Genomic DNA, 54,611 nt, shown 5'->3' with positions numbered 1-54,611 from the left:
CCGGTGGGGTCGTGGAGCTGGTCGACGGGGCGCAGCCGGGGGCGCCCGTCGGCGCCGGAGGTGGTGGTGACGAGCGGCGGCCCTTCCCCGGGGTCGTACAGCCGGTGCACCTGGACGTCGCGGAAGGCGCCGGACTGCTGGCAGGCCTGGCGGAGTTCCTCGACCATCCGGGTCCAGACGACCATGGCGGGGCCGGTGTCCATGAGGAGCTGGATGTCGGGGCGCCGTCCGGCGGCGGGGCGCAGGACGGGGGTGAGGATGCCGGCGGCGGCGCTGCGTTCGGCGGTGGCCTCCTCGTCGAGGGTGCCTTCGCCGGGGCGGTGGGGGGCGCGGGCGTAGCCCCGGAGGGGGCGGAGGGCTTTCTGGAGGCCGGAGAGGCCGGGCAGGGCGTTGGCGCCGGGGGCGCGGACGGGGAGGGTCGCGGGGCGCTCCGTACGGCCCGGGCCTGTGTCGCCCCGGTCTCCCGCGGCCCCCGTCTCGCCGGTGGCCCCGTCGCCTCCCGTGCCCGCTGTGTCTCCTGCGGCTGCCGTGGCGCGCGTGGCCATGTGGAGGGAGACGGATTCGCGGGCGCCGGCCGGCCCGCCCGCCGCTCCCCCGTCCGGCCCGGCGGCCCCCTCCCCCCGTAGCGCGCCGGTCCCGTCCGCCGCCCCGTCCCCGTCCGGGTCGCCCCCGGTCCCCCCGGAGCCCTCCGGCCCGTCAGGTCCCTCCGGTTCCCGGTCCGGGCCGGGGAGCCACTGGGCCAGCCACAGGGCGTCCGCGACGTCCTCGGCGGTGAGGTCCTGGCCGGCGGCCCGCAGTCTGCGGGTCAGCTCCTCCAGATGCGTCCGGGGCATCCGACCGTCACCTCGGCTGATCGAGCGGTTGCATGAGCATGTCGGCGATGCGTTCCCTGGTGACCCGCTCGGCCCGGGAGGCGTGCTGGGTCAGATAGAGGGCGTTGAGGAGCTGGTCGGTCGCGATGACCTCGCCCGGCTCGCGGTTGAGGAAGCGCTGGACCAGCCCCTGCTCCCCGTCGCCCGCGGCGGCCTCGGTCCCCAGGTGCGCCTCGATCATGGCGCGCAGCTGCTCCTCGCCGGGCGGTTCGAGCTCCAGACGGATGCAGCGGCGCAACAGGGCGGCGGGGAAGTCCCGTTCGCCGTTGGAGGTGAGCACGATGAACGGAAACGTCGTGCAGCGGATCCGGCCGCCCAGCACCGCCACCTTGCGGCCGTCGTCGCTGAGCACCTCCACGACCGGCTCCCGGTCGGCGAGCCGCTCCAGCTCCGGGATGGCGAACTCGCCCTCCTCCAGGGCGTTCAGGAGGTCGTTCGGCAGGTCGAGGTCGCTCTTGTCGAGCTCGTCGATGAGCAGCACCCGGGGCTGCTCGGAGGGGAGCAGGGCGGTGCCGAGCGGCCCGAGCCTGATGTACGAGCCGATGCCGGCCGGGGTCGCGGCGGCCGAGCCCGGCGCCCCCGTCTGGGCGCGCTCCAGCTGGACGTCCTGGAGGCGCCCGATGGCGTCGTACCGGTAGAGGCCGTCCTGGAGGGTGGTGCGGCTGACGATGGGCCACCGGAGCACGCGCCCGAGGCGCAGTTCGTGGGCGACGGCGTGCGCGAGGGTGGACTTGCCGGTACCGGGGTTGCCGGTGACGAGCAGCGGGCGCCGCAGGTACAGGGCGGCGTTCACGGCGTCGGTCTCGGCGGGCCGGGGGTGGTGGTTCTGGACGAGCCTGCGCTTGACGCCGAGCCGCCGGTCGGAGCCGGCCAGCGTGTCGTCGGGGCTGCCCGTGGAGAAGTCGCGCCAGGGCGGCGGGGCGGGCAGCCGCTGTATCTCGTCGTGCGGAAGACCGGCACCACGGTAGATCCGCCAATCGTTCACGATGGACTCCTCCTGGCTGTGGTGTCGATGCCGGGCCCGTCGAAGGTACCGCCCGGCGGCGGGGGCTGCCGATGCCGTGGCGGCAAGGGGCGCGAACTCGTCGTCCCAAGGGGCGCACCGGTCACTGGTCCCCCTCGCCGAGCAGGGGCGGGGCCTCCAGGCGACCGCCGTGCGGCGGCCGGTCGGGCGGGTCGAGCAGGACGGCGATGCTCTCCGCCCAGGCGTGCGCGGCCCGGGACTCGGGCCCGGCGGCCCGGTCCTGCGCCCGGGTGCGCAGCGAGCGGACGGGGCCGCGGACGTCCCAGGCGGTCAGGGCGGCGGCGAGCAGCCGGTCGGCCCGCTCGTGGAACTCCGCGCAGTCGGTGTGGTCGTGGGCCCCGGTCCGCCAGAGGGCCAGCGGATGGCCGGCGGCGAGGGCCGCGTTCATCGCCATGAGTCCGTCGCCGGCGCCCACGTGCCCGCAGTAGACCGGCACGGTGCCGCCCTCGGCCTCCCGGAGCCGGTCGTAGGTCTCCGCCCAGGTCTCCCGGCGTACGCGCGCGGTGTGGGCGTCCTGGCCCGCGCCGGGCACCTCGGCGCGCAGCGGGGCGGCCCGCAGCGGCCCGCGCTCGGCGGCCTCCCACCGCTCGCGCCACTCGGGGGCCGGTTCCCGGTCGTGACGGCGGGCGTCGCGGATCACGACGATCCTGCGCTGGCCGAGGGTGGTCGCCCAGGCGCCGTCCGGATCCTGGGGCGGTTCGAGCCGCCAGGTGTCGAGGGGCTCGTCGAACAGTTCGCGCGGCAGCACCGCTTCCACGGCGGCCAGATGGGGTCCGCTGTCACCGCGCCGCAGGGCGTCCGCGAGCGGCTCGCGCAGGGTCTCCCTGAGGCGGGCCCGCTCGACGCCCCGGTCGTCGCAGTGGAGCGGGCTGACGGTGTGCCCGTCGAGGAGGAGCTTGACCCGCCAGGGGTAACTCCGGCCCCAGCGGGGGGTGTCGATCTCCAGCAGCACGTCGGCACGCGCGCGGTGTTCCCGTACGGACAGATGCGCGGGCCTGCCCCGGCCGACGAGCCGGTCGATCTCGCGCCGGAGGTACCGGTCGGCGTCGCCCGACGCGGCGGCGATCCAGCGGGTGAGGTCCCCGGTGTCGGCCCGCTCGCCGTACCGCCCGCGGACGTGCCGGGCGACGTGCGCCGCGTACAGGAGCACCGCGTCCAGGTCGAGGTCGCGGACGCCGTCCCTGCGGGGCGCCCGCAGTCCGCGCAGCAGCCCGGCGCCCTCGCTCCAGGTGCGCGGGTCGTGCTCCAGGGCGTCCGGCAGGTCGTCGTCCCTGATCCAGGCCTTGACCTGGTCGATCAGGTCCATGATCTCGCCGGGCGCGGTGGGCGCGGGCAGCTCCGCGAAGTGGCCGTACAGCTCGGTGCGAAGCCCCGGCTTGACGCCCGCGGGTCCGGCGAGGCCGCCTTGGACGCGGGTCCAGTCGGGCCGGTCCTCCAGGGAGTGGTAGCTCGCCAGGTGGTACCGGTCGTGGGCGCGCAGCGCCTCGCCCATCGCCTCGCCGCCGGGCAGGTCGTGCAGCCCGCGCAGCGCGGTGACGGGGACGACGGCACCGCCGTCGCGGCCGCGGCCCTTGTTGAGGCCGACGACGGCGCCCTGCTGGTGGTCGACGACGGGGCCGCCGGAGCAGCCCTCGACGGGCATGACCCAGTCGGTGATCAGCGCCTTGCCGTCGCTGCCGATCAGGGTGCCGTGGACGTGCCGGATGCCGAGCTCCCCCGTCTCCCGGGACCAGCCGTGCAGTCCGACGGGGGTGGGCGGGACCGGCGGGCGCTCGCTGAGCCGCACGCAGGACGCCTTCTGGGCGCCGGGCACCCGGACGAGCGCGAGGTCGGGGAAGGCCCACCGGTCCGGCGGGTCGTCCGGGCGGTCGGGACGCGGCAGGGCGAGCACGACGGTGCCGGTGGTCTCCCGGGTGGTCTTGCCGTCCTCCCAGGTGATGCCGACGGCCGGCTCGCTCCTCCACACCGCGCTTCCCCCCTCGGCCACGACATGGGCGCAGGTCAGCACCCAGCCGGGGGCGATGAAGAAGCCGGTGCCCCAGTACCGGTCGCCGAGCGGGTCATACCCGCCACCGGGAGCCGCGATGCGTACCAGTGCGGGGCGCACGAGAGCGTCGAAGGCGCTCATGCGTGCTCGTCGGCCGCCGGGTCCGGTGCGGGGGGCTCGGGTGCGGGCGGCGCGGGGGCCGCGGGGCCCGGTTCGGTCCAGGTCAGGGAGACGCTGACGGAGGCCTTGCCCGAGCCGTCCGCGAGGACCCCGATCACCTTGCCGGACTGCGCCGCCAGCTCGACGCCGAAGCTGACGGCGACCTCCACCGGGCCCTGCGGGTCGAGCCCGGCGCGCAGCGAACCGACCACCCCGCGCACCACGTCCGTGAGCCCGCCGGCCATGGAGACCACCCGGTCCCTGACACCGGTGTCCTGGAAACCACCGCCTCTGCCGAGTTCCTGCACGTCACTGACCCGGGCCCACACGGGCGTGCCGTCGTCGAGCCGAATCCGAGCGATCCCGTGAGTCACAGCGCCCCCGCTCCCCGAAACGATGATGGGGAAGGCTAGTCGGTGGGACTGACGGGCGACAGGGGACGTGAGGGGTACGGCCTATCCTGATCGCATGTACTTCACCGACCGTGGCATCGAGGAACTGGAGAAGCGGCGAGGCGAGGAGGAGGTCACCTTCGAGTGGCTCGCCGAGCAGCTGCGGACGTTCGTCGACCTCAATCCCGACTTCGAGGTGCCGGTCGAGCGCCTCGCGACCTGGCTGGCCCGTCTCGACGACGACGAGGATGAGGACGAGTAGGGCTAGCAGGGCGGGTACGGCGAGCAGGGCGGGTACGGCGAGCAGGGCGGGTACGGCGAGCAGGGCGGGTCAGCCCTCGCGCAGCCGGTCGTAGACGAGGCCGAGGGCGCCGTGCGCGACGAGCAGGGCTCCGGCCGTCGCCCAGCCGCCGCTGCGGCGGCCGAGCCCCCAGAGCAGCAGCGGCACCCCCGCCACGAGCTGCGCACCGCCCAGCAGGCGCGCCCTGGGGCCGCGCAGGTACGGGCCGAGCGGGCTGCCCTCCACGACGTCCAGTTCGGCGCGTACGGCGTCCATTCCCCACGCTTTCAGCTGCGTTCCGGCGGCGGAGACACCGCTGCCGGACCCTTCGAGCTGCTCGGCGCCCTCGGCCAGGGCCACGGAGCGCAGCCGCTCGGCGCTCTCGCCGGGCGCCAGCCCGGTCGGCAGGGCGAGCCCGGCGCGGCCGAGGACGGCGACCACGCCCAGGAGCCGGCTGTGGGCGTCGGCGTCCGGGTCGGGCCGGGTGAGCGGCTCCAGGGCCTGGACGTCCAGGACGGGGTCGAGGGCGAGCCGGGCGGCGAAGGTGCGCATGGCCTCGTCCTCGCCGACGGGGGTGCCGTCCGCGAGCCAGGTGTAGCCGACCGTGCGGCGGAAGCCGGCGGCGAGCGTGAGTCCGGCGCGGTCCCGGTCCCACCAGAGCGCGACGACGGGCCGGCCGGCGGCCGGGACGGCGAGGGCGGTGGCCCAGCCGGTGACGACCTGTTCGACGGGCTCCCCGCCGTGGAGCCAGGGCGTGCCCTCCGGCACGAGCACGCTCCAGTCGTCGCCCGCGGGGGCGAGGAGCAGCCGCTCGCGGAGGAGTTGGGCGGGCGGCCGGACCGCCGGGGGCTCGGCACGGCACAGCAGCAGTGCCCCGGCAGGATGCGGTCCGGATGTCGCGTTCATGGGGCCTACGCTAGGCCAATTTGTCCGTGTACGACGGTGATTGCCCCCACCCTGTCAGGGGTGAGTCAGGGTTGACTTCACTTGGCCGCGATATATCGTGTTCAGCGAGAGACGCGATATGTTGCGTTGCCGATACGGGAGGTCAGCACCATGACAGAGTGGTCCGTCACCGAGCCGACGAAACTGTCACCGGCCGGCCCCGTGGCCCGCGTGCAGGTCCGCATCGTCAACGGGGCGGTGAACGTGGTGGGGACGGACGAGAGTTCCGCCCGCGTGGAGGTCTCCGAGATCGACGGCCCGCCGCTGATCGTGTCGCAGGACGGCTCCACCCTGACCGTGAGCTACGAGGACCTCCAGTGGAAGAGCGTCCTCAAGTGGCTCGACCGCAAGGAGTACCGCCGCCGGGCCGTCGTCTCCGTCGCCGTCCCCGCGGGCGTCGACGTCGAGGTGGGCGTGGTCGGCGCCGAGGCCGTCGTCACCGGCATCTCGGGGCGTACGGAGGTGCGCGGCGTCTCCGGCGACACCACCCTGCTCCGGCTCTCCGGCCCGGTCCGCGCCGAGAGCGTCTCGGGCACCCTGGAGGCCCAGTCGGTCACGGGCGCCCTCCGGATCAACTCCGTCACCGGTGACGTCACGGTGATCGAGGGCGCGGGCGCCTCCGTGCGGGCCGAGACGGTCAGCGGCGACATGGTCATCGACCTCGACCCCGGCGACCTCGACGGGCCGCCCGCCGACATCCGGCTCGCCAGCGTCTCCGGCGAGGTCGCCATCCGCCTGCCGCACCCGGCGGACGCCCGCGTGGAGGCCAACACCACGACGGGCTCCGTGTCGAACGCCTTCGAGGACCTCCGGGTCTCCGGCCAGTGGGGCACCAAGTCCGTCACCGGCACCCTCGGTTCCGGCCGGGGCACGCTCAAGGCCACCACCGTCTCCGGCTCCATCGCCCTGCTCCGCCGTCCCGAGCCCGAAGAGGACGACGACACCACCCCCTCCGCCCCCTCCGCGACCGGAAAGGTGCTCTGACATGCCGCCCGTCTTCGCGCACGGCCGCCTGCGTCTCTATCTGCTCAAGCTGCTCGACGAGGCCCCGCGCCACGGCTACGAGGTGATCCGCCTCCTGGAGGAGCGATTCCAGGGGCTGTACGCGCCCTCGGCGGGCACGGTCTACCCGCGCCTGGCCAAGCTGGAGGCCGAGGGCCTCGTCACCCACGCCAGCGAGGGCGGCCGCAAGGTCTACTCGATCACCGACGCGGGCCGCGCCGAACTGGCCGGGCGCGGCGCCGAACTGGACGACCTGGAGCGGGAGATCCGCGAGTCGGTCTCGGAGTTGGCGGCGGAGATCCGCGAGGACGTGCGCGGCGCGGCCGGCCGGGTGCGCAGCGAGATGCGCGCGGCGGCGGGCCGGACCCGCTCGGCGGGGGCCTCCTCGTTCACCGAGGCCAAGTTCGCGGAGGCCAAGGAGGAGTTCCGCCGGGTCGGCCAGGAGTGGAAGGAGCAGGCCCGCCAGGCCCGCGCCGAGGCGACGTCCGCCCGCCACCAGGCGAAGGAGTTCCAGCGGATCGCCCAGCAGGTCCAGGAGGAGGTCCAGGACCGCTTCGCCCGGGGCGACTGGCCCAAGGCGGTCTGGGAGGGGATCTCGGACATCACGGCCCAGCTCGGCGGCCTCGTCGCGGGCACGACCCACCCGAAGGCCGCCGGCCCGGACCAGGGGTTCACGACGGCGCCGGACGAGGTGCCGGAGTGGGCGCGGGAGACGGAGGGCTCGGGCGACCCGGCCCGCGACCTCGACCGGCTCCTCGACCGCTTCCGCGACGAGGTCCGGGACGCGGCCCGCGACCACGGGGTGAGCCAGGACCAGCTGGCCGAGACGCGCGACCAGCTGGCGACGGCGGCGATCCGCATCACGGGCCTCCTCCGCTCCCACCCGAAGCACTAGCCGCACGCGGCAGCCGCGCGGCGAAGCCCCTCGGCCGCGCGACGAAGGGTCCTCAACCCCTCGGCCGCGCGGCGGCAGGTCTTCACCCTCCGTCGCGCGGCGGAGGGTCCTCAGCCCCGGGTGACCGTGACCGTCACCCGGGCGCCGGGGGCCGCCAGGACCCAGGCCCTGCCCGCCTCCTTGCGGAGCACCAGTGCCCCGCCCCGGGCCGTCACCCGCCAGGTGCCGGGCGGCAGGGAGAGCTCGGTGACCCGGGAGCCGCGGCGCCCGGCGGAGTCGTACGACAGGCGGTAGACCCTGGCCCCCGAGTCGTACGAGGCCGAGCGGACCGTGCCGGCCACCGCCTCCGCGTACGGCTCGGCGGTGAGTTCCTTGTTCGTACGGAAGGTGCCGGCGCCGTCCACCGCGCAGTAGCCGCCGCCGTAGCACCAGACGTAGCCCGCCCAGCCGGAGCCGTAGCGGCCGAGGGAGGCCATGGCCTCGCGGTAGAAGCGGTTCATGTTCGGCAGGGAGTTGTTCAGCGGGCCCCACTCGCCCACCACCACGGGCACCTTGTACTCCTTGGGGTACTGGGTGACGGCCTGCTCGTAGGTCTCGATCCAGCGGGCGGCGGGGTCGTAGTCGGCGCCGGCCTCCATGCCCGTGTTGTAGAAGTGCGGGGCGTAGACGACCTTCGGGTCGTCGATCCGGCCGAGTCCGGTGGGCACCCCCTCGCCCACGATGGGGGTCGGCTCGACGAAGATCCAGCCGTCCCGGTCGACCGAACGGACCGCGTCCGCGAGCCGGTTGTACATCGGGGTGAGCTGGTCCCGTTCGATGCGCCGGGCGGCGGTCGGCAGGTCCTCCCCCTCCCTCAGCTCGCCCATCGGCTCGTTGATCAGGTCGTAGCCGAGGACGGCCGGGTGGTCCTCGAAGCGGTCGGCGAGCACCCGCCACATCCGGGCCTGGGCGCGCCGCAGGTCCTCGTCCTCGTAGAGGTGGGTGAAGGCGCGCTGCACGGCGGGCTCGAAGTACTCGGAGAACCAGTCGTCGGGGTGCGGGGTGAAGGGCAGTCCGTCGGTCCTGGTCGCCCAGGCGGGCACGCCGCGATGGCCGAAGGCGGGCCCGAACACGTCCTGGTGGGCGTCGATGAGGACCTTGACGTCGTGCTTCTCGGCCCAGTCCAGGATCCGTTCGATCTTCCGCAGATAGTCCTTGCTGTACTCACCGGGCCGGGGCTCCAGGTCGTCCCAGAAGACGAGGAGCCGGGCGAAGTTGAACCCCTTGGCCCGCATGTCGCGGAAGTGCCGCTCGGTGATCGCGGAGAGGGCGGCGGCACCACGGTTCGCCTTGTCCTCGACGTTCCAGCCGCGCAGGGTGAGGGCGCGGCCCCGCTCGTCGGTGAGGACGGGTATCGCGTCGCCGCCGGCCTCCACACCGGCGGGAGCAGCGGCGGCGGCAGGGACAGTGGGGGCGATCAGCGCGGCGGCGAGGGCGCCCGCGACAAGGGTGGTTCGCCATGCGTGGGTGGTTCGCGACAAGGTGGACCTCCGGCACGAGGAAGTGAGCGTTGTTCACGTTTCACGTGCCGGAGATCCCATCAGTCCTCCCGACGAGTCATCAAGAGGTCGTCACGAGGTCGTCAGAACGATCTTTCCGAAGAGCTCGCCTGTGGCCATCCGCTCGAAGCCCTCCCGCGCCCGGTCCAGCGGCAGGACCTCGTCGACCACCGGCCGGACGCCCGTCGCCGCGCAGAAGGACAGCAGGTCCTCCAGCTCGTCCTTGGAACCCATGGTCGAGCCGACGACCTTGAGCTCGAGGAAGAAGATCCGGGTCAGCTCGGCGTGCGCGGGCCGGTCGCCGCTCGTGGCGCCCGAGATCACCAGCGTGCCGCCGGGCCGCAGCGACTTGACCGAGTGGGACCAGGTGGCGGCGCCGACGGTCTCGATGACCGCGTCCACCCGCTGCGGCAGCCGCGCACCCGGCTCGAACGCGTCGACCGCGCCCAGCTCGACGGCCCGCTTGCGCTTGGCCTCGTCCCGGCTGGTCGCGAAGACCCGCAGCCCGGCCGCCTTGCCGAGGGCGATCGCGGCGGTGGCGACACCACCGCCGGCGCCCTGCACGAGCACCGAGTCCCCGGGCCGTACACCGGCGTTGGTGAAGAGCATGCGGTACGCGGTCAGCCAGGCGGTCGGCAGACAGGCCGCCTCCTCGAAGGAGAGCTCCTTCGGCTTGGGCAGCACGTTCCAACGGGGCACGGTCACCCGCTCGGCGAAGGTGCCCTGGTAGCGCTCGGTGAGGATGGACCGGGGCTCGTCCGGTCCGACGCCGTGACCCGTCTGGCCGATCACGGAGTGCAGGACGACCTCGTTGCCGTCCTCGTCGATCCCGGCGGCGTCGCAGCCGAGGATCATGGGCAGCTTCTCCTCGGGCAGCCCGACCCCGCGCAGCGACCACAGGTCGTGGTGGTTCAGGGAGGCGGCCTTGACGGTGACGGTCGTCCACCCGTCCCGCACCTCGGGCTCGGGCCGTTCACCCAATACGAGGCCGTTCAGGGGCTGGTCACGATCGATCCGGGCGGCGTAGGCAGCGAACATGCCCATGAGCGTAGGGTCACCGGCCCCGCGGCGGAACCGCCCACCGCTGTGACGCACGTCCCTGCCGGGCCGCCGGCGAGACCCCGGCCCCGGCCCGCGAAAGCCCCCACACGAAAAGGGCCCCGTCCTGCACCAGGACGGGGCCCCTCACGGGGTGGCGGCGCGTCAGCGGCGGGCGATGCCCTCCGCGCGGGCGGCGGCGGCGACCGCGGCCGCGACGGCCGGGGCGACCCGCTCGTCGAACGGCGACGGGATCACGCAGTCGGCGGCGAGCTGCTCGCCGACCACGTCCGCGATGGCGTTGGCCGCGGCGATCTTCATGCCCTCGGTGATCCGGGAGGCCCGGACCTGGAGCGCGCCGGCGAAGATGCCGGGGAACGCGAGGACGTTGTTGATCTGGTTCGGGTAGTCCGAACGGCCGGTCGCCACGACGGCCGCGTACTTGTGCGCGACGTCGGGGTGGACCTCGGGGTTCGGGTTGGCCATGGCGAACACGAAGGCGTTCGGGGCCATGGAGGCGACGGCCGCCTCGGGGACCGTACCGCCGGAGACGCCGATGAAGACGTCGGCGCCGGCGAGGGCGGTCTCCAGGGAGCCGGTGAGGCCCGCCTTGTTGGTGAGCTCGGCGAGCTCGCGCTTGACCGGGTTGAGGTCCTCCCGGTCGCGGCTGACGATGCCCTTGCGGTCCGCGACGGCCACGTCGCCGAGTCCGGCCTCCAGGAGGAACTTCGCGATGGCCACCCCGGCCGCGCCGGCGCCGGAGATGACCGCGCGCAGGTCGCCGAGGGTCCGGCCGGTCAGCTTCGCCGCGTTGCGGAGGGCGGCGAGGGTGACGATGGCGGTGCCGTGCTGGTCGTCGTGGAAGACGGGGATGTCGAGGCGCTCCTGGAGCTTGCGCTCGATCTCGAAGCACCGCGGGGCCGAGATGTCCTCCAGGTTCACGCCGCCGAAGGAGGGGGCGAGCCGGACGACGGTCTCGACGATCTCGTCGGTGTCGGTGGTGGCGAGGGCGATCGGGACCGCGTCCACGCCGCCGAACTGCTTGAAGAGGATGGCCTTCCCCTCCATGACCGGGAGGGAGGCCTCCGGGCCGATGTCGCCGAGGCCGAGCACGGCCGTACCGTCGGTCACGACGGCCACGACCTGGGACTTCCAGGTGTAGTCGTTGACCAGCTCGGGCTGCTCGGCGATCGCGGTGCACACCTTGGCGACGCCGGGCGTGTACGCGAGGGACAGGTCGTCCTTGTTCCGCACGGGAACGGTGGCCTGGACGGCCATCTTGCCGCCCCGGTGGAGGGCGAAGACAGGATCGAAGGGCTCCTCCGGAGCTCCTTCCGTACCACTGTCATTGCGAGGATTGACGATCTCCGCTGCCATTGGGTTGACCCCTTAAGTCTGTTTCATTTGAGGGTGGCCACTCCTGGTTGAGGAGGGGTGGGGAGGCACCGCGGCCGCCGTGTCTGGCAGCCGCGCGGGCGCGCCGCACAACGCGCCCTGAGCCCCGGATGAGGGGTGTAAGGATCCTTCTTACCGGACGGACGGCACCGCGGACGAGTCCATATCCGTTCGGTGACGCGACTCATACCGAGCGCATCCGGACACGGACGGAGGACGACACGTCACCCCATGTCCATATAGGTGCTTCAAGCACCCGATTGGCGCCCTTCGTGTCGTCCGAATGGCGAGATCCACAGGAAATTCTTCGGTGCCGTGGAAGGGATGCAGCAGATGATCCGGCCCTGATGTACCGGCCTGTTGGCATTCGGGGGTCACCCGTTATCCGATTTTGACATCCGTGGCCGTCGGTTTGAGGCGGTCCGAATGGCAAGATGCCGTAATCACACGAGGTCACGACACTCGAAGAGCCGTACGTGGCCACTGGCAACTCCCTCACACGCCGGAGGAACCCGATCATGACCGCACGCTCCACGCGCTGTACGACCGCCAAGACCCGCACCTCCCGTCTTGCCGCGGTCGCCGCCATCGCGGTCGCCGGCTCCGTGCTGCTGACCGCCTGTGGCGACCAGACCGAGGGCGGCTCCACCACCCCGACGAAGAGCGGCGGCTCCGCCAACGCCGCCCCGCTGTTCTCGAAGCTGCCCGCCGACATCCAGAAGGCCGGCGTCATCAAGGTCGGCACCGACGCCTCGTACGCCCCGATGGAGTTCACCGAGGGCGGCAAGATCGTCGGCGTCGACCCCGACATCGCCGCGGCCCTGGGCAAGCAGCTCGGCGTCAAGTTCGAGTTCACCTCGGGCACCTTCGACGGCCTGATCACCTCGATCTACACCGGTCGCCAGGACGTGATCATGTCCTCGATGACGGACAACAAGAAGCGCCAGGAGGGCCTGGACGACAACGGGAAGAAGATCGGCAAGGGCATCGACTTCGTCGACTACTTCAGCTCCGGCGTCTCCCTCCTGGTCAAGAAGGGCAACCCGCAGGGCGTCAACTCGCTCGACGACCTCTGCGGCAAGACCGTCGCCGTCCAGCGCGGCACGATCTACGAGGACACCTTCAAGGCGCAGGCCACCAAGTGCGGCGCGAACAAGCTGACGATCCAGGCCTTCGACACCGACGCCGAGGCCCAGACCCGCGTCAAGGCCGGCGGCGCCGTGGCCGACCTGAACGACTACCCGGTGGCCGCCTACATCGCGAAGACCTCCGGCGGCGGCAACGACTTCGAGGTCGTCGGCAACCAGAGCGACGTCGGCCTCTTCGGCATCGGCGTCTCCAAGGACAACACCCAGCTGCGCGACGCAATCAAGGAAGCGCTCGACGCCATCATCAAGGACGGCACCTACGCCGATGCCCTGAAGAAGTGGGACGTGTCGGACAGCGCCGTCAAGACGGCCACCGTCAACGCCGGCAAGTGACCTTCCCGGTCGACACCGGCAAGTGACCTCCCGCTCCACTGAAGGGCAGTCGTCGTGACTGACAAGATCTCCAAGGAACCGGCCGCCGCTCCGGCCGGTTCCGGCCCCTCGGGCACGCCGTACGAGGCCATCAAGGCCATCCCCGTACGCCACTACGGCCGCTGGGTCAGCGGCGTCGTGGTCGTCGCGCTGCTCGGGTGGCTCGTCTACGCCTTCTCCCAGGGCAACATCATCTGGGACACGGTGTGGGACAAGCTGTTCGACCCGTCGATCCTCGACGGCCTGGCGAACACCGTGATCATCAGCGTCTCCTCGATGGCGCTTGGCCTCGTCCTCGGCATCGTCTTCGCCGTGATGCGCCTGTCGAAGAACCCGGTGACCGGCGCCGTCGCCTGGCTGTACATCTGGTTCTTCCGCGGCACCCCGGTGTACGTGCAGCTGCTGGTCTGGTTCAACCTGTCGCTGATCTTCGAGTACATCAACCTCGGGCCGATCTACAAGAACGAGACCGTCGACGTCATGACGCCGTTCATGGTCGCGCTGCTCGGCCTCGGCCTCAACGAGGGCGCCTACATGGCGGAGATCGTCCGCGCGGGCATCCAGTCCGTCGACGAGGGCCAGACCGAGGCGGCGCACGCGCTCGGCATGTCCCAGACCAAGACCATGGGGCGGGTCGTCCTGCCGCAGGCCATGCGGGTCATCGTGCCGCCGACGGGCAACGAGTTCATCAACATGCTGAAGACCTCGTCCCTGGTCTCGGCCGTGCAGTACACCGAACTCCTGCGGGCCTCCTCGAACATCGGCAGCACGGCCGGCGCCGTGATGGAGATGCTCTTCGTCGCCTCCATCTGGTACCTGGCGCTGACCAGCGTCTTCAGCGTCGGCCAGTACTACCTGGAGCGCCGTTTCGCCCGTGGTTCGACCCGTAACCTGCCGCCCACCCCCTGGCAGCGGGTCAAGACGAACCTCACCACGTTCAAGCGTTCCCCGGAGGCAGCGGCATGACCGGTCAGCCCATGGTCAAGGCGGAGGGCGTCCACAAGTCCTACGGCGCCGCCCACATCCTCCGCGGCATCGACCTGGAGGTCCAGAACGGAGAGGTCTTCTGCCTGGTCGGCCCCTCCGGCTCCGGCAAGTCGACCTTCCTGCGCTGCATCAACCACCTGGAGCGCGTCGACGGCGGCCGGCTCTCCGTGGACGGCCAGCTCGTCGGCTACCGCGAGAAGAACGGCAAGCTCTACGAGCTGAAGGACAGCGAGGTCGCCGTCCAGCGCCGCGACATCGGCATGGTCTTCCAGCGCTTCAACCTCTTCCCGCACATGACGGCCCTGGCCAACGTCATGGAGGCGCCCATCCAGGTGAAGGGCGAGTCCAAGGCGGTCGCCCGCGAGCGGGCCGTGCGCCTGCTCGACCGGGTCGGCCTGAGCGACAAGACGAGCAACTACCCCTCCCAGCTCTCCGGCGGCCAGCAGCAGCGCGTGGCCATCGCCCGCGCGCTGGCGATGGAGCCGAAGCTGATGCTCTTCGACGAGCCGACCTCGGCGCTCGACCCGGAGCTGGTGGGTGACGTCCTCGACGTCATGCGGGACCTCGCCGATTCGGGCATGACGATGATCGTCGTCACCCACGAGATGGGCTTCGCCCGCGAGGTCGGCGACTCCCTCGTCTTCATGGACGGCGGCGTGGTCGTCGAGTCGGGCAACCCGCGCGACGTCCTCGGCAACCCGCAGCACGACCGGACGAAGGCGTTCCTGTCGAAGGTGCTGTAGGGCGCGATACGGCGAAAGGGGCGGTACGGGGTTCCCGTACCGCCCCTTTTCCCCGTCCGGGTGACTACTTCACCGCGAGGACCAGGGTGTCGGAGGGCGAGGCCCAGACGGTCCGGGCCTCGGCGAACCCGGCGGCGCGCAGGGTGTCCGCGTGCCAGCGCGGGGAGGGCATGTCGCCGTCGGCGTGCTCGCCGTAGATCTCGTAGCGGCGGGCGGTGGGCTCGGCGAGGACGGGGGCCTTGGCGGCGAGGGCCCACCACTCGGCCCAGTCCAGGGCGCCGCCGGTCTTCTCGCGGTCCATGACGGCGTGGCGCTGCGCGCGCTCGGCGGCGTTGATCGCGGGGGTGGTCTCGTCGATCATGTGGTCGGCGTTCATGAAGACGCCGCCGTGCCTGACGAGACCGGCGAGCTGCCCGTAGAGGGCCGTCAGGGGCTCGCTGTGGAGCCAGTGGAGCGCGGTGGCGGTCAGGACGGCGTCGTACGAGTCGTGGGGCAGCCGGGCGGCCCAGGCGGGGTCCTTGAGGTCGGCGGTCACGAAGGTGACGCGCTCGTCCCCGTCGAAGTACCCCTCGGCGATGGCGAGGAGGGCCGGGTCGAGGTCGACGCCGGTGCTGGTCGCCTCCGGGAACCTCTTGAGGAGCCGATCCGTGATACTTCCCGTACCGCACGCGAGGTCGAGGACGCGGGGCTTGGGCCCCACCACGGCCTCCACCATGTCGAGCATCACCCGGAACCGCTCCTCACGGTCCGGCATGTACCACTCCTGCTGACGGTCCCAGCTCTGCTGCCAGGCCGCCCAGTCGGTTCCGGTCATCGCCGTTCCTCCCCGTCTTCGTAATACCCTCGTAGGGGAAACAACCGTTACCCCTTCCGACCGAGACACTAGCCCGCCGGAGTAAGGACTACAAGTGGAACTGGCCTATTACTCGGATTACGCCGTGCGTCTGGTCAACACCGAGGAGCCGGCCCGCAGCAAGGACGCCCTGACGTCCGTCGAGGTCATCCGCGAGCTCTTCGGTCCCGCCACCCAGATGGCCCGCCGGGCCACCGACTCGGACGTCACCCGCTTCCGCGCGGTACGGGCCCGGCTGCGGGCGGTCTTCACCGCGGCCGACGAGGGCGACCACACGGGCGCCGTGGACCTGCTGAACTCACTGCTCCTGGAGTTCCCCGTCAGCCCGCAGATCTCCGGCCACGACACCCTCGACGAGGACGGCCGGCCCCGGTGGCACATGCACCTCGCGGACCACCCCTCCAACGCGACCTCGGGATACGCGGCGATCGCCGCGATGGGGCTCGCCTTCCACCTCACCGAGTTCGGCGCCGACCGGCTCGGCCTGTGCCAGGCCGCCCCCTGCCGCAACGCCTACCTCGACACCTCCACCAACCGCTCCCGCCGCTACTGCTCGGACCGCTGCGCCACCCGCGCCAACGTGGCCGCCTACCGGGCCCGCAAGCGCCAGGAGGCCGACCGGCCGGCCCCCACCGGCCTCAGCGCCGAGAACAGCCAGGAGAGCGTCACCCCCGGCGAGCGCTGACGCCCCGGCGTCAGCGGCCGGTAGCGCGCCCGCACCCGCCCGAGAACCAACTCGGGCGGTACGGCCCCGAAGACCCGGCTGTCGCCCTCCGCGTCCGGATTGTCGCCCAGCACCCACCAGCCGCCGTCACGTCGCTCGATCAGCCGCTTCACGATGAGCAGATCCTGCTGGAGCGGATGCCGGACCACGGCCACGCACCCCGGGCGCAGCCGCGCCCCGTAGTGCACGAGCAACTGGTCCCCGTGGAGCAGCGTGGGCACCATGGACACCCCCGTCACCTCGGCGATCCCGAACGGAGCCCCGGCCTCCGCCACCCGCTCCCGCCCCGATTCCCTCACCCGGCACCTCCCGTTCCACCCGCGCGACCGCCCACGCGCCGGCTCGTCCACTCGTACACGAGTCCCATGGTGACCCTGGACTTTTGACCTAAGCACCAGGGGGCGACCGCGAAATCGCCCTTCTCACCGAGTAATGTCCCACCTGAGAAGACGATCACGAGGAAGGACGGCTCAATGCTCTCCCGCCTGTTTGCCCCCAAGGTGAAGGTCAGCGCCCACTGCGACCTCCCGTGCGGCGTGTACGACCCGGCCCAGGCCCGCATCGAGGCCGAGTCCGTCAAGGCTGTCCAGGAGAAGTACCTGGCCAACGAGGACGCGCACTTCCGCGCCCGCGCCACGGTCATCAAGGAGCAGCGCGCGGAGCTCGCCAAGCACCACGTCTCGGTGCTCTGGAGCGACTACTTCAAGGCCCCGCACTTCGAGAAGTACCCCGAGCTCAACCAGCTGGTCAACGACACCCTGAAGGCCCTCTCGGCCGCCAAGGCGTCGACGGACCCGAAGACGGGCGAGAAGGCGCTGGAGCTCATCGCCGAGATCGACCGCATCTTCTGGGAGACCAAGAAGGCCTGATCTCCCTCTAGGCGACCTGACCTGCACTTTCGTGGGTCGCGCCGCTTAGCTGTCCGCACCCGGTCCGCAGGCCGCCGAACACGGCGCCCATGACGGCCCGGGTGCGGTCTTTTTCGCCCGGCCACAGGTGCGCGTAGATCCGCAGCGTGATGACGGCGGACGCGTGCCCGAGGACCAACTGCACCTGCTTGACGCTCGCGCCGCCGGCGGTGAGCGCGGAGGCGTAGAACTGCCGCAGGTCGTGGGTGACCATGTGCGGCAGCTCGACAGCCTTACGGGCCTCGCGCTCGGCGGCTCCGTTCTCAGCCGCCTGGAGCGCCTTGCGGGCCCCGTTCCACTCGGTCTTCCACCGCCGGTAGTTGAGTGGCTCGCCCTCCTCCATGGTGAACAGCCACTCCTTGGACGGACGTGCAGCGAGATGCGCGAGGAGCGCGTCGGTGACGACCTCGCCGACTGGGACCGTGCGCCGCGACTTGGCGGTCTTCGGCGGCCCGATCTTCCCGGACTGGAGCCGCTGCCGCTCGACGCGGATGGTGCCGGCCTTGAAGTCGACGTCCGACACCTTGAGGCCGAGCAACTCGCCTATTCGCAAGCCTGACCCGGCGAGCGTGACGATCGCCGCCTGGATATACGGCGGCATCACGCGTGCCATCGCCTCGACCTGCTCGACCGTGGGCGGGGTGACCTCCTCGTCCGGCATGACGGGGAGGGTGATCCTGCGGCACGGGCTGGAGGCGATGACCTTGTCGTCCACGGCCGCCGTCATGACGCGTACGAGGACGTCGTAGACGTTCCGCACGCTGCCGGGGCCGAGCTGGTCGGAGAGGTGCTTGAAGAGCACCTGGATGTCGTTGCGGCGTATCGCCGCCATGGAGCGGGCTCCGAGCGCCGGTACGAGGTGGAGCCGCAGCGCATTGTCAGTGATGCGCTCGCCGGCCTCACTGACGATGAGCGAGCTCTCCCACTTCTCGGCGTACTTCTCGAAGGTGACGCGGCCGGCACGCGGATCGACGTACTGGCCGGTGACCATGCTGGCCGTGACCTCGTCGAGCCAGCGCTGGGCGTCGAGCTTCCGCTCGAAGTGGCGGGCGTGCTCTTTACCGTCGAGGTCGCGGTACCGGGCCCGCCACTTGCCGTTGGGGCGCTTCTGAATGTTGGCCAAGTGAGCTCTCCTTCATGTCGGTTGTCAGTAGTGGCCGCCGTCCTCGATGTCGCCGCTGAGGGTGCGAGCGTCGCGCTCGTCGCCCATGAGACGGAGGCACTGCTCGTGGATGGCCCGCGAGCTGTCGGGGTGGGCCTTGATGTGGTCAGCGATGGCGACCACGGCGCGGTGGAGGCGGTCGCGCGCGTCGCGGGCCTCGTAGAACGCCTCGACGGCCTCTTGAACGAGCCGCCGGCTGCCGATGTCGAGCCCCTCCAGAGGTGGGGACATCAGCTCTTCGAGAGGGAGCTCGAAGACGCGGCTGAAGGCGAGGGCCTCATCGAGGTTGATACGTCGGCGAGGGGTGCCGTTCTCGATGCGCCAGACCGCTGTCTGGTTCATCTTGATGCCCGCTCTGGTCACCCGCTCCGCCAGCTCGGTCGTGCTCCACCCTCTGACCTCGCGCTCCAGGGCCACACGCGCGGCCACGTTCCCTTCGCTGTAGAGCAGCGGCACCTCGCCGCCCTCGGGCCTGTCGCCTGCCATCGAACCTCCATCATCACCATCGCTATCCAAATTGAAACACGGGCTTCCCGATTTGGGTAACCGGGGATCGCCGGGTACAACACTATGCAGATCGAATCGCCACCTAGCCGAATGGGAATGCATTGCGATACCTGACCACCGCCGAGGTCGCCGAGCGCTACCGCACAGCCGAAAGCACCGTCCGCTACTGGCGTCAGATCAAGAAGGGGCCGCGCGGCATCAAGGTCGGCAAGCGGGTGCTCTACCCCGAGGCCGAGCTGCTGCGCTACGAGCGCACGCTGATCGACGGCCAGGAGGAATGGGGCCTGGCCTCGTGAGCCGCCGACAGGCCCAGACACAGCAACGGCCCCCGGCGCGCCAACGCCGAGGGCCGGAGATTCCCCTGCACGTCGCCCATCCCTGAACGAACGAACCGGTGAGGGGCGGGACCTTGCCCGTCCCGTCCCTCACCTGAGAGGAACGTCGATGGAGGACTCTACGTCCCCCGCCGCCCCGAACACATCCCACAAGGTCGTCTGGCCTGCCGCTGCGGTCCCCGGCCAGGGCATCCCATGGCGAAGTCCGGACCGAGCGGACGGCCGGTCCACCTCTCCGGGGACCGGTGACCGACCGGACCGTGGCGCTGGTCCGGTCGGTCCGGAACCGGACCGAACCGCGACCGAAACCCCGACCGGAGTTCCGGTCAACCCGGACCGGGAACCCGGACCGACGGAGAACGCGCAGCTCAGCGGCCTACCGGACCGGACCCCGAACCCGGATCATCGACCCGGTCCGGAAGCCGAGGACCGGACGAAGAATTCCGGTCAGTCGGACGGCGAACCCGGACCGTCGATCCCGGTTGCCCGCGATCACCACGATGCTCCGGGGGCGGTCCCCGAACCCGGACCGGGGACCGAGGACCGCGAGCGCGCCGGTCTCACGGCGGATCGGGACCAGGACGGGACCGCCGTACTGGACGAGCTGCGCGCCGCGATTGGCCGGTACGTCGTGCTGCCGAGCGAGGAGGCACTGACCGCTGTCACCCTCTGGGTGGCGGCCTCCCACATCCAGCCCGCCCTCCAGCACGCGCCGCGCCTGGCGGTGGTGGGACCGACCAAGGGCTGCGGAAAGTCCCGTGTCCTTGACGTACTCCACGAGACCGTGTCCAGGCCGATGATGACCGTGAACACCTCGCCGGCGGTGGTCTTCCGGATCATCGGCGAGGACCCGCCGACACTGCTGGTGGACGAGGCCGACACCATCTTCGGCCCCAAGGCCGGCGACAAGGAGGACCTCCGGGGCCTGCTGAACGCTGGACACCAGCGCAACCGCCCCGCCTGGCGGATCTCCGGCCCGGAACACAAGCCGACCGCGTTCCCCACCTTCGCCATGGCCGCGCTGGCAGGCATCGGCGATCTGCCGGACACGATCATGGACCGCGCCGTCGTGCTCCGCATGCAGAAGCGCAAGCCCGGCGAGAAGGTCGCCCCCTTCCGTTCCCGGCACTCCGTCCCGGAACTGAACGCGCTGCGCGACCGACTGGCCGCATGGCTGACCCCACTGCGCGGGGCAGCGCACCGGCTGGTGCCACCGATGCCGGTCGAGGTCCGGGCCGCGGACACCTGGGAGCCCCTGGTGATCGTCGCAGACCTGGCCGGCGGCCACTGGCCCGCCCAGGCCCGCGCCACCTGCCTGTCGATGACCCGCACCGAGCTGGTCCAGGACGAACAGACGACGCTGAAGACCCGGCTGCTCCGGGACATCCGCCGCGTCTTCGAGCAACAGGGCGACCAGGAGGCGCTGCGCAGCCACGACCTGCTCGCCGCCCTCCTCCAGGATGCCGAGGCGCCGTGGGCCGAGTACGGGACGAAGGGCCTGAACGCCTACCACCTGGCCAACCTGCTGCGCGACTTCGGCATCAGCCCGGCCAACCACCGCTTCGAGAACGGCAGGCAGGCCAAGGCATACGCCCGTAACCAGTTCCTCGACGCCTGGGCCCGCTACTGCCCCGACCCCGCCCAGCCGGCCCCGCAGCCGGCGAGGCCGTGGTCGCACGTCGGGCCCAGGGCAAGCCGCCGGCCCCTCCGTCCGGGACGCTGCCCATCGGCCCGCCCGGCGGGCCTGCCGGCCCCAGGCCCACTCGCTGACCCCAGCTCCGTATCAATCCGTCGCATCCGTCCCCGCGCAGGTCAGCGCGGGGACGGAGTTCCTCGCCGATACGGATCACTCCGTACCTGCAACCGCCTCCGTACCTGTCCTGACCAGCTACGGGACGGATGCAACGGACGTGACGAAGCCCCACCCCACACGATCACCGGAGCACCACCATGCCCGAAACGAGCACCGACAACTCCCCCACCCGCCGCCGCAAGAAGCTCTTCGGCCTGACCCGCCGATCAGCAGCAAGCTGGAGCGAACGAGCCTCTAACGAGGCTTCGTCCGCGCTTGCCCCCGCCCCAGGGGTGGCGGAGGAGAAGGCCGAGCGCCAGGGGGCGCCCGAGCTGGAAGGGGTCATAGCCGACTCCGCCGCCCTCCGCCCCCAGGCACCGACCGACGTCCAACCGCCCGTCGAGCAGCCCTCCTGGCGGGACCTCGACGCCCCCGCCCTGCCCGCACTGATGAACCGCAAGCGCACGGTCGAGAAGCGCGACCAGGAGAAGACCATCCGCTTCACACGGACAGCTGTAAGCGTGATCAGCGCCGCCGCCCACCAGCGCGGTCAGAAGTTCGCCGGATTCGTCGGCGACGCCGCCCTGGCCGTCGCCCTCGGCAAGGCGGAGCTGGTCGGCAGCCCGGAGGACGACCCGGCCCGCCCGCTGATCGAGGCCGTCGAGGCACAGACGGTCGCGCTAAACCGCATCGGCGGCAACCTCAACCAGATCACCGCGGCCATCCACCAAGGAACGGTGCCCGAGCGTGCCGAGGCGGTGCTGGACCGCGTCGAGCAAGCAGCCGAGAGCAGCTACCGGCTGATCGACCAGCTCCTGGCGGAAGGCACCGCGCATGGTTCCTGACGTCTCCACCGGTTCCGACTCCCGCGGACTGATCGTCTACCTCTTCGGCCCCGGCCGCCGCGACGAACACACCGACCCGCACATCGTCGCCGCCTGGGACATGGCCGGCGCCCCCGACCCCGGCCGCGACCCTACAGCCACCTACTCCCAGCTCGCCAAGCGCCTCGACACCCACGTCGACCTGCGCACCCGCGAACTGGGCGGCAAGAAACCACCCCAGCACGTCTGGCACTGCCCGGTCCGTACCGCGCCCGGCGACCGCTACCTCACCGACGCCGAGTGGGCCGAAGTCGCCCGCCGCATCGTGCACGCCACCGGCATCGCCCCTGACGGAGACGAGAAGGCATGCCGGTGGATCGCCGTGCGCCACGCCGACGACCACATCCACCTCATGGCCACCACCGTCCGCGCCGACGGACGCCGCCCGCGCACCCACCGCGACGGACAGCGCGCCCAGGCGGAGTGCCGCAAGATCGAGGCGGAGTTCGGTCTGCGCCGCCTGAAGTCCGGCGACCTCACCGCGCCCCGCACCCCCACCAGTGCCGAACGCACCAAGGCCGAGCGCCAGGGCCAGACGGTCACGGCACGGCACTGGCTGCGCGATCAGGCATACGCGGTCGCCGCCGCCGTACACAACGAAGCCGACTACTTCACCGTGCTGCAGTCCCTCGGCATCAAGGTCAAGACACGACTCGGCCCCGAGACCGGCGACGTCATCGGCTACAGCCTCGCCGCCCCCGGCGACACCAACGCGGCCGGCGAACCCGTCTGGTACGGCGGCTCCAAACTCGCCCCCGACCTCTCCATCAACCGCCTACGCGAACGCCTCCCTGGCCAGGAGATGGCCGACCGCCCCCGGCATGTGGCGGACCCCGCCGCCCCATGGCGCCACACCACCACCGCCATCCACGCGGCCCGCGCCGTACTCGACTCCGATGACGATGCCGCCGCCCAGGGCCACCTGGCCGCCTTCGGCGACGCCCTGTACAACATCGCCAGCGCCACGACCGGCCCACACCAGGCGGAACTGCAGGCAGCGGCGATGGCGTTCAACCGCGCCCGCCGCTCCGCCACCCGCGCCGACCACCAAGCCGCCACCGCCCTGCGCAAGGCCGCCAAGGAACTCGCCTACGCCTCCAACCAGCCAGGCGGACTCGCCATCGCCCTGCTCTTCGCCACCGTGCACCTGGCCCGCGCCGCCGCCAAGTGGCACGAGCAACGCGGCCACGAGCAGCAGGCCGCAGCGGCCCAGGAAGCCCTCCGCCACCTCCAGGCGGGCTACCAACAGGCCGCCGCCCCCGTCCTGGCGGACCTGGCCCTCCGCGCACCGCGAGCCGCAATCGCCAGCCGCTACGAGCAGGACGTTCGTGCGGCCCTCCCCGACCACGCCGACCGGATCCTCGCCGACCCCACTTGGACCGCCCTGACCACCACCCCCGCCCACGCCGAAACCGCCGGCCACAACCCCCGACGCCTCCTGACCGAGATGGGCACCCAACGGGAACTAGACAGCGCCGAGCACCCCGCCGAGGTCCTCAACTGGCGCATCACCACTCAGCCGAACCGGCGGACGCAAGCAGCTCGCAGCCGAAGCACCGCCACCAGCGGAACGTCGTCCATGTCCGGCACACCACACCCTCCGGCCACACCAGTGCCAACGAGGCCCGAAGAGCGCAGTCGACACCGCTGACCCCGATCAGATGCCCTTCTGCGGACGCGCATCCTCATCACGCCGTAGCCTTCCGGCGTGCGCTATCTCGCAGAACCATTCATCCTCGGCACCCTCAAGCGGGGGCGTTCCGTCGAGCAGTTCCTCGGACCGGCTGGGACCCCCGAGAGGCCGGGGGTCCGCTGGGTCGAAATACGACCGGCCCGAGGTTCCTACGAGGTCTACCTCCACGTCGCTCTCGACTGCGAACCCCTGACGGGCGACTTGGATTCATTGCCGCCGTTGTTCGACGACGAGGAAGAGGACTTCGGCCTGCTCTTGGCAACCATGAGCGAGCCGCTTGCTGCCATGCACGCCGCCGAAAGCCAAACGGGAGCCGCACTCGAACGCTGGGTGAACCAGTCCATGGCGGGCGATGAGTACCGCGACTACGTACTGGCCGGCCGCCCCGCAACGACACCTGACGACCAGCCGTGGCCCACTCCGCAGTCGTCGGCCGCCAGGGCGGCGACCTCGTAGAAGATCAGCGGGACCCGTTATCCAGCCCTCGCGTGGACACCGAAAGCCGCCGCCGGAGGCGATCGCTGAGTCCACAGCCTTTCGCGCCCGGCAGCCTGCTGGTCGGTGATTGACATGATGGGCGCCGGTGAGTTCTCAGGTGTCTCTAGAGGGGTGACTATGGCGTTCAAGGCCGAAGCCGATTTCGGAGTCGCCGGACGGGATGAGTGGTTCTATGCGCCGGCTGTCGGCGTGGGACCGCTCCGGTTCGGTATGACCGTCGACGAAGTGGTCGAGGCGGCTGAGACACTTGGCCAGACGAGGGTCAGCGATTGTGCACCGCACCACGCGATTTTCTCGCCGACCTGGAAGGTCGAGGTCCACCGTCACGGGGCGGCTCCTTCTCCGTCTGCCGTCACGGCCTATGTGAGCCGGGATGTGGGGCTGTTCTGCATCGCTGCCGACGCCGTGTACGGTCCCCAGGTCGCATACGACGGAATCCCGCTGGTCGGGCGAGACCTGTCGGAGCTGGAGAGCGACGCAATCGCGTATGCCGAGGCAATGGACGTGTACTTCCGCTACACGCCCGAGGGCTACGCAGGACCGGATGATCCCGGGGTCGTCATGCGCGGGCAACTAGTCGGGCCGGTCCTCCGATCGCGCCCGTTGTTCATGGTGACGCGCGACGGCGCGAATACCGAATGGGACTCGATGCCCTCCGAGGAGTACCGCCTCAACGAGTCGACGGCCTGACGTGGCGTGACTCATGACGAGGAGGCTCGAATACGCTAGCTCACCAGTCGAGGTTGGTTCGGGCCGCCCGTTACGCACTCTGTTGCCCCTGTTGTCCATGGCAGCGAGGTCAACAGTCGTCAGGCGACTCGGGCTACGGGTAACTGCGCGACCCACGTCGTGACCTCAGTCAGGTGCTCGGGCTGCAGCCCGAGGTGCGGGGCGGGTTGAACGAGGAGAGTTGGCGTTCCCTTGGCGGTGCGCTCCGCCGCCCAGGCGTGGTCGAGGCTGGTGAAGTCGTCGTCGATCCAGACGGCGGGGGCGTCGCCCAGCCAGGCGTCGACGTGGTCGCGCTTCCAGAGGTAGCCGTTGGGGTGGCTGGTGGTGATCTGGGGGCGTGGCAGGTCGACGTGCGGCAGGGCCGGGAGGTCGAGAAGGGGCCCGATCAGGGTGGTGGCGTCCTGGCGCCAGCTGGTGCACCAGACGGGAGTGACCAGGCCGGTGCGGATCACGTCCATGAGAAGGCGGCCGTGGTCGGGGTTGAGCCAGACGGTGACCGGGTTGGCGGCGCTGCGGCCGGTGGAGACGACATCGTGGCGGGCGTGGGTGGCCGGGGCCGAGCCCGCTGCGTCGGGGAAGGGAATGAGGACGCCATCGATGTCGAGGAGCAGGTAGGGCGGGCGCATCGGTTCCTCCAGGGGGAAGCCGGGGCAAATGGCTGGTCAGAGCTTGCGGGCGCGGATCAGCAGGGTGGTGGGCCAGTGGCCCATGCGGAGGTCGTGGAACTCCTGGGCTGAGGTGAGCCAGAAGCCCGCCTGACTGAGGTGCTTCTCCCACCTGTCCGTGGAGAACTCCCAGCGGGCGATGGGTAGGCGGGTGTGGTCGGGAAGGGTGACGAAGTCCCGGCGCGGACGGTCGTCGCCGGAGGGGCTACGGCCGCCGCGCTGCGGGTGCGGGACGGAGAAGACGAGCACCCGGCCGGGCGTGAGGCGTTGGGCGATGGCCGGGAGCAGGAGCTCGGGGGCGACGAGACCGATGGCTCCGAAGACGGAGTAGATTGCGTCGAACTGCTCGTCGGAGGCGTGCAGGTAGTGCAGGGCGTGGCCGGCGACGAAGGTGAGGCTGTTCAGCCGTCCGTAGTGGGAGCGGGCGCGGCGGACCTGGAGGCCGACCAGGTCGACGCCGGTGACGTGGGCGCCGTGGCGGGTGGCGAGGTGGGCGGCGTTGTGGCCGGGGCCGCAGCCGAGTTCCAGGAGTCGCTTGCCGCGCAGGTCGGGGCCGAGGATCTCGGCGCCGGGACCTTGGCCAGGTCGGGTAGTCCATTCCATCCGGGTGGGTACAGCAAGCGGTTCGGCGAGTCCGGCGGCCGTGCGCTGGGCGGCGTGGGCGTGCCAGGGGGATGCCTGGGCGAGCACGTCAGATCTCCAGGAGGTGGAGGACATCGGTGAGGTGGCGGCGGACGGCCTTGATGTAGGCGGGGTCGGTGGCCGGGTCGTTGATCCAGCGGATGGACTGCTCCATGAACCACTCGACGGCCCACATGCGGTGCCAGCCCAGGGCCCAGTGTTCGGCGGTGAGCCCGCCGCGTCGGGCGAGGGCGTCGGGGGTGCCGCCGGCGGTGACGTACTGCTCCAGGAAGACGCGCAGGCGCACGGGGTGCGGGGGCTCGATGGTGCCGTGCCAGCTGGCGAGGTCGAGCAGGCCGGGGCCCGTGAAGGCGCGGGCGAAGTCGAGCAGCCTCCAGCCGCGCTCGCCGATGTGGAGGCTGGTGGGGTGGAACTCGGAGTGCACCCAGCCGAACGGCTCCAGCGTCGCTCCGGCCGAGCGGGCCTCGGCGGCCTGGGCGATCCGGTCGAGCGCGTCCTCGACGTCGTCGGCCCCCTGCCATCGGTCGGCCTTGCGCAGCCGTTCGAGGTGCTCCAGCGCCCGGGCCGGGAGCGTCCGCAGCCGCTCCTGGTCGAGGACGGGCAAGGGCGGAGCCGTACGGGTTCCGTGCAGGATTACGGCCGCGGCGACGCCGTCGAGGTCGTCGGCCTCGCGGACGGACGGTCCGAGGTCCTCCATGAGCATGCCGAGCCAGCCGTCCAGGACGGCGGAGGCGTGGACCTGGGGGACGGGTACACCGAGGGTATGGGCCAGGCGGAGGGCCTGGTCCTCGCTGTCGAAGGGCTTCTTGGCGTACTTGAAGATGGCCGTGGAGCCGTCGGGGAAGGTCACGCGCTCGACGCCGGACATGGACCACACGCGCACCTCCTCCCGTACGGCGGTGGTCTGGCCGGTCGCGGTGAGCAGGTTGTCGAGGAGTTCGGCGCTGGGGTTCGTGGTCACGTGGGGCTCCGGGGAGGGGTGGTGGCGTCCGGGGCGGGCGAGGGATGCCGGCCCGCCCCGGAGCCTGATCGGGTGGGTTAAGCGGCGGAGCTCACGCGGTGGGCGTAGACCTGCTCGATCCAGCCCGTCTTGAACGCGGCGAGGTCGTCGCGGAAGTTCGCCATCGAGGCACCGTAGGGCGCGACCACGCCGCCGGACTGGTCCGGCACGGACTGGCAGCCGTGCACGAGCCGGCCGCCGAGCGCGGCGTGCGCCTTGATGGACTCGATGCGGCGGTGCTCGTTGAACCAGCCGCCGTGGTAGACCTCGTCGAGCATCTCGCCCATCTCGTCGTCCAGGTCGAAGACGACGGAGGTGGCGGCGGGGAAGAACCAGCACGGGCCGACGTTGGAGATGTGCCCGTCCAGCTCGACCTTGTTGAGCGCCATGAGCGTGGCCGCCTCGCGCAGCATCCGCAAATGGTCAGCGGTGATCTGCGGCAGACCGAGGCCGGCCAGGTGCTCGTCGCGGAAGAGGTACGCGTACACCTCGTACGCGGTGGCCAGGACGCGGGCCGCGTCGGACGTGGACTCGCTGTGCTGCTTGATGAAGTCGAGCGCGAGCTGCTCGACCGCGCTCTCGGTCGTCTCGTCCACGTCCAGGAGCTGGGACTTGACCAGCTCCCAGTCGGCGACGAGCCAGGTGTTCGACTCGAAGCGGAAGAAGTACTCGGCCGGGTCGATGGTGATGCGCCGGCCGTCGACCTGGACGCCGGGCAGGCGGCTCCAGCGCGGGTCGAACGCCTCGGGCAGCTCGACCGTGATGGCCGTGGTGTCGATGGTGGTCACCGTGTCTCCGTCTCTGATTGGCCGGTCTCGGGCACAGGAATGCCCGAGCCTGGTGTGGGCGTACGGAACTTCGGGGTGCCACCCGGACCCAAGGGGGAGCCTGGATCACGGTCGCGCCGTTCCGGGCGGCTGCTGATAAGTGAACCGGTGGTCACGCTCGGTGGGTACGGTGGAAGGCAGTTGAAGCGGTATACGCGGTTTACAGCTCCGGAGTGGAGGCGATCGTGGCGGCGCAGAGAGACCCCAATTCGCGTCTGCGCGACGTCATCGCGGCGGTCGACTGCACCTACGAGGCCCTCGCCAGAGACGTGCGGCGCATCGCGGCCGAGAACGGCGAGATCCTCCAGACCAACAAGTCGGCCATCTCGCACTGGGTGAACGGCACCCGCGCCCCGTCGGGCCGGGTAGGTCAGTACCTGGCCGAGGCGCTGTCCCGCCGAGCGGGACGCATGGTCTCCCAGACCGAGATCGGCCTCCAGGCCAGCGATGACGAAGCGCCGGCGGAATCCGACCCTGTCCTCGCCGCCACCGACCTGGGCCGCGCCGACGTCGAGCGCCGCCGCTTCCTCGCCATCGCGGCCTTCACCACCGCCGGCGTCGCCATGCCGCTCGGATACGACCACGAAGCCACTGCCCGCATGCTCCGCGCCCGCACCGGCACGTCCCTGGTCGGCGCGGAGGACGTGGACGTCGTACGGCAGATCACCGCGGCCTTCAGCGCCGCCGACGAGCGCCTCGGCGGCGGGCACGGCCTGACCACCGTCACCGCGTACCTCGCCGACACCGCCGCCCCCATGCTGCGAGGACGCTTCCCCAGCGAAGCCTTACGCCGGGCCGCCTTCGGCGCCGTCGCCGAACTCGCCTACCTCGCAGGATGGAAGCACCACGACCTCGGCCAAGAAGGCGCCGCCCAGCGCTACTACCAGGTCGGCTACAAGCTCGCCTGCGAAGCCGACCCCCACGGCCACGCCGCCTGGATGATGCGCGCCCTCGCCCACCAAGCCCTCAGCCTCAAGCGGCCCCACCACTGCGTCGACCTCGTCGAAGGCGCCCTCCGCACAGGTCTCGGCCACGTCGACGGCCAGACCGAAGCGCTCCTCCATATCACGCACGCCCGCGCCTACGCCGCGGTCAACGAGAACCCCTTGGCCGCGCGCGCCCTACTCGCCGCCGAGGACGCCCTCCTACGAGACGACGGCCCCCAGCCCAGCTACTCCCGCGTGAGCGGCCCCGCCGCTGGCACCGTGGCCAGCCACACCGCCCGCACCCTGACAGACCTCGCCGACCACATCGGCACGGAGCAGCAGCACCGGGACGCCCTCACACGCTGGGACCCCCAGAAGTACAAGCGCGTCCACGCCCTCACCCACGCCGACCTCGGCGACAGCCTCGCCGCCCAGGCCCGCGCCGACGAAGCCGTCGCCGCCTGGACCCAGGCCCTCGTGCTCATGGAGGGCATGACCTCCGACCGGACGCGCAAGGCGATCACCTCGATCCGTTCCACTCTGGCGATCTACCAGAGGCGCAAGGTACCCGGTGCCGCCGATCTCGCCCGCCGTGCTCGTGAGGCCCTCGCCTAACATGCCCAACAACCCGCCCGACGAAGGGAACACCGTGACCCAGCAGACCGACGACCAGCCCAAGGCCCTGAAGCCGGCGCTCGAATCCATGACCCTGCTGGTCGCCGCCGTCATCGTCCACGACAAGGCGACCAACCGCGTCGTCCTCCTCCAGCGCAGCGAGAACGCCAAGTTCGCCCAGGGCCTGTGGGACCTCCCCGTCGGCAAGAGCGAACCGGGCGAACCCATCACGGAGACGGCAGTCCGCGAGCTCTACGAGGAGACGGGCCTCACGGTGAAGCCCGAGTCCCTCAAGGTCGCCCACATCATCCACGGCGCCTGGGGCGTCGAGGCCCCCAACGGCTTCCTCACCATCGTCTTCGCCGCCCACGACTGGTCCGGCAAACCAGAGAACCGCGAACCGCGCAAGCACGCCCAAGTCCGCTGGGTTGACGCCGACACCATCCCCGAAAACTTCGTGGACACCACCGCCAGCGCGCTCCGCCGCTATCTCTCCGACGGTCCCGAAGTATCCCTCGACGGCTGGCGCTAGACCTACCGGAGCCAATCTCCCGGTCTCGGTCCTCACGTCCGGCTCGCCGCAACAGCGGTTCTGAACGGCCAAAGCCAACTCCGCACCTCTCAGAGCAGAGCGCGTTCAGTTCGAGTCCTCTGCTGTCCGCACGCCGGCTAGTGTTTCCAGTCTCTCAACAATGCTGCGCCATTCATCGATAATCACGGCTGGGGCATCCACCATGCTCGACCTGCCATGCAGAATGTCCGATGCCCGACCATAAACATGCCTAACTAGACGCACCAAGCCGACCGCTTCCAGTACATTTTCTGGAGGGACTAGGGCGATCACCATAGAGAGCCGCCCCGTCACGTTATTAATGTACAGAAGTGGATTCTCTGGCCGACATACCCGATGGTATGCCTCGATAGTTGCCAACTCGATGCGAAGCCTCAACTCAAAAATTTCAATGCGCCGCCGAGATGCACCGTCAAGCTTCACGAGAAGACCCAGCCAGTGATCAATGCGCACCCTTCTCGCGCCTTATCGATTTCCAAGTTCAGATCCGCTTTCGCGTCATCCGATCCGTGGACTGCCTTGTTCCAACCACGCAGGTACGGTCCACAAATCCCGTTGAATTCATCGATCGGGTTTTTGCCAGCATGGGTCGCATTAATCAACCCTTCTGCGAAAGCCACCCTTTTCAAGGTGTTATCGAGCAGATCGATCGATTCGAGGTTGCGCGCCACATCCTGCCCCCGCGCCAACGAGTAGCGGACAACGCAGGAATGCAGGGCATGGTCAACCGCCTGCCTACACAGCCCTCTCACAACCTGACCTTCAGTCAAATAGGCAGTGGGAGACGACCGTGGCGCCCAAGTGACGATGTTTCGGGCATCATCCAGCAATACTCTCCACATCTCGTCCGTCGACTCGATGTCGATTTCGCCTTTCTCGACATCACGGCTCACTCTCCAAGCTTGTCCGTTTACCGCCCGAGCAAGGAGATGCTGCTTCAAGCGCTCATCATGAGTAAAAACTATCACTCGTCGCTCGGAACTGAGATCGACCAAAACCGACGCCAGACGGTCAACTCGAATCTCATCAAAAGCATGAACAGGGTCATCCAGAATCAAGAAAGAGAACGGCCCAGACTCGGCAGTAGAGAGCAACGGAGCAAGGAGAAAAGCGTTTCTCTGCCCAGCGCTCAGCATTGACAGCTGCAATTCTTGACCACTCGAATTGCTTACGCTTACATCAGCCCGGGTTGTCGTCAGGTGAATTCCGTTCAAGTAGATCCCAACATCCTCCAGCAGCTGCCTGACTCGCTTATCCGCCCTCTCCTTGAAGCGTTCAGTCCGCTCTTTGCGCAGCTTGTCGGCCAGAGTCGTAGAGCACTTCTTAGTCTCTTGCCACAGAGCGCTTTCCTTAGCTGTTTCCTGCTCCGTCCGCCACACATGCAGGAAGTTTTCAAGAGCCCCCCTGCGCTCACGAAGCCACTTACGTGTCACCTCGCTTGCTTCGACCGCCACGCCACTCGCCTCACCCCAGCCGGCGGTATTAGTGGAGTTCCTCAAGGCCAGGAATGCGTCCCGTACCTCCAATGCAGGCCGACTCCCGTGGTAACTCATTGCAGTGCGAAGGCGCTCTGCAACTGCCGCTGCACTCGCCGATGCAGTCCTGTGAGCGCCGCTTGACGAATGGATCAACTCAAGAACTTCTGCGACGTGACTCACAACAGCGGAAGCATCCCTGAGTTCACTCAATGCATCACGCATCTCTTCGTGGACTGGCGCCAGTTCAGCGTGCCGCTCCACATTCTCATGCAGAGTCTGCACCCAATTATCAACTGCCGAATTACAAACGGGGCATGCTGAGCCCGGTGCAACCTCAACAGCATCTTTGTAAAGCGCGTCCAAATGCTGAGAGATTCTCGGACTCGTCAGCTCAGGGACGCCCTCCAGCTTCTGGAATGCAGCATCCACGGACGACAGTGACAACCTCAGGCGTTCCACGTCTGCACTGGTGACTTCTACCGTCGGCAAACCACCGTCTACGAGCTTGTGACTAATCAGCCAGCCCTCGATGCTGTCGGTAATTTCCGGCCAGGAGACATCTTCTATATCGACCGCCGGCTCCTTGAGACGAAATAGACGGTCAACTTCGGCGACTCGAACCTTTCCATCCCTGAGGGCGACATCGATCTTCTTCTTACTAGTAGAGGCAGCCTCACTCAGCTCGGAAACCAGCGCCTCCAGATGCGTGAAAGCCCCGCCCAGCGCGAGAAGATTGGCAATGTAACGCTGCAAATCATTGCTCTGCTGGACTCGCCTTTCCACCTCTGCGTAGGAAAAGACGGGCGGATGCCCTTCCAGTGCGTGACGCCATGTGCTTCCCATGTCAACACGGCGCACTTCCGCAGAGGAGGTCTTCCATTCGCCGTAGGCGTCGCTAACTTCACCGCCGTCGGTGAGTACGCACTTCAAGGTCAGCTCTTCACCCGTTCGTACGAGTGTGACCTCCGCCCACGATTTCGAACTGTCACGGGCCCGATTAATCTTTTCCCAGAGCGGATCGAACTTGCTTCGCCCCGTAGGCGCGGCTACCTCAGTCCACCATCCTGTCTTGCCTGACATCGCGGTACGAATCCCATCAGCAATGGTCGACTTGCCGGATCCGTTCGGGCCGTGATAAATGCTGATTCCAGGAGAAGGATCGATCGTCATGGAGAGCTCAGACGTAGTCCCCTGGAACCCACAGAGACGCAACCCCTTGATACTCCAGGCTTCGCCCTGAGTAGGATCGAGTGCGCCTGAGTTCTCACCCTGAAGTTGGTTAAGCAACGCCCGAAGGTTTTCCCATCCCGCCTTCGTCTTTGTAGCGCCGGCCTGCATCCTCGCGGCAGCTTCAGCAAGGTCGGCATAGGTGAGCAGAGAAAGCTTGTGCCCCGCACCACTGCGCTTCCTGCTCTCCGGAACTGCCGCATCAGGGGTTTGGTTGTTCATGACGGTCATGCCGACTCCACTGCATGGTGCTCGTGCCGCATGTAGGGACGTAATGCTAGCTGTGTGCCGGGGCAGAAGTATGGGGTTTTTTGGAGCCCCTCAGCATCCACGACGCATTTATGCCTTTAGCTGGCTACGTTCCTATTTCTTACGTTATGACCAATATGATGCTGGTCGTTCCACTCGCCGGGTTCACATCAGACAGCGGAGGATCGCCTTGAGGGTGCGGGCGCCTGGCTCAGGATGCATCGACGTCGCTGCTATTTCGTAAGCGCTCGGAGTCCGCACACAGTCCGCAGGACACCCAATCAGGACCGTCGCACCCCATCGCCAGTCAACAGCAAAAGGCCAGGTCAGCGACCTACAGGAGAGATCCCCGCAGGTCACCGACCCGGCCCGTTACTAGGAGACGAAGAAGGCCTGATCTCCGCCTGGGCGTCCTGACCCGCGGTTCCGCGGGCCACGTCGCCCACCTGTCCGCACCCGGACCGCAGGCCGCCGAGCACGGCGTCCATGACGGCCCGGGTGCGGTCTTTTTCCCGGGGCCGGAGGTGCGCGTGGATCCGCGGCTCGGGCACGGCTTCGCGGAACCGTGGAGCCGTCGGATTCTAGAGCGCGCCGAGGGTGAACTCGTCGATCGACGGCCGGTAGCTGGTGATGCCGGTCGTTCCGCAGGCGACGCTGAGCTCCAGCCAGCTGCTCGTGGTCAGGCCGGTCGCACGTGGCGTGCCTCCGAGGAACGGACCGCTCGTGACAGAGCCTCCTTCGAGGGTGAAGGAGTGGGTATCGCCACGGAACGTCGCCCCGTTGATGACCGAGGTGCTTCCGTCGTTCCAGTTGATCGTCACCTTGGCGTTGCCCGGGCCGAACGGGGTGGGGCACTCGGCCTCGAGCGTCGTTTCGACACGTGCCATGCCGGTGGTGATCTCCGGGTGCTCGGCCGAGGTGCACGGACCCAAGTCGCCGTAGCCCACGAGATGCACGCTCTGCTTACTACGGGTGATACCGGGGTTGGCCCGCAGGGAGAGACTGCCGTCACGACAAGAGATGCCGCCGGCCTCGGCCGGTGCCGTGGCGGAGGCTGTGGCGAGGGGGACGAGCGCGAGAGAGGCGGCGGCCACTGCTGCGAGAAGGCGGGTACGCACTTCGGTGTCTCTTTCCTCTTCGGGACCTGGACGACCGGGCTCCGTCGAGCCCGCTGCGGTACAACGATGTCTCCCGGCGCTGAGCGACGCATCGATCCGACGTCCCAAGAACCCGACTGCCGGCAATCACCCACCCACTCGGCTGACTGTCCGACGCCTGACGCCGGCGGCGTTGTCGGTGCCTGAGGGCACACTGCCGCTATGAGACCCTCCTCGTCCGTCGCAGCCGAGACGCCACACGCACCCTTTGACTGGGTGGAGTCGATGGGCGGTCCCTTGATCGTCATTCCCGTCTCCGCGCTGGACGCATGGCGTGGGTGTACAGAGAGCGGGATGGTCGTGGGGGACGGGGTCGATCCGGACGACTACGACAGGGCCTGCGCGGTGGACGATCTGGCTGGCGCGATCGCCGTCGGCAAGGATGGGACGGAGGCGCTGGTCCTGGGGGACGAGCCCGCCACGACCTGTTACATGGCCGAGCACCGTGCCTTCCTCCGCTGGCTCGCCGCCGACTCCGAAGCCGGGCTCAAGGCCGCGGCCGAAGCTGTCCTCGCAGATCCCGCCACCCAGTGGGAGGAGTGCGGGACGTGGATCACGGACGGTCCCGCTGTACTCATGGATTCCGCCGAAGCCGGTGCCGAGCTGAACGTGGAGTATCCGGGTGGTGGGCTTCCTCCGCAGGCAGGAGTCGCGCTGCCCCCTGGCCGCTGGAGGGTCCGCGCCGTCCACACCGAGGCTGACGAGGAGAACTGGGTTGGTCTCGTGCAGCTTCTGGCCGTCGCGGACTGACGCGTCGTCTCGTTCTCGCTGGGTCTGGCCGTCGGACGGCCGTATTTCTTTGGGGACTTGGGAAGATCGACTTAGACTCGCCACCCAACCACCACCAGAACGGGGATCACGCCATGCGCGTCAAGGCTTTCGACCATCTTGTGCTCAATGTGACCGACGTCGAGAAGGCGCTCGCGTTCTACACCGGGACGTTGGGGCTTGCGCCCGAGCGGGTGGAGGAGTGGCGGGAGGGGAAGGTGTCGTTCCCGTCCGTGCGGATCGACGAGGGCACCGTGATCGACCTGTTCTCCCGTCCGCGCGGTGAGTCCAACGTCGACCACATCTGTCTCGTCGTGGACCCCCTCGACTGGCAGGAGGTCCTCGACGCCGGGACGCTCGACGTCATCGAGGGTCCCGTCCCGCGCTGGGGCGCGCGTGGTTCGGCGCAGTCGGTGTACGTCAAGGACCCGGACGGGAACACCGTCGAGCTGCGCTGGTACCCGCAGGACGCCGAGGCATAGGTCTCAGAGGGGCTGGAGCCGGCGGCGCAGGAGGCAGAACTCGTTGCCCTCGGGGTCGGCGAGGACGTGCCAGCTCTCGTCGCCGGTCTGGCCGACGTCCGCCGGCCGGGCGCCGAGTGCGAGCAGCCGCTCCAGTTCGGCGTCCTGGTCCCGGTCGGTGGCGTTCACGTCGATGTGCAGCCGGTACTTCCCGGTCGACGGGGCGCTGTTCGCGCTGAGGACGAGGGTGGGCTGGGGTCCGCCGAAGCCGACGCCGGGCGGTCCGATCTCGATGCTTCCGTCGTCCTCCCGGCCGAGTTCGACGTAACCGAGGACGTCGCTCCAGAAGGCGGCGAGCCGTTCGGGATCGGCGCATTCGAGGACCAGTTCACTGATGCGGCATGCCATGCGCGTCAGTGTAGGGAAGGCGCGCCGTCCGGGTGGGCCGTCGGCAGGGTGTAGCGGCGCTTCTCCTTCGACGTGGCACCCAGACGGTCGTAGAAGCGGATCGCGCCCTCGTTCCACACGGGCGTCTGCCACTGGATCTCGGTGAGGCCCAGGGCGTGCGCCTCGGCGCGGACCGCCGCCATCAGGAGGGCGCCGAGGCCGTGGCCCCGGGAGGCCTCCGTCAGGTAGAGGCAGTCCATGTGGAGGTACTCCACGCCGTCCCAGGTGGAGAGCTCCGGCGCGCAGGTGGCGTACCCCGCGAGGGTGCCGTCGGGCAGCACGGCGACCAGGCAGCGCAGCCGGGGCCGCCCGGGACCGAAGAGGAGGCCCGCGAGCCGGTCACCGAGGCCGGGGGCGGGCGGCGCCGCCTTCTCGTACGCCGCGTGCTCGGCGACGAGTTCCACGACCCTGGGCAGGTCCTCGGGGTGTGCGTGCCGTACCGCCGCGTCTTCGTTCATGCCGTCATCATGCACGGTCCCACCGGCAGTTCCGCCGCGGTCCCCTGGCGGCGGAGCCACTCGCGGTACGGGGCCGCTCGCAGGGCCACCTCCCGGTAGGCCGCCGCGAGTTCCGCGTACAGCGTGTCCAGGGGCGCGCCGGGCCGGGCGTACAGCAGGAGCCGGACCGCGAGGGGGTCGCCGCGCAGTGGGCGGACCGCCATGTCCTCGCGGGGGACGGAGGTCGGCTGGCAGGGGGCGACGGCCTCGCCGAGGGCGATGAGGGAGGCGGCCGTGTGGTAGTCGCCGTGCAGCAGCGGCGGGTCGATCCCGGCCGCGTCCAGGACCCGGCGGAGGCCGTCCCACTCGCCGTCGACGGTCGGGTCGACCATCCAGTGGTCGGTGGCCAGGTCGGCCAGGTCCACCACGGGCCGGGCGGCGGCCGGGTGGTCGCGGGCCAGGGAGACGAACTGCGGTTCCCGGTCCACCAGGACCCGCCCGTCGAGGCCTTCGGGGACCCGTAACGGGCAGCCCTCCACCTCGTGCACGAAGGCCACGTCGAGCTGTCCGCCGGCGACGCTCCGCAGCAGCGCGTTGGCGGAGACGTCCATCCGGAGGGCGATGTCCGTGCCGGGCAGCCGTTGGCGGAGCCGGCGGAGCCAGCCGGGGAGCGCCCGGCTCGCCGTGGAGCCGACCCGGAGTCCCTGCCCGCCGGTGCGGGCGGCCGCGGCGCGGGTCTCGTCGACGAGCGCGGCCATCCCGGCGACGAGCGGGCGGGCCCTGCTGAGCAGGGAGCGGCCGAGCGGGGTGGGGCGGCAGCCGGTGCGGCCGCGGGAGAAGAGCTCGGCGCCCAGGGAGTTCTCTATCCGGCGCAGCTGGGTGGTCAACGACGGCTGGCTGACGCCGAGTTGACGGGACGCCTTGTGCAGGCTGCCCGTGTCCGCGATGGCGCAGAGCGCGCGCAGGTGTCTCACCTCCAGCTCCATGCCCCGAGGGTAGGACGGCGCCCTGGCTCGCACCAGATACCCGGAATCCCTCAATCACCTTTGATTACAAGGTAGTTGGGGGACAAGCGGGTCGTAACGGTCGGCGGTGATGCGCTGAGGCTATCGGCGGTTGACATCATTCCCGTACGCCCCGGCTCCCCCGAGACTCTCTCCAGTCCCCTAGAGGAGGAGCCCCCCATGCGTCACCCCAAGGTCCTCACCTCCGCCCTGACCGCCACCCTCGGTCTCGGCCTCGCCCTGTCCCTCGGTACGGCCCCGGCGACCGCCGTCGCGACCGCGCCGGCGGGCAACGCCGCCGTGGCGTACGCCGGTTCGGCCGAGGAGGCCAAGGCGAACCAGGCCTTCTTCGACGCCGTCGTGAAGTCGGTGGCGAAGAAGCGGGCCGCCACTCCCGGCGCGGCCGCCGTCACCGTGGTCTACAGCGCCGCCAACGCGCCGAGCTTCCGCACCCAGATCGCCCGCTCGGCCCAGATATGGAACAGCTCGGTGGTGAACGTCCGCCTCGTCGAGGGCAGCAACCCGGACTTCGCCTACTACGAGGGCAACGACTCCCGTGGCTCGTACGCGAGCACCGACGGCCACGGCAGCGGTTACATCTTCCTCGACTACCGGCAGAACCAGCAGTACAACTCCACCCGTGTGACCGCCCACGAGACCGGGCACGTCCTCGGGCTGCCGGACCACTACAGCGGTCCGTGCAGCGAGCTGATGTCGGGCGGCGGCCCGGGCACGTCCTGCCAGAACGCCCAGCCGAACGCCCAGGAGCGCTCGCGCGTCGACCAGCTGTGGCGGTACGGTCTCGCCTCCGCGTTCAAGAGCTGAGCGGTCTCCTGACGTACGACGGCGGCGCCCCCTCCCCGGGGCGCCGCCGTCCTCGTTCCTGTCGTTCAGACCGCCTGGCCTCGTCGCACGGGCCGCCCGGTCCTGTCGTGCGGGCCGCCTGGTCCTGTCGTTCAGGCCGCCTGGAGCAGCCTGCGGCCGAAGTCCGCGCCGGGCGGGAGCTGGCGCCGGACCCGTTCCAGGGCCCCGTCGAAGTCCCCTCCGGCGACGCACGCCTCGAAGGCCGCACCGCCGTAGTGCAGCGTGAGGCTGAGGTCCGGGCGCTCACCGAGCGTCAGCAGGCAGCTCAGCGTGGCCTGCTGGGTGACGCCGTCCGTGACGACGGGAAGCGGCAGGTCCCACTCCAGGACACAGCCGGTGAGGGGCTGCCCGTCCCCGTCGGTGGTGCTGAGCGCGGCGAAGCCCTCGCCCGCGTACTCGATCCCCCTGATCCGGGTGGCGACGTGCCGCCCGTCGGCCGTGATGACGATCGCTTCCGCGCCGCTGCGGTCCCGGTACCAGCCGGTCCAGATTTCCGTCGACTCCGATGACATGCGCGGACTGTAGCGGTATGACCGGCTCCGGCGCGCGTCCGGTCACCCAGCGGCCGGACTTCTCCCGATCTCGTCGTTTGTGCCGGTCACCTGCGTGCTCGCGGCTTCCGTGATCGGGGCTTCCGCGCCTGCGGCATCCGCGATCGGGGATTCCGCGCCCGCCCGCGTGTCCGTCTCAGTGTCCGTCCCTGTCACGGCGTCCGGGACCGCGTCCTCGTGGAGCGGGCAGTCCGGATTGCGGCAGGGCTGCAGTTCCCACTCCGGCACCCAGGCCCCGAGGACCTTGTGCCGGGTGGCAGTCGTCGCCCGCCGCTGCCCGCAGGCCGGACACCGGTGCTCGGCCCGGGGGTCGCGCGTCGTGCGTGGCACCTCGTCACCCATGCATCCAGGGTAGGACGCCCCGCGCGGGAGCGCTTCTCGCCGCTACCGCTTCCTGGAGTACGTACGGACGAACGCGCCGTTGCCGAAGACGCGCAGGTCGTTCAGCTCGAAGTCGCGGGGCTCGAAGCCGGCGCCGAACATCGGCATGCCGCTGCCGTACACCTGGGGGTACGTCTTGATGATCAGCTCGTCGATCTCGTCGATGAGCTCGCCGGCCACGGCGGAGCCGCCGCAGAGCCAGATGCCCCGCGGGCTGTCCTCGGCCTTGAGCTCGCGGACGCGGCCGACGAGGTCGCCGGTGATCAGCTCCACGTTGCCGTCGGGGGACTCCGTCAGGGAGCGGGTGGCGACGATCTCCCGCAGGTGCCCGTACGGGCTGGTGATGCCCATGTCCAGGGCGAGCTGGTACGAGTTCCGGCCCTGGATGACGGTGTCGAACCGCTTGTTGTCGGCGGTGACCCCGAGCGCCTCGCGGCCCTGCGCCGCGATGGTCTCCGGGTACTCGCCGGTCAGGAACTCCAGGAACTCGGCGTCGACGAACCGGTACATGGAGGTGGCATCGCCCTGCGGGTCACCGATGAAGCCGTCGATGGAGCAGGCGATGAAGTACGTGAGCTTGCGCAAGCCGGTCCTCTTCCACTACGGATCGTGGCTGCGATCGCAACCACGACGGTTATAGTGCTTCAGTTGTAGTGGTTACGCAAGCCCTCTTTTCGAGAAACCTCGAAAGATCCGAAGGGAGCACGACATGGCGAGAAACCCGGAGCGCCGTACGACCCTGCTCGACGCCGCCGTCCAGGTCCTGGCGGACGAAGGTGCCCGCGGGCTGACCTTCCGCGCGGTCGACACCCGCGCCGGGGTCCCCACGGGCACCTCGTCCAACTACTTCCGCGACCGCGACCAGATGCTCTCCCAGGTCGCCGACCGGATCTTCGCCCGGCTGACGCCGGCGCCCGAGGACATCGACGCGGCCCTGCTGCCGCCGCCCAGCCGGGCCCTGGTCGTCGAGCTGATGCGCCAGGTCGCCCAGCGGCTCGCCGCCGAGCGCAGCTGCTACCTCGGGCTCTTCGAGCTGCGCCTCGAAGCGGTGCGCAGGCCCGAGCTGCGGACCCAGCTCACCAAGGTGCTCCGGGCCGACCTCGACCTCAACATCCGGCTGCACGTCGGCTCCGGGATGCCCGGGGACGCCGACACGGTGCGGCTGCTCTACTTCGCCCTCACCGGGCTGCTGTTCGACCACTTCACGGTCCCGGATCTGCACGGCGACCGGGACCTCGACGAGCTGATCGAGACCGTGGTCACCCGCATCGTCCCCGGGGAGTGACGCGGACCCCCGACGGGCGCCCGGCCCTCAGCGCGTGCGCCGGGTGACGAACTCCGCGAGCGCCAGCATGTCCCCCGCCGCCGCCAGATCCGGGACGGCCCGCGCCAGGTGCTCGACGGCCCGGCCCATCCGCTCGGCCGCCTGGGCCTGCGCCCAGTCGCGGCCGCCGGCCCGCTCGACCGCGTCCGCCGCCGCGCGCACCGCCGCGGCGTCGAGGGCCGGCCGGGCGTACAGCTCGGCCAGCTCCTCCCCCGCCGCCGTCCCCGAGGCGAGCGCCGCCACCACCGGGAGCGACTTCTTGTGGGCGACGAGGTCGGCCCCGGCGGGCTTGCCCGTACGGTCGGGGTCGCCCCAGATCCCGATGAGGTCGTCGATCAGCTGGAAGGCGAGGCCGGCCTCCCGGCCGAAGGCGTCCATCGCGGCGACCTCCTCCTCCCCCGCGCCCGCGTACAGCGCGCCGATGGCGCAGGAGGCGCCGAGCAGCGCACCGGTCTTGGCGGTGGCCATGGCCAGGCACTCGTCGAGGGAGACCTCGCGCGGTCCGCGCTGCTCGAAGGCGCAGTCCGCCTGCTGCCCGGCGCAGAGCTCGATGATGCAGGCGGCCAGACGCGCCGAGGCGGCGGCCGAGGCGGGGTGCGGGTCCTCGGCGAGCATCCGCAGGGCGAGCGCGCTCATCGCGTCACCGGCGATCAGCGCGTCCGGGACGCCGAACACGGTCCACGCGGTGGCCCGGTGACGCCGGGTCACATCCTCGTCGACGATGTCGTCGTGGAGCAGGGTGAAGTTGTGGGCGAGCTCCACCGCAGCCGCGGCCTTCACGGCCGGGGCCTCCTCGGCGCCGAGCGCGCGGGCCGCCGCGAGCACCAGGGCGGGCCGGATCGCCTTGCCCGGCTGCTCGGCGGCCGGGCTGCCGTCGGCGTGCTCCCAGCCGAAGTGGTACATCGCGACCCGCCGTATCGAACCGGGCAAGGTCTCGACGGTCGAGCGCAGTTGGGGATGGACGGCCGTCCGCGTCCGGTCCAGGAGCCGCACGGCCCCCTGACCGTCGGTGGCGGCATCCCCGCCGGCAATGGTCACGGTCACTTCCTTCGTATCCTCCGGGGCGGTGCTGCGCGGCGTCGAGCCGGAAGCGCCCGGGGGCGGGAGGGTTCGGTCCCCGCCCCCGGGCGCCGTGGGCTCAGCGCCAGCGGCTGACCTCGACGTTCTCCAGGACACCGAGGGCGTCGGGGACGAGGATCGCCGCCGAGTAGTAGGCGGTGACCAGGTAGGAGATGATCGCCTGCTCGTCGATGCCCATGAAGCGGACGGAGAGGCTCGGCTCGATCTCGTCGGGGATGCCGGTCTGGTGCAGACCGATGACGCCCTGGTCCGCCTCGCCGGTGCGCATGCAGATGATCGAGGTGGTACGGGCCTCCGAGACCGGGATCTTGTTGCACGGGTAGATCGGCACCCCGCGCCAGGTCGGGATGCGGTTGCCGTTGATGTCGATCGTCTCGGGCACCAGACCGCGCTTGTTGAGCTCGCGGCCGAAGGCGGCGATGGCGCGCGGGTGGGCGAGGAAGAGCTTGGAGCCCCGGCGGCGGGAGAGCAGCTCGTCCATGTCGTCGGGGCTCGGGGCGCCGTCGTGGGGCTGGAGCCGCTGAGCGTAGTCGCAGTTGGTGAGGAGGCCGAACTCCTTGTTGTTCACCAGCTCGTGCTCCTGGCGCTCACGGAGCGCCTCGACCGTGAGCCGCAACTGCTGCTCGGTCTGGTTCATCGGCTGGTTGTAGAGGTCGGCGACGCGGCTGTGCACCTTCAGCACCGTCTGGGCGACGCTCAGCTCGTACTCGCGGGGCGAGGCGTCGTAGTCGACGTACGTGTGCGGGACGACGGCCTCGCCGACGTGGCCCGCGGAGAGGTCGATCTCGGCCTCGCCGTACCGGTTGGTCCGCTGGTGGGGCAGCGCGGCCACGGTCGCGAGGTGGGCGGCGAGCGAGCCGGCCCGCTCCGCGAGGTTCCGCACGTCGTCCCGGGTGAGTTCGAGGACCGTACAGGCGGTGGCGGCGCGGGCGGACCACTCCCAGGTGGCGTCCGGGTCGACGAGGGCGACGTCGCCGAAGTAGGCGCCGTCGGCGAGGACTCCGAGGACGGCCTCGTCGCCGTACGGCCCCTCGCCGATCTGCTCGATCCTGCCGTGCGCGAGGAGGTGGACCCGGTCGGTGGGCTCGCCCGCGACGGCGATGACCTCGCCCGCCGCGTACTCCCGCTGGCGGCAGCGGGCCGCGAGCTCGGTGAGGGCCTCCTCGTCCTCGTAGCCGCGCAGGACGGGGAGCTCGCCGAGTTCGGCGGGGATGACCGCGACCCGCTCACCGGTCTGGACGAAGGTGACCCTGCCGTCCCCGACCGAGTAGCTGAGCCTGCGGTTCACCCGGTACGTACCGCCCTGCACCTGGACCCACGGCAGCGCCCGCAGCAGCCACCGTGAGGTGATCTCCTGCATCTGCGGCGCCGACTTGGTGGTCGTGGCGAGGTTCCGCGCGGCGGCGGTGCCGAGACTCTGCTGCGGGGCCTGCTGCTCCGCGCGGACCTCGTCGCCAACCGAACCAACGGACATGGAACTCCCTCTCGTATGACTGAGTTGCGAGAGAAGCCTTTCAGCACGCACCGTGTCGGCGCCATTACACATTCGAGTGGGACTGTTCGACGATCTTCGGGGCATGTCACGTGATTTCCATCCGAACAGCGGAACCCGCCCCGTCACTCCGTCACTGTCCGGATTTATTCGCTTACGCTCCGAACACACGGCGGAAGAGCGGCGGACTCCGGTACTCCGGAAGCCCACCCCGCCCCAGAAGGGAGCCGGTCATGTCCACCCCCATGTCCGCGAAGAGGTTCCTCGACGCGCTGCGCGACGAGGGCCTCTCGGTCGTCCAGGTCGGCGAATGGTCCACCCACAACCGCAACCACAAGGGCCCCTGGGGCCCCGTGCACGGCGTGATGATCCACCACACCGTGACCCGCGGCACCGCGAACACGGTCCGGCTCTGCCGGGACGGCCACGCGAACCTGCCGGGCCCGCTCTGCCACGGCGTGATCGCGAAGGACGGCAAGGTCCACCTGGTCGGGTTCGGCCGCGCCAACCACGCGGGTGCCGGTGACGACGACGTGCTCAGGGCCGTCATCGCCGAGAAGGCGCTGCCGCGCGACGACGAGGCCAGCACCGACGGGAACCGCCACTTCTACGGCTTCGAGTGCGAGAACCTCGGCGACGGCGAGGACCCGTGGCCGGCGGTCCAGCTGGAGGCCATCGCGAAGGCGGCGGCCGCCGTGTGCCGGGTCCACGACTGGACGCACCGCTCGGTCATCGGACACCTGGAGTGGCAGCCGGGGAAGGTGGACCCGCGCGGCTTCACGATGGCCTCGATGCGCGAGCGGGTCGCCGACCTGCTGCGCTGACACACGAGACGCGCCGGCCCCGACCGGGCACACCGGCTGCGGCCGGCGCCCGGGCTCGCGCCCACGCGCGGACAATGGCCGGGTGAACGCGTTCGACCTCTCCCGACTGCGACCCCGGCTCCCCTCGCCCCTGGAGCCGGTGGAGGACGAGCGCTTCGCCCGGCGCGGGCTCACCCTGCTGCTCAAGCGCGAGGACCTCATCCATCCCGACCTGCCGGGCAACAAGTGGCGCAAGCTCGCGCTCAACCTGGAGGCGGCGGAGGGGCGGCCGGTGCTCACCTTCGGCGGGGCCTACTCGAACCATCTGCGGGCGGTGGCGGCGGCCGGCCGGCTCCTCGGTTTCGCCACGGTCGGGATCGTGCGCGGCGACGAGCTGGCCGGGCGGCCGCTCAACCCCTCGCTCACGCGGTGCGCGGCCGACGGGATGCGGCTGGAGTTCGTGGACCGGGCCACGTACCGCGCGAAGAACGACCCGGCCACGCGCGCGCTGCTCCTGGAACGAGCCCCGGCCGGCGCGTACGTGGTGCCGGAGGGCGGCAGCAACGCCCTGGCCGTCCAGGGGTGCGTGGAGCTCGGCCGCGAGCTCGCCGGGGCGGCGGACGCGGTGGGGGTCGCCGTGGGCACGGGAGGCACCCTCGCGGGCCTCGCGGCCGGTCTAGGGCCCGGGCAGCGGGCGCTGGGTTTCCCGGTCCTCAAGGGCGGCTTCCTCGGCGAGGAGGTACGCGCCCTCCAGGAGGCGGCGTTCGGCGGGCCGCGTGGGGAGTGGACGCTGGACGAACGGTTCCACGGCGGGGGGTACGCGCGCGTGTCACCCGCGCTGGAGGCCTTCGCACGCGACTTCGAGGCGCGGCACGGACTCGCCATCGAGCGGCTGTATGTGGCCAAAATGCTGTACGGCCTGACGGCCCTGGCGGAGGAGGGCGTGTTCCCCGCGGGCACGCGGCTCGCGGCGGTGATCACGGGCGCCCCGGACGCGCCCCCGAGCGACGGGGCACGCCCGAGCGGCGCGTCCCCGGGTGGCAGGGCACGCCCGAGCGGCGCGTCCCCGGGCGACCGGGCACGCCCAAGCAGCGCGTCCCCGGGTGACGGGGGTCAGCCGGCGGACTCCTCGCGGTAGGCCGCGGCCTCCTCCAGGTCGAGCCGCCGGAGCAGGGTCCGCATCATCTCGTCGTCGATCCGCCGTGCGTCGCGCAGCTGCACGAAGACCTCGCGCTCGGCGTCGATCATCTCCCGCGACAGCCGCCGGTAGGTGTCGTCCGCCGTCTCGCCGGTGACCTCGTTGACGGCGCCGAGCCGCTCCCAGACGGCGTTGCGGCGACGTTCCAGGACGGTGCGGAGCCGGTCGGCGAGGGGCTTCGGCAGTGCGTTGCGCTCGTCGGCGAGGAGCTCGTCGAGCCGCTCCTCGGCGGCCCGCGAGGCCTCGCTCTGGGCCTGCGCCTCGGCCAGCGTCTCGGCGTACGCGTCCTTGCCCGGGAGCTTCAGGAAGCGGATGAGGGGCGGCAGGGTGAGGCCCTGCACCACCAGGGTGCCGATGACGGTGGTGAAGGTGAGGAAGAGGACGAGGTTGCGGGCCGGGAACTCGATGCCGTCGGTGACGACGGGGATGGAGAAGGCGATGGCGAGCGAGACCACTCCGCGCATCCCGGCCCAGCCGACGACGAGCGGCGCCCGCCAGTCCACCTCGGGTTCCCGGTCGCGGATGCGGGCGGACAGCCGGGGCAGGAACGTCGCGGGGTAGACCCAGACGAAACGGACGACGACCACCGCGACGAAGACCCCGATCGCGTACCAGACCGCCTCTCCGATGCCGTACTGCCCGAGGCCCCGGACGACGAACGGCAACTGGAGGCCGATCAGGGCGAAGACGGAGGACTCCAGGACGAAGGCGACCATCTTCCACACGGCCTCCTCCTGGAGCCGGGTCGCGAAGTCGACCTGCCAGTTGCGGTGTCCGAGGAAGAGCCCGACCACGACGACGGCGAGGACTCCGGAGGCGTGGACCTCCTCGGCCGCCGCGTAGGCGACGAAGGGGATGAGGAGCGAGAGGGTGTTCTGCAGGAGGGAGTCGCCGAGGCCACGGCGCAGCCAGTGGATGGGGACCATCAGGACGAGGCCGACGCCGATGCCGCCGACGGCCGCGAGGGCGAACTCGCCGAGGCCGCCGGCCCAGCTGATGCCCTCGCCGACGGCCGCCGCGAGGGCGACCTTGTACGCGGTGATGGCGGTGGCGTCGTTCACCAGGGACTCGCCCTGGAGGATGGTGGTGATCCGGTTCGGCAGCCCGAGCTTGCGGGCGATGGCGGTCGCGGCGACCGCGTCCGGCGGGGCGACGACCGCGCCAAGCACGAGGGCGGCGGTGAGCGGCAGATCGGGCACGAGGACGTACGCGAGCCAGCCCACGGCCACGGTGGCGAAGAGGACGTACCCGACGGAGAGCAGCGCGACGGGCCGGATGTTGGCCCGCAGGTCGAGGTACGAGGAGTCGACGGCGGCCGTGTAGAGGAGCGGGGGCAGGATCAGCGGCAGCACGATGTGCGGGTCGAGGGTGTAGTCCGGGACGCCGGGGACGTACGCGGCGGCGAGGCCGACGGCCACCAGGAGGAGGGGGGCCGGCACGGGTGTCCTCCGGGCCAGGCCCGCGATCGCGGCGCTCGCCGCCACCAGTGCCACCAGCTGCAGTGCGTCCATGCCCGTCCCCGTCTCGTCCCGCAACGTAACCTGGCCATCATGAGCGAGTGCCCGCACGTTGCCGAAATGCCGCGCCCCGAACCGGCGCCGCTGGCCGACACCTGCCCCGAGTGCCTGGCGGACGGTACGCATCCGGTCCAGCTCCGGATCTGTCTGAGCTGCGGGCACGTGGGCTGCTGCGACTCCTCGGTGGGGCGGCACGCGACGGGGCACTTCACGACGACGGGGCACCCGGTGATGCGGACCTTCGAGCCGGGCGAGGCCTGGCGCTGGTGCTTCGTGGACGGGGCGCTGGTCTAGGACCCCGGGCCGAAACGGCGGGCCGCGGGCCGGCCGGGCCGATCGTACGACCGTCCGGCGATTCGGCCGTTCGACGATTCGCCCGCCTTCCGGTTGGGTACGTCACCCCTCCGCCGGTCGCTCGGTTCCGGCTCCCGCAGACCCCTACCCACCGTCCGCACCCATGGGCCTACCATGGGTGACGACCGGTGGCCGGGGGGCCGTTGGGGGCGGGGGCTCACGGCGACACGGCGGGACGGATCGCGATAGCGTCACGGCGGACTGCGCAGCCCCCTGCGTACCGCCCGGTTCGGGGGCCTCTCCCCCCGAGCCCCGAATGAGCTTGTGCCACCTTGGAGGTGAGGGTGTCCCAGATCGCAGGCGAGCCCGGGACCCAGGACTTCGTGGAAGTCCGGCTGCCCGCTGCGGGTGCCTATCTGTCCGTGCTGCGTACGGCCACGGCCGGCCTCGCGGCGCGCTTGGACTTCACCCTCGACGAGATCGAGGACTTGCGGATCGCGGTCGACGAGGCCTGCGCCATCCTGCTCCAGCAGGCCGTGCCGGGGTCCGTCCTCAGCTGTGTCTTCCGGCTGGTCGACGACTCCCTCGACGTGACCGTCTCCGCCCCGACCACCGACGGCCGGGCGCCCGAGCGGGACACCTTCGCCTGGACGGTGCTGTCGGCGCTGGCCGGGAAGGTGGAGTCGTCGGTGGCCGAGGACCGGACGGTCTCGATCAGCCTGTACAAACAGCGCGGCGCGGGGCCAGGCCCGGCGTGAGGCGCGGGGACGCGACGGCCGGCTTCCCTGAGCAGCAGGCACGGCCGTATGAGGTCGCTACGGAGCAGGCGGACCAGATGAGCGAGCACGAGCAGCACCACGAGGTTCCCGAGACACCAGGTGTCTCCGAGGCCCCCCGGGGCCCCGCGAGTGCGGTCTCCTCCCCCGGGGCGGGCGAGGCGGACGGTGCGGGCGGTGCGGTCGCGGAGGCGGCGAAGCCCGCCGACGAGGCCGGGGCCGACGAGGTCCCGGACGAGCCCCCCGCCGTCCCGGACCCGCACGACCGGAGCGGCGCCCGCGCCCTCTTCGTCACGCTGCGCGAGCTGCCCGAGGGCTCCCCGGAGAAGGCGGAGCTCCGCAACCAGCTGGTGCGGATGCACCTGCCGCTGGTCGAGCACCTGGCCCGGCGCTTCCGCAACCGCGGCGAGCCGCTGGACGACCTGACCCAGGTGGCGACGATCGGGCTGATCAAGTCCGTGGACCGGTTCGACCCGGAGCGCGGCGTCGAGTTCTCGACGTACGCGACCCCCACGGTCGTCGGGGAGATCAAGCGCCACTTCCGTGACAAGGGCTGGGCGGTGCGGGTGCCGCGCCGGCTCCAGGAGCTGCGGCTCTCGCTGACCACGGCGACGGCCGAGCTCTCCCAGCAGCACGGCCGCTCGCCGACGGTGCACGAGCTGGCGGAGCGGCTCGGGATCTCGGAGGAGGAGGTCCTGGAGGGTCTGGAGTCGGCGAACGCCTACTCGACGCTCTCGCTGGACGTCCCCGACACGGACGACGAGTCGCCGGCGGTGGCGGACACGCTCGGCGCGGAGGACGAGGCCCTGGAAGGGGTCGAGTACCGCGAGTCGCTCAAGCCGCTGCTGGAGGACCTGCCGCCCCGGGAGAAGCGGATCCTGCTGCTTCGCTTCTTCGGGAACATGACCCAGTCGCAGATCGCGCAGGAGGTCGGCATCTCGCAGATGCACGTGTCCCGGCTGCTGGCGCGGACCCTGGCGTCGCTTCGGGAGAAGCTTCTGGTCGAGGAGTAGGGGGCCTAGACGGAGTCCTGGCCGGGGCGGCGGATGCCGAGCGCCTCGGTCGTGGCCGGGTTCACCAGAAGGACGAGCCCGGCGACGGCCAGGACGCCGAGGACGATTCCGGCCGGGATCATCGCGCTGTTCGCCTGGAGCATCTGCCAGGCGACCGGCAGGGCGAGGATCTGGGTGATCACGGCCGGGCCGCGGCTCCAGGAGCGGCGCAGCCAGAGCCCGCGGGCGGCGGCGAGCGGGATCAGACCGAGTGCGACGAGCGTCACAGCGCCGGTCACCGCGCCGGTGAGGTCGCCGGACGTCCCGGTCAGGGCGTCCACCAACATGTACACGCCACCGGCGACGAGTCCGAGGGCCTCGATACCGGCCACGACCGCCGCGGCGGTGAGGCGGACGGGTCGGGGGGTCTGCTCCGCACTGCTCATAGAGGGCAGGGTAGCGGGGGCGCGGCGGCGCGGCCGAAGCCGGTCGAGCCCCGTCCGCGGACCGGGCTCGGCTGGGCCCGGGTACCGCCGGGTAGGTACCCTGGCGCTCATGCGCGCACTTCTCGTGGTCAATCCGGCAGCCACCACCACCAGTGCCCGCACCCGTGACGTCCTCATCCACGCGCTGGCGAGCGAGATGAAGCTGGAGGCGGTCACCACCGAGTACCGGGGGCACGCGCGCGACCTGGCCCGGCGGGCCGCGGACTCCGGGACGATCGACCTCGTGGTGGCCCTCGGCGGCGACGGCACGGTGAACGAGGTCGTGAACGGGCTGCTGCACGGCGGGCCCGATCCGGACCGGCTGCCCGGCCTCGCGGTGGTGCCCGGCGGCTCGACGAACGTGTTCGCCCGGGCGCTCGGACTGCCGAACGACGCCGTGGAGGCGACCGGCGCGCTCCTCGACGCGCTGCGTGAGCGCCGTGCACGCACAGTGAGCCTCGGGCTGGCCTCGGGGACGCCGGGCACGGAGGACGAATCGGTCCCGGCCCGCTGGTTCACCTTCTGCGCCGGTCTCGGTTTCGACGCGAGTGTCATCGGCCGGGTCGAACAGCAGCGGGAGCGCGGGAAGAGATCCACCCACGCCCTCTACCTCCGCCAGGTGGTGCGGCAGTTCCTGGAGGAGCCGAACCGCCGGCACGGCACGATCACCCTGGAGCGGCCCGGCGCGGAGCCGGTCGAGGACCTGGTGCTCTCCATAATCTGCAACACCTCCCCCTGGACCTACCTGGGCAATCGTCCGGTGTACGCGTCCCCGGAGGCGTCCTTCGAAACGGCGCTCGACGTGCTCGGACTGCGCCGTCTTTCCACTCCGGCGGTGGCCCGGTACGCCACTCAGCTGCTCACCTCGACCCCGGAACGAGGGCCGCGCGGCAAGCATGCGGTGTCTCTGCACGACCTGACCGACTTCACCTTGCATTCGAAGGTCCCCCTCCCCCTGCAGATGGACGGAGACCACCTGGGACTGCGTACGAGCGTGACGTTCACAGGCGTTCGCCGTGCACTGCGTGTGATTGTGTGAGTGGAAGGGCCCAAAGTCCTTTCACTCGAACGTTTAGGCGCGCATCCACCCCTTAGAAGTACGGCTGTGACCTAGCCGACACCGAGGAATCAAAAAAAACTTTCCGGAAGGGGTTGTATCCGTTGCTGGGGTTTGGGAGTCTCTTCTTGGCGATCGGGACGGCCCGCAACACCGGCCTCCACTGAGAGCCAGAACCCCTCCTCAGTCTTAGGACCACACCAGTTGATCTGGCAGTCGGCCCTTCCCTTGCGGGGGGATTCGTGAAAGCGTTCACATTCACAAGCAACCAGCTTGTAACACCCTAGAGAGGTAGCAGCCATGGACTGGCGTCACAACGCCGTTTGTCGTGAGGAAGACCCCGAGCTGTTCTTCCCCATCGGCAACACCGGTCCTGCGCTGCTGCAGATCGAGGAAGCCAAGGCCGTCTGTCGCCGCTGCCCCGTCATGGAGCAGTGCCTGCAGTGGGCGCTCGAGTCCGGCCAGGACTCCGGCGTCTGGGGTGGCCTCAGCGAGGACGAGCGCCGCGCGATGAAGCGCCGCGCCGCTCGCAACCGGGCGCGTAACGCCAGCGCCTGACGCCCACCGACAGCCTGAGGCCGGCGGCGCATACATCGCGTATGCATTCACCGCTCTTGAGCCGCAGCGCGCAGCAGTAACCCACAGCATTCGAGCCCCGGACCGACTCCTTCGGTCCGGGGCTCGCTGCTGTTCGGGCCCGGCCGGTCACTTCTGCGGCTGTACGGGCCCGGCCGGTCACTTCTGCGGCTGTACGGGAATGTCGAGGACCACCTTCGTGCCGCGCTCGGCGCCCGGCAGCATGTCGAAGGAACCGCCCAACTCCCCTTCCACCAGGGTCCGTACGATCTGCAGGCCGAGGTTGCCCGCCCGCTGCGGGTCGAAGCCCTCGGGCAGACCGCGGCCGTCGTCCTGGACCGTGATCAGGAGCCGGGCGTCGGTCCGGGAGTCGCCGCGCACGGCCGTGACCTCCACCGCACCCTCGTCGCCCGGAGCGAACGCGTGCTCCAGGGCGTTCTGCAGGATCTCGGTGAGGACCATCGAGAGCGGGGTCGCGACCTCGGCGTCGAGGATGCCGAAGCGGCCGTTGCGCCGGCAGGTGACCTTGCCCGGGGAGATCTCGGCGACCATCGCGATCACCCGGTCGGCGATCTCGTCGAACTCCACCCGCTCGTCCAGGTTCTGGGACAGCGTCTCATGGACGATCGCGATCGAACCCACGCGCCGCACGGCCTCGTTGAGGGCCTCGCGGCCGCCCTCGGAGTCCATCCGGCGGGCCTGGAGGCGCAACAGGGCGGCCACCGTCTGGAGGTTGTTCTTCACCCGGTGGTGGATCTCCCGGATGGTGGCGTCCTTGGTGATCAACTCGCGCTCGCGGCGGCGCAGTTCGGTGACGTCCCGGAGCAGGACGAGCGAACCGATGCGGGTGCCCTTGGGCTTGAGCGGGATCGCCCGCAGCTGGATCACCCCGCCGTTGCCCTCGACCTCGAACTCGCGCGGCGCGTAGCCGGAGGCCAGGGTGACCAGTGCCTCGTCCACCGGCCCCCGGGAGGGAGCGAGTTCGGCGGTGATCTGGCCCAGGTGCTGGCCGACGAGGTCGGCGGCCAGGCCCAGCCGGTGGTACGCGGAGAGGGCGTTGGGCGAGGCGTACTGGACGATGCCCTCGGCGTCGAGGCGGACGAGCCCGTCGCCGGCCCGCGGCGAGGAGTCCATGTCGACCTGCTCGCCGGGGAAGGGAAAGGTCCCGGCCGCGATCATCTGGGCGAGGTCGGAGGCCGACTGGAGGTAGGTGAGCTCCAGCCGGGAGGGGGTGCGGACGGTCAGCAGGTTGGTGTTGCGGGCGATGACGCCGAGGACCCGGCCCTCACGGCGCACCGGGATGGACTCGACCCGTACCGGGACCTCCTCGCGCCACTCGGGGTCGCCCTCGCGGACGATCCGGCCCTCGTCGAGGGCGGCGTCGAGCAGCGGACGGCGGCCGCGCGGCACCAGGTGGCCGACCATGTCGTCCTGGTAGGAGGTGGGGCCGGTGTTCGGCCGCATCTGGGCGACGGAGACGTACCGCGTGCCGTCGAGGGTCGGGACCCAGAGGACGAGGTCGGCGAAGGAGAGGTCGGAGAGCAGCTGCCACTCCGACACCAGCAGGTGGAGCCACTCGAGGTCCGAGTCGCTCAGGGCGGTGTGCTGGCGCACGAGGTCGTTCATGGAGGGCACGGTGCGAGCGTACCCGCGGAATAAAGGGGCGGTGAACCTGGATCTCCGGCGCTCCGTGCTGGAGGATGGGCCAGGAAGCACCGCGTTCCTGTGGATGGACAGACAAGAATGGTCTAGTCCACAATGAACGCAATAGACCTCCATCCTCCCCGCACAGGAGGATGGAACGAGGTACCCGACGCTCTCTGCCCTGACTGCGTCGAGACCTCCCACACGGCCGAGGGACCGCACACCCCCGGCCGGAGCAAACTCCGGGCTGCGGTGCCGGGCGGGCTGAGGGTCCCGCCGGGCGCCGCGGCCCGCGGGTGTTTCCGGGGCCGTTCCGCGGGTGCGGTGGCCGTTCCGCGGGTGCGGGCCCCGACCGGCCGGCCGGGCCGGGCCTCACTCCGCCGCGGGCCAGGACCGCATGGCCCACTCCGCCACGGCCGCCAGTTCCTCCTTCGTCGCCCCGTCGCGGGCCTGCTGGGACATGCCCTGGAGGACGGCGCCGCTGAACCGGGCGAGGGCCCGGGCGTCGGTGTCGGCCGGCAGCTCCCCGGCGTCGACGCCCTGGTGTATCCGGGTCTCGAAGGAGGCCAGGTTGCGATTTCGGCGCTCGCGCAGGGCCTCCTCGACCTCGGGGGTCGAGCAGTTGATCGCGGCGGAGATCATCAGGCAGCCGCGGGGGTGGCCCGGCTCCGTGAAGAGCTCGGCGGCCTCGGCCAGGACCCGGCCGATGGCGCCGCGGGCGGTCGGCTCCTCCGCGAAGGCCCGCCCTCCGTACGCGCCGTACGAGCCCGCGTAGACCTCGACGACCTCCTCGAACAGCGTCTTCTTGTCGCCGAAGGCGGCATAGAGGCTGGGGGCGCTGATGCCCATGGCGCGGGTGAGGTCGGCGACGGAGGTCGTCTCGTAGCCGTGCTCCCAGAAGGCCATGGTCGCCTTCTCCAGGGCCGTGGGGCGGTCGAAGGAGCGGGGTCGGCCACGCCGTGTCGTCACCATGGAGTGAATTCTATAGCGGGTGCTACGGAAGTGGGGTACGGTCATTCCATAACGACCGCTACAGAATGAGGGGGGCGTCGCCATGGGCGTGCTCGGGCTCGACCGCAGGACCACGGGGGAGACGACGGGGAGGCTGGCCGGAAGGACCGCACTGGTGACGGGCGGCAGCCGGGGCATCGGGAGGGGAATCGCCGAGCGGCTCGGCCGGGACGGCGCGCGGGTCGCGGTGCACTACGGCTCCAACGAGGCGGCGGCCAAGGAGACGGTCGCGGCGATCGAGGCGGCCGGCGGCGAGGCCTTCGCGATCGGGCAGGAGCTGGGGGTCCCGGGGGACGCGGAGGCGCTGTGGGCGGCGTTCGACGCCCACGCCGACGGCCTGGACATCCTGGTGAACAACGCGGGGATCGGGGCCTCCGCCCCGTTCGCGACGATCACCGCCGAGGAGTACGAGCGGATCTTCGCGGTCAACACCAGGGCACCCTTCTTCCTCGCCCGGCTCGGCGCGGAGCGGCTGCGCGACGGGGGCCGGATCGTGAACGTCTCGACGGGCCTCTCGCACGCGGCGGTGATGCCGGACCTGATGGCGTACGCGATGTCGAAGGGCGCGCTGGACGTGTTCACCCGCTATCTGTCGAAGGTGCTGGGCCCGCGCGGGATCACGGTCAACGCGGTGGCGCCGGGCATCGTGGACACCGACATCAACGCGGGCTGGCTGCGGGGGAACGACGAGGCCTGGGCGGGGGCGGAGGCGATGTCGGCGCTGGGCAAGGTCGGCACCCCGGAGGACATAGCGGACGTGGTGGCCTTCCTCGCCTCGCACGACGGGCGCTGGATCACCGGGCAGTGGATCGACGTGACGGGAGGCTCGCTCGCCTGACCAGTGGGGCGCGGGGGGTTCGAGTGGCTGGTGGGGCCGGGGCGGTCGACGATGGAGGCGGCGCGGGCGTACCGGGGGCGTCCGGGGTGCGGAACGGCATGAGGGGAAGGGCCCTCCTCTGCTAGATTTGGACTTAGATTGGTCTATACCACACGGCTCCTCCCCCAGCCCCTCACCAGATCGGCAGGCACAGCGTGGAAGTTGTCATCGTCAAGGACGCCAAGGCGGGCGGCGAGCTCATCGCGGACGGCATCGCCGACCTCCTGCGCCGCAAGCCCGACGCGCTGCTCGGCGTGGCCACGGGCTCGACTCCGCTGCCCATCTACGACGCCCTGATCGCCCAGGTCTCGGCCGGCTCCGTGGACGCCTCCCGCGCCCGGATCGCCCAGCTG

57 protein-coding genes and 1 pseudogene (2 of these 58 cut by a window edge) are annotated in these 54,611 nt (G+C 70.6%); 29 read left to right on the top strand and 29 right to left on the bottom strand.

The window, feature by feature from the left end:
- The 4 genes from DEJ43_RS24865 to DEJ43_RS24850 all read right to left on the bottom strand — a co-directional run.
- Nucleotides 1-833, bottom strand: the beginning of a protein-coding gene (locus tag DEJ43_RS24865; protein WP_015036147.1) for an SAV_2336 N-terminal domain-related protein. It extends 2,440 nt beyond the left edge of the window; only the first 833 of its 3,273 coding nucleotides appear in the window; the start codon lies at nucleotides 831-833; its stop codon lies beyond the left edge, outside the window.
- 7 nt (nucleotides 834-840) lie between these two features.
- Nucleotides 841-1,857: an AAA family ATPase gene (locus DEJ43_RS24860; RefSeq protein WP_015036146.1), complete on the bottom strand. Its 1,017-nt coding sequence runs from the start codon at nucleotides 1,855-1,857 to the stop codon at nucleotides 841-843.
- Nucleotides 1,858-1,978: 121 nt separating this feature from the next.
- Nucleotides 1,979-4,024 (bottom strand): VMAP-C domain-containing protein, encoded by a 2,046-nt coding sequence (locus DEJ43_RS24855; protein ID WP_015036145.1) that lies wholly within the window; start codon nucleotides 4,022-4,024, stop codon nucleotides 1,979-1,981.
- Nucleotides 4,021-4,416 carry a CU044_2847 family protein gene (locus DEJ43_RS24850; protein WP_015036144.1) on the bottom strand — a complete coding sequence of 132 codons (396 nt, stop codon included), beginning with the start codon at nucleotides 4,414-4,416 and terminating at the stop codon, nucleotides 4,021-4,023. The genes DEJ43_RS24855 and DEJ43_RS24850 overlap by 4 nt, the downstream gene beginning before the upstream one ends.
- Before the next feature lie 94 nt (nucleotides 4,417-4,510).
- Here DEJ43_RS24850 and DEJ43_RS24845 point away from each other — a divergent pair, with 94 nt between their 5' ends.
- On the top strand, nucleotides 4,511-4,696 hold the full coding sequence (locus tag DEJ43_RS24845; RefSeq protein ID WP_018102711.1) for a DUF6104 family protein: 186 nt from the start codon (nucleotides 4,511-4,513) through the stop codon (nucleotides 4,694-4,696).
- A gap of 69 nt (nucleotides 4,697-4,765) precedes the next feature.
- On the opposite strand, the gene DEJ43_RS24840 is transcribed toward DEJ43_RS24845, so the two are convergent.
- Nucleotides 4,766-5,620 carry a hypothetical protein gene (locus DEJ43_RS24840; protein ID WP_015036142.1) on the bottom strand — a complete coding sequence of 285 codons (855 nt, stop codon included), beginning with the start codon at nucleotides 5,618-5,620 and terminating at the stop codon, nucleotides 4,766-4,768.
- Nucleotides 5,621-5,770: 150 nt separating this feature from the next.
- Here DEJ43_RS24840 and DEJ43_RS24835 point away from each other — a divergent pair, with 150 nt between their 5' ends.
- Entirely contained in the window at nucleotides 5,771-6,643 is an 873-nt protein-coding gene (locus tag DEJ43_RS24835; RefSeq protein WP_015036141.1) for a DUF4097 family beta strand repeat-containing protein, read from the top strand.
- Between the two features lies 1 nt (nucleotide 6,644).
- A complete protein-coding gene (locus tag DEJ43_RS24830) occupies nucleotides 6,645-7,556 on the top strand; it encodes a PadR family transcriptional regulator (protein ID WP_015036140.1) in 912 nt (303 codons plus the stop codon).
- A gap of 110 nt (nucleotides 7,557-7,666) precedes the next feature.
- Here the strand turns inward: DEJ43_RS24830 and DEJ43_RS24825 are convergent, their stop codons facing one another.
- The 3 genes from DEJ43_RS24825 to DEJ43_RS24815 form a co-directional block, all read right to left on the bottom strand.
- Nucleotides 7,667-9,076 carry a cellulase family glycosylhydrolase gene (locus DEJ43_RS24825; protein WP_041662862.1) on the bottom strand — a complete coding sequence of 470 codons (1,410 nt, stop codon included), beginning with the start codon at nucleotides 9,074-9,076 and terminating at the stop codon, nucleotides 7,667-7,669.
- A 90-nt stretch (nucleotides 9,077-9,166) separates the two neighbouring features.
- A complete protein-coding gene (locus DEJ43_RS24820; protein ID WP_041664190.1) occupies nucleotides 9,167-10,132 on the bottom strand; it encodes a zinc-binding dehydrogenase in 966 nt (321 codons plus the stop codon).
- Between the two features lie 165 nt (nucleotides 10,133-10,297).
- Nucleotides 10,298-11,509 (bottom strand): NAD(P)-dependent malic enzyme, encoded by a 1,212-nt coding sequence (locus DEJ43_RS24815; protein WP_015036136.1) that lies wholly within the window; start codon nucleotides 11,507-11,509, stop codon nucleotides 10,298-10,300.
- A gap of 536 nt (nucleotides 11,510-12,045) precedes the next feature.
- Between DEJ43_RS24815 and DEJ43_RS24810 the strand changes: the two genes are divergently transcribed.
- The 3 genes from DEJ43_RS24810 to DEJ43_RS24800 are packed head-to-tail and all read left to right on the top strand — an operon-like array spanning nucleotide 12,046 to nucleotide 14,777.
- Nucleotides 12,046-13,008: an ABC transporter substrate-binding protein gene (locus DEJ43_RS24810; RefSeq protein ID WP_015036135.1), complete on the top strand. Its 963-nt coding sequence runs from the start codon at nucleotides 12,046-12,048 to the stop codon at nucleotides 13,006-13,008.
- A 54-nt stretch (nucleotides 13,009-13,062) separates the two neighbouring features.
- On the top strand, nucleotides 13,063-14,013 hold the full coding sequence (locus DEJ43_RS24805; protein ID WP_015036134.1) for an amino acid ABC transporter permease: 951 nt from the start codon (nucleotides 13,063-13,065) through the stop codon (nucleotides 14,011-14,013).
- Nucleotides 14,010-14,777, top strand: coding sequence for an amino acid ABC transporter ATP-binding protein (locus DEJ43_RS24800; RefSeq protein ID WP_015036133.1), 768 nt, complete (start codon nucleotides 14,010-14,012; stop codon nucleotides 14,775-14,777). Before DEJ43_RS24805 ends, DEJ43_RS24800 begins: the two co-directional genes overlap by 4 nt.
- A gap of 64 nt (nucleotides 14,778-14,841) precedes the next feature.
- On the opposite strand, the gene DEJ43_RS24795 is transcribed toward DEJ43_RS24800, so the two are convergent.
- Nucleotides 14,842-15,591, bottom strand: a complete 750-nt coding sequence (locus DEJ43_RS24795; protein WP_041662861.1) for a class I SAM-dependent methyltransferase — start codon at nucleotides 15,589-15,591, stop codon at nucleotides 14,842-14,844.
- 94 nt (nucleotides 15,592-15,685) lie between these two features.
- Between DEJ43_RS24795 and DEJ43_RS24790 the strand changes: the two genes are divergently transcribed.
- A complete protein-coding gene (locus DEJ43_RS24790; protein ID WP_015036131.1) occupies nucleotides 15,686-16,315 on the top strand; it encodes a CGNR zinc finger domain-containing protein in 630 nt (209 codons plus the stop codon).
- Here the strand turns inward: DEJ43_RS24790 and sodX are convergent.
- Nucleotides 16,219-16,653, bottom strand: a complete 435-nt coding sequence (gene sodX, locus DEJ43_RS24785; RefSeq protein WP_015036130.1) for a nickel-type superoxide dismutase maturation protease — start codon at nucleotides 16,651-16,653, stop codon at nucleotides 16,219-16,221. The genes DEJ43_RS24790 and sodX overlap by 97 nt on opposite strands.
- Before the next feature lie 174 nt (nucleotides 16,654-16,827).
- Between sodX and sodN the strand changes: the two genes are divergently transcribed.
- Entirely contained in the window at nucleotides 16,828-17,223 is a 396-nt protein-coding gene (gene sodN / locus DEJ43_RS24780) for a superoxide dismutase, Ni (RefSeq protein WP_015036129.1), read from the top strand.
- A gap of 7 nt (nucleotides 17,224-17,230) precedes the next feature.
- Here sodN and DEJ43_RS24775 read toward each other — a convergent pair whose 3' ends face one another.
- Together DEJ43_RS24775 and DEJ43_RS24770 are read right to left on the bottom strand one after the other, a co-directional pair.
- Nucleotides 17,231-18,385 (bottom strand): tyrosine-type recombinase/integrase, encoded by a 1,155-nt coding sequence (locus DEJ43_RS24775; protein WP_015036128.1) that lies wholly within the window; start codon nucleotides 18,383-18,385, stop codon nucleotides 17,231-17,233.
- Nucleotides 18,386-18,409: 24 nt separating this feature from the next.
- Nucleotides 18,410-18,910, bottom strand: coding sequence for a helix-turn-helix transcriptional regulator (locus DEJ43_RS24770; RefSeq protein ID WP_015036127.1), 501 nt, complete (start codon nucleotides 18,908-18,910; stop codon nucleotides 18,410-18,412).
- A gap of 122 nt (nucleotides 18,911-19,032) precedes the next feature.
- On the opposite strand from DEJ43_RS24770, the gene DEJ43_RS24765 reads away from it, so the two are divergent.
- From DEJ43_RS24765 to DEJ43_RS24740, 6 genes and pseudogenes are all read left to right on the top strand, one after another.
- A complete protein-coding gene (locus tag DEJ43_RS24765) occupies nucleotides 19,033-19,227 on the top strand; it encodes a helix-turn-helix transcriptional regulator (protein ID WP_015036126.1) in 195 nt (64 codons plus the stop codon).
- 514 nt (nucleotides 19,228-19,741) lie between these two features.
- Nucleotides 19,742-21,036 (top strand): annotated as a pseudogene (locus tag DEJ43_RS24760) (DUF3631 domain-containing protein).
- A 315-nt stretch (nucleotides 21,037-21,351) separates the two neighbouring features.
- A complete protein-coding gene (locus tag DEJ43_RS24755; protein ID WP_015036124.1) occupies nucleotides 21,352-21,903 on the top strand; it encodes a MobC domain-containing protein in 552 nt (183 codons plus the stop codon).
- Nucleotides 21,893-23,593 carry a relaxase/mobilization nuclease domain-containing protein gene (locus DEJ43_RS24750; protein ID WP_015036123.1) on the top strand — a complete coding sequence of 567 codons (1,701 nt, stop codon included), beginning with the start codon at nucleotides 21,893-21,895 and terminating at the stop codon, nucleotides 23,591-23,593. Before DEJ43_RS24755 ends, DEJ43_RS24750 begins: the two co-directional genes overlap by 11 nt.
- 57 nt (nucleotides 23,594-23,650) lie before the next feature.
- On the top strand, nucleotides 23,651-24,091 hold the full coding sequence (locus tag DEJ43_RS24745) for an FHA domain-containing protein (RefSeq protein ID WP_015036122.1): 441 nt from the start codon (nucleotides 23,651-23,653) through the stop codon (nucleotides 24,089-24,091).
- Nucleotides 24,092-24,250: 159 nt separating this feature from the next.
- Complete coding sequence (locus tag DEJ43_RS24740) at nucleotides 24,251-24,823, top strand: hypothetical protein (RefSeq protein WP_015036121.1); 573 nt, start codon at nucleotides 24,251-24,253, stop codon at nucleotides 24,821-24,823.
- 119 nt (nucleotides 24,824-24,942) lie between these two features.
- Here DEJ43_RS24740 and DEJ43_RS24735 read toward each other — a convergent pair whose 3' ends face one another.
- The 4 genes from DEJ43_RS24735 to DEJ43_RS24720 form a co-directional block, all read right to left on the bottom strand.
- The gene (locus DEJ43_RS24735) at nucleotides 24,943-25,488 is read right to left on the bottom strand and encodes an HAD domain-containing protein (protein ID WP_015036120.1); all 546 of its coding nucleotides are present in this window, start codon (nucleotides 25,486-25,488) and stop codon (nucleotides 24,943-24,945) included.
- Between the two features lie 36 nt (nucleotides 25,489-25,524).
- A complete protein-coding gene (locus DEJ43_RS24730) occupies nucleotides 25,525-26,217 on the bottom strand; it encodes a class I SAM-dependent methyltransferase (RefSeq protein WP_015036119.1) in 693 nt (230 codons plus the stop codon).
- Nucleotide 26,218: 1 nt separating this feature from the next.
- Nucleotides 26,219-27,130 carry a phosphotransferase family protein gene (locus DEJ43_RS24725; RefSeq protein WP_015036118.1) on the bottom strand — a complete coding sequence of 304 codons (912 nt, stop codon included), beginning with the start codon at nucleotides 27,128-27,130 and terminating at the stop codon, nucleotides 26,219-26,221.
- 77 nt (nucleotides 27,131-27,207) lie between these two features.
- Complete coding sequence (locus DEJ43_RS24720; RefSeq protein ID WP_015036117.1) at nucleotides 27,208-27,957, bottom strand: hypothetical protein; 750 nt, start codon at nucleotides 27,955-27,957, stop codon at nucleotides 27,208-27,210.
- A gap of 224 nt (nucleotides 27,958-28,181) precedes the next feature.
- Between DEJ43_RS24720 and DEJ43_RS24715 the strand changes: the two genes are divergently transcribed.
- Both DEJ43_RS24715 and DEJ43_RS24710 read left to right on the top strand, forming a co-directional pair.
- Complete coding sequence (locus tag DEJ43_RS24715; RefSeq protein WP_015036116.1) at nucleotides 28,182-29,537, top strand: NsdA family TPR-like regulatory protein; 1,356 nt, start codon at nucleotides 28,182-28,184, stop codon at nucleotides 29,535-29,537.
- 1 nt (nucleotide 29,538) lies between these two features.
- A complete protein-coding gene (locus DEJ43_RS24710) occupies nucleotides 29,539-30,069 on the top strand; it encodes an NUDIX domain-containing protein (RefSeq protein WP_015036115.1) in 531 nt (176 codons plus the stop codon).
- Nucleotides 30,070-30,527: 458 nt separating this feature from the next.
- Here DEJ43_RS24710 and DEJ43_RS24705 read toward each other — a convergent pair whose 3' ends face one another.
- Both DEJ43_RS24705 and DEJ43_RS24695 read right to left on the bottom strand, forming a co-directional pair.
- Nucleotides 30,528-33,044, bottom strand: coding sequence for an ATP-binding protein (locus DEJ43_RS24705; protein WP_015036113.1), 2,517 nt, complete (start codon nucleotides 33,042-33,044; stop codon nucleotides 30,528-30,530).
- A 599-nt stretch (nucleotides 33,045-33,643) separates the two neighbouring features.
- A complete protein-coding gene (locus DEJ43_RS24695) occupies nucleotides 33,644-34,180 on the bottom strand; it encodes a hypothetical protein (RefSeq protein WP_145953717.1) in 537 nt (178 codons plus the stop codon).
- 201 nt (nucleotides 34,181-34,381) lie between these two features.
- Between DEJ43_RS24695 and DEJ43_RS24690 the strand changes: the two genes are divergently transcribed.
- Complete coding sequence (locus DEJ43_RS24690) at nucleotides 34,382-34,969, top strand: immunity 21 family protein (RefSeq protein ID WP_015036110.1); 588 nt, start codon at nucleotides 34,382-34,384, stop codon at nucleotides 34,967-34,969.
- A 113-nt stretch (nucleotides 34,970-35,082) separates the two neighbouring features.
- Nucleotides 35,083-35,469 carry a VOC family protein gene (locus tag DEJ43_RS24685; protein ID WP_015036109.1) on the top strand — a complete coding sequence of 129 codons (387 nt, stop codon included), beginning with the start codon at nucleotides 35,083-35,085 and terminating at the stop codon, nucleotides 35,467-35,469.
- Nucleotides 35,470-35,472: 3 nt separating this feature from the next.
- Here the strand turns inward: DEJ43_RS24685 and DEJ43_RS24680 are convergent, their stop codons facing one another.
- Genes DEJ43_RS24680 through DEJ43_RS24670 form a run of 3 tightly spaced genes read right to left on the bottom strand, consistent with a single transcriptional unit; the run spans nucleotide 35,473 to nucleotide 37,318 of the window.
- Nucleotides 35,473-35,856 carry a VOC family protein gene (locus DEJ43_RS24680; RefSeq protein ID WP_015036108.1) on the bottom strand — a complete coding sequence of 128 codons (384 nt, stop codon included), beginning with the start codon at nucleotides 35,854-35,856 and terminating at the stop codon, nucleotides 35,473-35,475.
- A gap of 5 nt (nucleotides 35,857-35,861) precedes the next feature.
- Nucleotides 35,862-36,353: a GNAT family N-acetyltransferase gene (locus tag DEJ43_RS24675; RefSeq protein ID WP_015036107.1), complete on the bottom strand. Its 492-nt coding sequence runs from the start codon at nucleotides 36,351-36,353 to the stop codon at nucleotides 35,862-35,864.
- Entirely contained in the window at nucleotides 36,350-37,318 is a 969-nt protein-coding gene (locus DEJ43_RS24670) for a LysR family transcriptional regulator (protein WP_181399434.1), read from the bottom strand. Before DEJ43_RS24670 ends, DEJ43_RS24675 begins: the two co-directional genes overlap by 4 nt.
- A gap of 198 nt (nucleotides 37,319-37,516) precedes the next feature.
- Here DEJ43_RS24670 and snpA point away from each other — a divergent pair, with 198 nt between their 5' ends.
- On the top strand, nucleotides 37,517-38,161 hold the full coding sequence (gene snpA / locus DEJ43_RS24665; protein WP_015036105.1) for a snapalysin: 645 nt from the start codon (nucleotides 37,517-37,519) through the stop codon (nucleotides 38,159-38,161).
- 131 nt (nucleotides 38,162-38,292) lie between these two features.
- Here snpA and DEJ43_RS24660 read toward each other — a convergent pair whose 3' ends face one another.
- Nucleotides 38,293-38,712, bottom strand: coding sequence for a DUF6304 family protein (locus DEJ43_RS24660; RefSeq protein WP_015036104.1), 420 nt, complete (start codon nucleotides 38,710-38,712; stop codon nucleotides 38,293-38,295).
- A gap of 423 nt (nucleotides 38,713-39,135) precedes the next feature.
- Nucleotides 39,136-39,717: a dihydrofolate reductase family protein gene (locus DEJ43_RS24650; protein WP_015036102.1), complete on the bottom strand. Its 582-nt coding sequence runs from the start codon at nucleotides 39,715-39,717 to the stop codon at nucleotides 39,136-39,138.
- A 124-nt stretch (nucleotides 39,718-39,841) separates the two neighbouring features.
- On the opposite strand from DEJ43_RS24650, the gene DEJ43_RS24645 reads away from it, so the two are divergent.
- Nucleotides 39,842-40,417, top strand: a complete 576-nt coding sequence (locus tag DEJ43_RS24645) for a TetR/AcrR family transcriptional regulator (RefSeq protein ID WP_015036101.1) — start codon at nucleotides 39,842-39,844, stop codon at nucleotides 40,415-40,417.
- Nucleotides 40,418-40,444: 27 nt separating this feature from the next.
- On the opposite strand, the gene DEJ43_RS24640 is transcribed toward DEJ43_RS24645, so the two are convergent.
- On the bottom strand, nucleotides 40,445-41,488 hold the full coding sequence (locus DEJ43_RS24640; protein WP_385884747.1) for a family 2 encapsulin nanocompartment cargo protein polyprenyl transferase: 1,044 nt from the start codon (nucleotides 41,486-41,488) through the stop codon (nucleotides 40,445-40,447).
- 106 nt (nucleotides 41,489-41,594) lie between these two features.
- On the bottom strand, nucleotides 41,595-43,010 hold the full coding sequence (locus tag DEJ43_RS24635) for a family 2B encapsulin nanocompartment shell protein (protein ID WP_015036099.1): 1,416 nt from the start codon (nucleotides 43,008-43,010) through the stop codon (nucleotides 41,595-41,597).
- A 251-nt stretch (nucleotides 43,011-43,261) separates the two neighbouring features.
- Between DEJ43_RS24635 and DEJ43_RS24630 the strand changes: the two genes are divergently transcribed.
- A complete protein-coding gene (locus DEJ43_RS24630) occupies nucleotides 43,262-43,852 on the top strand; it encodes an N-acetylmuramoyl-L-alanine amidase (protein ID WP_015036098.1) in 591 nt (196 codons plus the stop codon).
- An 82-nt stretch (nucleotides 43,853-43,934) separates the two neighbouring features.
- A complete protein-coding gene (locus DEJ43_RS24625) occupies nucleotides 43,935-44,969 on the top strand; it encodes a 1-aminocyclopropane-1-carboxylate deaminase/D-cysteine desulfhydrase (RefSeq protein WP_015036097.1) in 1,035 nt (344 codons plus the stop codon).
- Here the strand turns inward: DEJ43_RS24625 and DEJ43_RS24620 are convergent.
- Nucleotides 44,945-46,540: a Na+/H+ antiporter gene (locus DEJ43_RS24620; protein ID WP_015036096.1), complete on the bottom strand. Its 1,596-nt coding sequence runs from the start codon at nucleotides 46,538-46,540 to the stop codon at nucleotides 44,945-44,947. The genes DEJ43_RS24625 and DEJ43_RS24620 overlap by 25 nt on opposite strands.
- A 39-nt stretch (nucleotides 46,541-46,579) precedes the next feature.
- Between DEJ43_RS24620 and DEJ43_RS24615 the strand changes: the two genes are divergently transcribed.
- The 3 genes from DEJ43_RS24615 to DEJ43_RS24605 all read left to right on the top strand — a co-directional run bounded on the left by DEJ43_RS24615 (nucleotide 46,580) and on the right by DEJ43_RS24605 (nucleotide 48,629).
- Nucleotides 46,580-46,840: a UBP-type zinc finger domain-containing protein gene (locus DEJ43_RS24615; protein ID WP_015036095.1), complete on the top strand. Its 261-nt coding sequence runs from the start codon at nucleotides 46,580-46,582 to the stop codon at nucleotides 46,838-46,840.
- Between the two features lie 344 nt (nucleotides 46,841-47,184).
- The gene (locus tag DEJ43_RS24610) at nucleotides 47,185-47,598 is read left to right on the top strand and encodes an ATP-binding protein (protein WP_015036094.1); all 414 of its coding nucleotides are present in this window, start codon (nucleotides 47,185-47,187) and stop codon (nucleotides 47,596-47,598) included.
- Complete coding sequence (locus DEJ43_RS24605; protein WP_015036093.1) at nucleotides 47,595-48,629, top strand: RNA polymerase sigma factor SigF; 1,035 nt, start codon at nucleotides 47,595-47,597, stop codon at nucleotides 48,627-48,629. Before DEJ43_RS24610 ends, DEJ43_RS24605 begins: the two co-directional genes overlap by 4 nt.
- Nucleotides 48,630-48,634: 5 nt before the next feature.
- Here the strand turns inward: DEJ43_RS24605 and DEJ43_RS24600 are convergent, their stop codons facing one another.
- Nucleotides 48,635-49,054, bottom strand: coding sequence for a hypothetical protein (locus DEJ43_RS24600; RefSeq protein ID WP_015036092.1), 420 nt, complete (start codon nucleotides 49,052-49,054; stop codon nucleotides 48,635-48,637).
- 109 nt (nucleotides 49,055-49,163) lie between these two features.
- On the opposite strand from DEJ43_RS24600, the gene DEJ43_RS24595 reads away from it, so the two are divergent.
- Entirely contained in the window at nucleotides 49,164-50,132 is a 969-nt protein-coding gene (locus DEJ43_RS24595) for a diacylglycerol/lipid kinase family protein (RefSeq protein WP_015036091.1), read from the top strand.
- Between the two features lie 318 nt (nucleotides 50,133-50,450).
- Nucleotides 50,451-50,708: a WhiB family transcriptional regulator gene (locus DEJ43_RS24590; protein ID WP_003953983.1), complete on the top strand. Its 258-nt coding sequence runs from the start codon at nucleotides 50,451-50,453 to the stop codon at nucleotides 50,706-50,708.
- Nucleotides 50,709-50,885: 177 nt separating this feature from the next.
- On the opposite strand, the gene DEJ43_RS24585 is transcribed toward DEJ43_RS24590, so the two are convergent.
- Together DEJ43_RS24585 and DEJ43_RS24580 are read right to left on the bottom strand one after the other, a co-directional pair.
- Entirely contained in the window at nucleotides 50,886-52,352 is a 1,467-nt protein-coding gene (locus tag DEJ43_RS24585; protein ID WP_041662856.1) for a sensor histidine kinase, read from the bottom strand.
- Nucleotides 52,353-52,742: 390 nt separating this feature from the next.
- Nucleotides 52,743-53,342, bottom strand: a complete 600-nt coding sequence (locus DEJ43_RS24580; RefSeq protein WP_015036089.1) for a TetR/AcrR family transcriptional regulator — start codon at nucleotides 53,340-53,342, stop codon at nucleotides 52,743-52,745.
- An 82-nt stretch (nucleotides 53,343-53,424) separates the two neighbouring features.
- Between DEJ43_RS24580 and DEJ43_RS24575 the strand changes: the two genes are divergently transcribed.
- Nucleotides 53,425-54,219: an SDR family oxidoreductase gene (locus tag DEJ43_RS24575; RefSeq protein ID WP_015036088.1), complete on the top strand. Its 795-nt coding sequence runs from the start codon at nucleotides 53,425-53,427 to the stop codon at nucleotides 54,217-54,219.
- Nucleotides 54,220-54,413: 194 nt separating this feature from the next.
- Nucleotides 54,414-54,611, top strand: the start of a protein-coding gene (gene nagB, locus DEJ43_RS24570; protein WP_015036087.1) for a glucosamine-6-phosphate deaminase. The gene runs 588 nt beyond the window's last position; 198 of the gene's 786 nt are visible here — the first part of the coding sequence; its start codon is at nucleotides 54,414-54,416; its stop codon lies beyond the right edge, outside the window.

This window comes from Streptomyces venezuelae ATCC 10712 (assembly GCF_008639165.1).
Classification (GTDB): Bacteria; Actinomycetota; Actinomycetes; order Streptomycetales; family Streptomycetaceae; genus Streptomyces; species Streptomyces venezuelae.
The sequence above is the reverse complement of the archived record's forward strand: the minus strand, read 5'-3'. Positions and strand labels throughout refer to the sequence as shown.

What these genes read in the sequence shown, in the direction of transcription:
- DEJ43_RS24855 (WP_015036145.1), bottom strand. Translation starts at nt 4,024, where the DNA reads ATGAGCGCCTTCGACGCTCTCGTGCGCCCCGCACTGGTACGCATCGCG.
- DEJ43_RS24845 (WP_018102711.1), top strand. Translation starts at nt 4,511, where the DNA reads ATGTACTTCACCGACCGTGGCATCGAGGAACTGGAGAAGCGGCGAGGC.
- DEJ43_RS24840 (WP_015036142.1), bottom strand. Translation starts at nt 5,620, where the DNA reads ATGAACGCGACATCCGGACCGCATCCTGCCGGGGCACTGCTGCTGTGC.
- DEJ43_RS24835 (WP_015036141.1), top strand. Translation starts at nt 5,771, where the DNA reads ATGACAGAGTGGTCCGTCACCGAGCCGACGAAACTGTCACCGGCCGGC.
- DEJ43_RS24830 (WP_015036140.1), top strand. Translation starts at nt 6,645, where the DNA reads ATGCCGCCCGTCTTCGCGCACGGCCGCCTGCGTCTCTATCTGCTCAAG.
- DEJ43_RS24820 (WP_041664190.1), bottom strand. Translation starts at nt 10,132, where the DNA reads ATGTTCGCTGCCTACGCCGCCCGGATCGATCGTGACCAGCCCCTGAAC.
- DEJ43_RS24815 (WP_015036136.1), bottom strand. Translation starts at nt 11,509, where the DNA reads ATGGCAGCGGAGATCGTCAATCCTCGCAATGACAGTGGTACGGAAGGA.
- DEJ43_RS24810 (WP_015036135.1), top strand. Translation starts at nt 12,046, where the DNA reads ATGACCGCACGCTCCACGCGCTGTACGACCGCCAAGACCCGCACCTCC.
- DEJ43_RS24800 (WP_015036133.1), top strand. Translation starts at nt 14,010, where the DNA reads ATGACCGGTCAGCCCATGGTCAAGGCGGAGGGCGTCCACAAGTCCTAC.
- DEJ43_RS24795 (WP_041662861.1), bottom strand. Translation starts at nt 15,591, where the DNA reads ATGACCGGAACCGACTGGGCGGCCTGGCAGCAGAGCTGGGACCGTCAG.
- sodN (WP_015036129.1), top strand. Translation starts at nt 16,828, where the DNA reads ATGCTCTCCCGCCTGTTTGCCCCCAAGGTGAAGGTCAGCGCCCACTGC.
- DEJ43_RS24770 (WP_015036127.1), bottom strand. Translation starts at nt 18,910, where the DNA reads ATGGCAGGCGACAGGCCCGAGGGCGGCGAGGTGCCGCTGCTCTACAGC.
- DEJ43_RS24750 (WP_015036123.1), top strand. Translation starts at nt 21,893, where the DNA reads ATGGTTCCTGACGTCTCCACCGGTTCCGACTCCCGCGGACTGATCGTC.
- DEJ43_RS24740 (WP_015036121.1), top strand. Translation starts at nt 24,251, where the DNA reads ATGGCGTTCAAGGCCGAAGCCGATTTCGGAGTCGCCGGACGGGATGAG.
- DEJ43_RS24735 (WP_015036120.1), bottom strand. Translation starts at nt 25,488, where the DNA reads ATGCGCCCGCCCTACCTGCTCCTCGACATCGATGGCGTCCTCATTCCC.
- DEJ43_RS24710 (WP_015036115.1), top strand. Translation starts at nt 29,539, where the DNA reads ATGCCCAACAACCCGCCCGACGAAGGGAACACCGTGACCCAGCAGACC.
- DEJ43_RS24705 (WP_015036113.1), bottom strand. Translation starts at nt 33,044, where the DNA reads ATGACCGTCATGAACAACCAAACCCCTGATGCGGCAGTTCCGGAGAGC.
- DEJ43_RS24690 (WP_015036110.1), top strand. Translation starts at nt 34,382, where the DNA reads ATGAGACCCTCCTCGTCCGTCGCAGCCGAGACGCCACACGCACCCTTT.
- DEJ43_RS24685 (WP_015036109.1), top strand. Translation starts at nt 35,083, where the DNA reads ATGCGCGTCAAGGCTTTCGACCATCTTGTGCTCAATGTGACCGACGTC.
- DEJ43_RS24680 (WP_015036108.1), bottom strand. Translation starts at nt 35,856, where the DNA reads ATGGCATGCCGCATCAGTGAACTGGTCCTCGAATGCGCCGATCCCGAA.
- DEJ43_RS24675 (WP_015036107.1), bottom strand. Translation starts at nt 36,353, where the DNA reads ATGAACGAAGACGCGGCGGTACGGCACGCACACCCCGAGGACCTGCCC.
- DEJ43_RS24670 (WP_181399434.1), bottom strand. Translation starts at nt 37,318, where the DNA reads ATGGAGCTGGAGGTGAGACACCTGCGCGCGCTCTGCGCCATCGCGGAC.
- snpA (WP_015036105.1), top strand. Translation starts at nt 37,517, where the DNA reads ATGCGTCACCCCAAGGTCCTCACCTCCGCCCTGACCGCCACCCTCGGT.
- DEJ43_RS24660 (WP_015036104.1), bottom strand. Translation starts at nt 38,712, where the DNA reads ATGTCATCGGAGTCGACGGAAATCTGGACCGGCTGGTACCGGGACCGC.
- DEJ43_RS24645 (WP_015036101.1), top strand. Translation starts at nt 39,842, where the DNA reads ATGGCGAGAAACCCGGAGCGCCGTACGACCCTGCTCGACGCCGCCGTC.
- DEJ43_RS24635 (WP_015036099.1), bottom strand. Translation starts at nt 43,010, where the DNA reads ATGTCCGTTGGTTCGGTTGGCGACGAGGTCCGCGCGGAGCAGCAGGCC.
- DEJ43_RS24630 (WP_015036098.1), top strand. Translation starts at nt 43,262, where the DNA reads ATGTCCACCCCCATGTCCGCGAAGAGGTTCCTCGACGCGCTGCGCGAC.
- DEJ43_RS24620 (WP_015036096.1), bottom strand. Translation starts at nt 46,540, where the DNA reads ATGGACGCACTGCAGCTGGTGGCACTGGTGGCGGCGAGCGCCGCGATC.
- DEJ43_RS24615 (WP_015036095.1), top strand. Translation starts at nt 46,580, where the DNA reads ATGAGCGAGTGCCCGCACGTTGCCGAAATGCCGCGCCCCGAACCGGCG.
- DEJ43_RS24600 (WP_015036092.1), bottom strand. Translation starts at nt 49,054, where the DNA reads ATGAGCAGTGCGGAGCAGACCCCCCGACCCGTCCGCCTCACCGCCGCG.
- DEJ43_RS24595 (WP_015036091.1), top strand. Translation starts at nt 49,164, where the DNA reads ATGCGCGCACTTCTCGTGGTCAATCCGGCAGCCACCACCACCAGTGCC.
- DEJ43_RS24590 (WP_003953983.1), top strand. Translation starts at nt 50,451, where the DNA reads ATGGACTGGCGTCACAACGCCGTTTGTCGTGAGGAAGACCCCGAGCTG.
- DEJ43_RS24585 (WP_041662856.1), bottom strand. Translation starts at nt 52,352, where the DNA reads ATGAACGACCTCGTGCGCCAGCACACCGCCCTGAGCGACTCGGACCTC.
- DEJ43_RS24580 (WP_015036089.1), bottom strand. Translation starts at nt 53,342, where the DNA reads ATGGTGACGACACGGCGTGGCCGACCCCGCTCCTTCGACCGCCCCACG.
- DEJ43_RS24575 (WP_015036088.1), top strand. Translation starts at nt 53,425, where the DNA reads ATGGGCGTGCTCGGGCTCGACCGCAGGACCACGGGGGAGACGACGGGG.